General features: G+C 45.0%; 55 protein-coding genes, 15 tRNA genes and 1 other annotated feature (1 of these 71 only partly in view). Of the genes, 52 read left to right on the top strand and 18 right to left on the bottom strand.

Annotation, left to right across the window (positions count from 1 at the left end):
* Positions 1-3: 3 nt before the first annotated feature.
* The 16 genes from J2X75_RS21720 (at position 4) to J2X75_RS21645 (ending at position 2,884) form a co-directional block, all read left to right on the top strand.
* Positions 4-95, top strand: a tRNA-Ser gene (locus J2X75_RS21720).
* A gap of 9 nt (positions 96-104) precedes the next feature.
* A tRNA-Glu gene (locus tag J2X75_RS21715) sits at positions 105-176 on the top strand.
* A gap of 67 nt (positions 177-243) precedes the next feature.
* Positions 244-319 (top strand) — tRNA-Val (locus J2X75_RS21710).
* Between the two features lie 17 nt (positions 320-336).
* Positions 337-410: transfer RNA gene (locus tag J2X75_RS21705), tRNA-Met, on the top strand.
* Between the two features lie 27 nt (positions 411-437).
* Positions 438-515, top strand: a tRNA-Asp gene (locus J2X75_RS21700).
* Positions 516-610: 95 nt separating this feature from the next.
* Positions 611-686 (top strand) — tRNA-Phe (locus tag J2X75_RS21695).
* A 20-nt stretch (positions 687-706) separates the two neighbouring features.
* Positions 707-782: transfer RNA gene (locus J2X75_RS21690), tRNA-Thr, on the top strand.
* A gap of 9 nt (positions 783-791) precedes the next feature.
* Positions 792-877, top strand: a tRNA-Tyr gene (locus J2X75_RS21685).
* A 6-nt stretch (positions 878-883) separates the two neighbouring features.
* Positions 884-957 (top strand) — tRNA-Trp (locus J2X75_RS21680).
* A 28-nt stretch (positions 958-985) separates the two neighbouring features.
* Positions 986-1,058 (top strand) — tRNA-His (locus J2X75_RS21675).
* Between the two features lie 22 nt (positions 1,059-1,080).
* A tRNA-Gln gene (locus J2X75_RS21670) sits at positions 1,081-1,155 on the top strand.
* A gap of 4 nt (positions 1,156-1,159) precedes the next feature.
* Positions 1,160-1,234, top strand: a tRNA-Gly gene (locus tag J2X75_RS21665).
* Positions 1,235-1,240: 6 nt separating this feature from the next.
* A tRNA-Cys gene (locus J2X75_RS21660) sits at positions 1,241-1,314 on the top strand.
* 6 nt (positions 1,315-1,320) lie between these two features.
* A tRNA-Leu gene (locus tag J2X75_RS21655) sits at positions 1,321-1,399 on the top strand.
* Positions 1,400-1,582: 183 nt separating this feature from the next.
* A complete protein-coding gene (locus tag J2X75_RS21650; RefSeq protein ID WP_310339941.1) occupies positions 1,583-2,509 on the top strand; it encodes a class I SAM-dependent methyltransferase in 927 nt (308 codons plus the stop codon).
* A 298-nt stretch (positions 2,510-2,807) separates the two neighbouring features.
* Positions 2,808-2,884 (top strand) — tRNA-Asn (locus J2X75_RS21645).
* Between the two features lie 37 nt (positions 2,885-2,921).
* Here the strand turns inward: J2X75_RS21645 and J2X75_RS21640 are convergent.
* On the bottom strand, positions 2,922-5,324 hold the full coding sequence (locus J2X75_RS21640) for a helix-turn-helix domain-containing protein (RefSeq protein WP_310339939.1): 2,403 nt from the start codon (positions 5,322-5,324) through the stop codon (positions 2,922-2,924).
* Between the two features lie 558 nt (positions 5,325-5,882).
* Here J2X75_RS21640 and J2X75_RS21635 point away from each other — a divergent pair.
* The 12 genes from J2X75_RS21635 to J2X75_RS21580 all read left to right on the top strand — a co-directional run bounded on the left by J2X75_RS21635 (position 5,883) and on the right by J2X75_RS21580 (position 16,373).
* Positions 5,883-6,191 carry a LiaF transmembrane domain-containing protein gene (locus J2X75_RS21635; protein WP_310339937.1) on the top strand — a complete coding sequence of 103 codons (309 nt, stop codon included), beginning with the start codon at positions 5,883-5,885 and terminating at the stop codon, positions 6,189-6,191.
* 35 nt (positions 6,192-6,226) lie between these two features.
* On the top strand, positions 6,227-6,898 hold the full coding sequence (locus tag J2X75_RS21630; RefSeq protein ID WP_017692312.1) for a PspA/IM30 family protein: 672 nt from the start codon (positions 6,227-6,229) through the stop codon (positions 6,896-6,898).
* A 4-nt stretch (positions 6,899-6,902) separates the two neighbouring features.
* Positions 6,903-7,136 carry a PspC domain-containing protein gene (locus J2X75_RS21625; RefSeq protein ID WP_017692313.1) on the top strand — a complete coding sequence of 78 codons (234 nt, stop codon included), beginning with the start codon at positions 6,903-6,905 and terminating at the stop codon, positions 7,134-7,136.
* A 17-nt stretch (positions 7,137-7,153) separates the two neighbouring features.
* Positions 7,154-7,663 carry a PspC domain-containing protein gene (locus J2X75_RS21620; protein ID WP_264935287.1) on the top strand — a complete coding sequence of 170 codons (510 nt, stop codon included), beginning with the start codon at positions 7,154-7,156 and terminating at the stop codon, positions 7,661-7,663.
* A gap of 1 nt (position 7,664) precedes the next feature.
* Positions 7,665-8,372, top strand: a complete 708-nt coding sequence (locus J2X75_RS21615) for a PspA/IM30 family protein (protein WP_124117409.1) — start codon at positions 7,665-7,667, stop codon at positions 8,370-8,372.
* Positions 8,373-8,522: 150 nt separating this feature from the next.
* Entirely contained in the window at positions 8,523-9,170 is a 648-nt protein-coding gene (liaF, locus tag J2X75_RS21610) for a cell wall-active antibiotics response protein LiaF (protein ID WP_310339932.1), read from the top strand.
* Between the two features lie 31 nt (positions 9,171-9,201).
* Complete coding sequence (locus J2X75_RS21605; protein ID WP_307416139.1) at positions 9,202-10,317, top strand: sensor histidine kinase; 1,116 nt, start codon at positions 9,202-9,204, stop codon at positions 10,315-10,317.
* The gene (locus J2X75_RS21600) at positions 10,259-10,927 is read left to right on the top strand and encodes a response regulator transcription factor (protein WP_091020933.1); all 669 of its coding nucleotides are present in this window, start codon (positions 10,259-10,261) and stop codon (positions 10,925-10,927) included. The genes J2X75_RS21605 and J2X75_RS21600 overlap by 59 nt, the downstream gene beginning before the upstream one ends.
* Positions 10,928-11,156: 229 nt before the next feature.
* Positions 11,157-11,906: a YwmB family TATA-box binding protein gene (locus J2X75_RS21595; protein ID WP_310339927.1), complete on the top strand. Its 750-nt coding sequence runs from the start codon at positions 11,157-11,159 to the stop codon at positions 11,904-11,906.
* A 215-nt stretch (positions 11,907-12,121) separates the two neighbouring features.
* Complete coding sequence (zwf, locus tag J2X75_RS21590) at positions 12,122-13,672, top strand: glucose-6-phosphate dehydrogenase (protein ID WP_310339925.1); 1,551 nt, start codon at positions 12,122-12,124, stop codon at positions 13,670-13,672.
* 367 nt (positions 13,673-14,039) lie between these two features.
* The gene (locus J2X75_RS21585) at positions 14,040-14,438 is read left to right on the top strand and encodes a DoxX family protein (protein ID WP_024634146.1); all 399 of its coding nucleotides are present in this window, start codon (positions 14,040-14,042) and stop codon (positions 14,436-14,438) included.
* A 351-nt stretch (positions 14,439-14,789) separates the two neighbouring features.
* The gene (locus tag J2X75_RS21580) at positions 14,790-16,373 is read left to right on the top strand and encodes a peptide chain release factor 3 (protein ID WP_310339923.1); all 1,584 of its coding nucleotides are present in this window, start codon (positions 14,790-14,792) and stop codon (positions 16,371-16,373) included.
* 230 nt (positions 16,374-16,603) lie between these two features.
* Here J2X75_RS21580 and sspI read toward each other — a convergent pair whose 3' ends face one another.
* Positions 16,604-16,837 carry a small acid-soluble spore protein SspI gene (gene sspI, locus J2X75_RS21575; RefSeq protein ID WP_036673259.1) on the bottom strand — a complete coding sequence of 78 codons (234 nt, stop codon included), beginning with the start codon at positions 16,835-16,837 and terminating at the stop codon, positions 16,604-16,606.
* A 128-nt stretch (positions 16,838-16,965) separates the two neighbouring features.
* On the opposite strand from sspI, the gene J2X75_RS21570 reads away from it, so the two are divergent.
* The 8 genes from J2X75_RS21570 (at position 16,966) to J2X75_RS21535 (ending at position 24,580) form a co-directional block, all read left to right on the top strand.
* On the top strand, positions 16,966-17,667 hold the full coding sequence (locus tag J2X75_RS21570; RefSeq protein ID WP_076211287.1) for a potassium channel family protein: 702 nt from the start codon (positions 16,966-16,968) through the stop codon (positions 17,665-17,667).
* Between the two features lie 26 nt (positions 17,668-17,693).
* Positions 17,694-18,485 (top strand): TrmH family RNA methyltransferase, encoded by a 792-nt coding sequence (locus J2X75_RS21565; RefSeq protein WP_310339919.1) that lies wholly within the window; start codon positions 17,694-17,696, stop codon positions 18,483-18,485.
* A gap of 744 nt (positions 18,486-19,229) precedes the next feature.
* A complete protein-coding gene (locus J2X75_RS21560) occupies positions 19,230-19,733 on the top strand; it encodes an SMI1/KNR4 family protein (RefSeq protein ID WP_310339917.1) in 504 nt (167 codons plus the stop codon).
* A 359-nt stretch (positions 19,734-20,092) separates the two neighbouring features.
* Positions 20,093-20,851, top strand: a complete 759-nt coding sequence (locus J2X75_RS21555) for an SDR family NAD(P)-dependent oxidoreductase (protein WP_310339915.1) — start codon at positions 20,093-20,095, stop codon at positions 20,849-20,851.
* A 60-nt stretch (positions 20,852-20,911) separates the two neighbouring features.
* Positions 20,912-21,997: an alkene reductase gene (locus tag J2X75_RS21550; protein ID WP_310339913.1), complete on the top strand. Its 1,086-nt coding sequence runs from the start codon at positions 20,912-20,914 to the stop codon at positions 21,995-21,997.
* Positions 21,998-22,076: 79 nt separating this feature from the next.
* On the top strand, positions 22,077-23,075 hold the full coding sequence (locus J2X75_RS21545) for an NADP-dependent oxidoreductase (RefSeq protein ID WP_310339962.1): 999 nt from the start codon (positions 22,077-22,079) through the stop codon (positions 23,073-23,075).
* Between the two features lie 55 nt (positions 23,076-23,130).
* Positions 23,131-23,709, top strand: a complete 579-nt coding sequence (locus J2X75_RS21540; RefSeq protein WP_124117415.1) for a TetR/AcrR family transcriptional regulator — start codon at positions 23,131-23,133, stop codon at positions 23,707-23,709.
* A gap of 88 nt (positions 23,710-23,797) precedes the next feature.
* Positions 23,798-24,580 (top strand): SDR family NAD(P)-dependent oxidoreductase, encoded by a 783-nt coding sequence (locus J2X75_RS21535; protein ID WP_310339910.1) that lies wholly within the window; start codon positions 23,798-23,800, stop codon positions 24,578-24,580.
* 18 nt (positions 24,581-24,598) lie between these two features.
* Here J2X75_RS21535 and J2X75_RS21530 read toward each other — a convergent pair whose 3' ends face one another.
* The 5 genes from J2X75_RS21530 to J2X75_RS21510 form a co-directional block, all read right to left on the bottom strand.
* Positions 24,599-25,198 carry a class I SAM-dependent methyltransferase gene (locus tag J2X75_RS21530; RefSeq protein ID WP_310339908.1) on the bottom strand — a complete coding sequence of 200 codons (600 nt, stop codon included), beginning with the start codon at positions 25,196-25,198 and terminating at the stop codon, positions 24,599-24,601.
* 34 nt (positions 25,199-25,232) lie between these two features.
* Positions 25,233-26,225: a sensor histidine kinase gene (locus tag J2X75_RS21525; RefSeq protein ID WP_483874289.1), complete on the bottom strand. Its 993-nt coding sequence runs from the start codon at positions 26,223-26,225 to the stop codon at positions 25,233-25,235.
* Positions 26,226-26,325: 100 nt separating this feature from the next.
* Complete coding sequence (locus tag J2X75_RS21520; RefSeq protein WP_310339906.1) at positions 26,326-27,006, bottom strand: response regulator; 681 nt, start codon at positions 27,004-27,006, stop codon at positions 26,326-26,328.
* 57 nt (positions 27,007-27,063) lie between these two features.
* Positions 27,064-27,630, bottom strand: a complete 567-nt coding sequence (locus J2X75_RS21515) for a class I SAM-dependent methyltransferase (protein WP_310339904.1) — start codon at positions 27,628-27,630, stop codon at positions 27,064-27,066.
* A 41-nt stretch (positions 27,631-27,671) separates the two neighbouring features.
* Positions 27,672-28,175 (bottom strand): DedA family protein, encoded by a 504-nt coding sequence (locus tag J2X75_RS21510; RefSeq protein WP_310339901.1) that lies wholly within the window; start codon positions 28,173-28,175, stop codon positions 27,672-27,674.
* 860 nt (positions 28,176-29,035) lie between these two features.
* Between J2X75_RS21510 and J2X75_RS21505 the strand changes: the two genes are divergently transcribed.
* Together J2X75_RS21505 and J2X75_RS21500 are read left to right on the top strand one after the other, a co-directional pair.
* Positions 29,036-29,623, top strand: coding sequence for a sigma-70 family RNA polymerase sigma factor (locus J2X75_RS21505; RefSeq protein WP_310339899.1), 588 nt, complete (start codon positions 29,036-29,038; stop codon positions 29,621-29,623).
* A complete protein-coding gene (locus tag J2X75_RS21500; RefSeq protein ID WP_310339897.1) occupies positions 29,610-30,359 on the top strand; it encodes a DUF3600 domain-containing protein in 750 nt (249 codons plus the stop codon). The genes J2X75_RS21505 and J2X75_RS21500 overlap by 14 nt, the downstream gene beginning before the upstream one ends.
* A gap of 73 nt (positions 30,360-30,432) precedes the next feature.
* Here the strand turns inward: J2X75_RS21500 and J2X75_RS21495 are convergent, their stop codons facing one another.
* On the bottom strand, positions 30,433-31,305 hold the full coding sequence (locus tag J2X75_RS21495; protein WP_310339895.1) for an AraC family transcriptional regulator: 873 nt from the start codon (positions 31,303-31,305) through the stop codon (positions 30,433-30,435).
* A gap of 112 nt (positions 31,306-31,417) precedes the next feature.
* On the opposite strand from J2X75_RS21495, the gene J2X75_RS21490 reads away from it, so the two are divergent.
* On the top strand, positions 31,418-32,575 hold the full coding sequence (locus J2X75_RS21490; protein ID WP_310339893.1) for a Gfo/Idh/MocA family protein: 1,158 nt from the start codon (positions 31,418-31,420) through the stop codon (positions 32,573-32,575).
* A 728-nt stretch (positions 32,576-33,303) separates the two neighbouring features.
* On the opposite strand, the gene J2X75_RS21485 is transcribed toward J2X75_RS21490, so the two are convergent.
* On the bottom strand, positions 33,304-33,624 hold the full coding sequence (locus tag J2X75_RS21485; RefSeq protein WP_036605715.1) for a winged helix-turn-helix transcriptional regulator: 321 nt from the start codon (positions 33,622-33,624) through the stop codon (positions 33,304-33,306).
* A 415-nt stretch (positions 33,625-34,039) separates the two neighbouring features.
* Here J2X75_RS21485 and zwf (J2X75_RS21480) point away from each other — a divergent pair, with 415 nt between their 5' ends.
* The 4 genes from zwf (J2X75_RS21480) to yunB all read left to right on the top strand — a co-directional run bounded on the left by zwf (J2X75_RS21480) (position 34,040) and on the right by yunB (position 38,798).
* Complete coding sequence (gene zwf / locus J2X75_RS21480) at positions 34,040-35,494, top strand: glucose-6-phosphate dehydrogenase (protein ID WP_310339890.1); 1,455 nt, start codon at positions 34,040-34,042, stop codon at positions 35,492-35,494.
* A gap of 533 nt (positions 35,495-36,027) precedes the next feature.
* Positions 36,028-36,921 (top strand): phosphogluconate dehydrogenase (NAD(+)-dependent, decarboxylating), encoded by an 894-nt coding sequence (gene gnd / locus J2X75_RS21475; RefSeq protein ID WP_310339888.1) that lies wholly within the window; start codon positions 36,028-36,030, stop codon positions 36,919-36,921.
* Positions 36,922-37,007: 86 nt separating this feature from the next.
* Positions 37,008-37,652 (top strand): fructose-6-phosphate aldolase, encoded by a 645-nt coding sequence (gene fsa, locus J2X75_RS21470; protein WP_036605718.1) that lies wholly within the window; start codon positions 37,008-37,010, stop codon positions 37,650-37,652.
* A gap of 267 nt (positions 37,653-37,919) precedes the next feature.
* A complete protein-coding gene (gene yunB / locus J2X75_RS21465; protein WP_310339884.1) occupies positions 37,920-38,798 on the top strand; it encodes a sporulation protein YunB in 879 nt (292 codons plus the stop codon).
* An 88-nt stretch (positions 38,799-38,886) separates the two neighbouring features.
* Here the strand turns inward: yunB and J2X75_RS21460 are convergent, their stop codons facing one another.
* Positions 38,887-39,957: a M23 family metallopeptidase gene (locus J2X75_RS21460; protein ID WP_310339882.1), complete on the bottom strand. Its 1,071-nt coding sequence runs from the start codon at positions 39,955-39,957 to the stop codon at positions 38,887-38,889.
* 240 nt (positions 39,958-40,197) lie between these two features.
* Between J2X75_RS21460 and lipA the strand changes: the two genes are divergently transcribed.
* Together lipA and J2X75_RS21450 are read left to right on the top strand one after the other, a co-directional pair.
* A complete protein-coding gene (gene lipA / locus J2X75_RS21455) occupies positions 40,198-41,097 on the top strand; it encodes a lipoyl synthase (protein WP_017692371.1) in 900 nt (299 codons plus the stop codon).
* 14 nt (positions 41,098-41,111) lie between these two features.
* Positions 41,112-41,531, top strand: coding sequence for a YutD family protein (locus J2X75_RS21450; RefSeq protein ID WP_244988285.1), 420 nt, complete (start codon positions 41,112-41,114; stop codon positions 41,529-41,531).
* Between the two features lie 28 nt (positions 41,532-41,559).
* Here the strand turns inward: J2X75_RS21450 and J2X75_RS21445 are convergent, their stop codons facing one another.
* Together J2X75_RS21445 and ylbJ are read right to left on the bottom strand one after the other, a co-directional pair.
* Positions 41,560-42,363 carry an NAD kinase gene (locus J2X75_RS21445; RefSeq protein ID WP_036673293.1) on the bottom strand — a complete coding sequence of 268 codons (804 nt, stop codon included), beginning with the start codon at positions 42,361-42,363 and terminating at the stop codon, positions 41,560-41,562.
* A gap of 104 nt (positions 42,364-42,467) precedes the next feature.
* On the bottom strand, positions 42,468-43,721 hold the full coding sequence (ylbJ, locus tag J2X75_RS21440) for a sporulation integral membrane protein YlbJ (RefSeq protein WP_310339877.1): 1,254 nt from the start codon (positions 43,719-43,721) through the stop codon (positions 42,468-42,470).
* Between the two features lie 151 nt (positions 43,722-43,872).
* Between ylbJ and J2X75_RS21435 the strand changes: the two genes are divergently transcribed.
* The 3 genes from J2X75_RS21435 (at position 43,873) to J2X75_RS21425 (ending at position 45,433) form a co-directional block, all read left to right on the top strand.
* Positions 43,873-44,037 (top strand): hypothetical protein, encoded by a 165-nt coding sequence (locus tag J2X75_RS21435; protein ID WP_155984997.1) that lies wholly within the window; start codon positions 43,873-43,875, stop codon positions 44,035-44,037.
* Positions 44,038-44,280: 243 nt separating this feature from the next.
* Positions 44,281-44,658 (top strand): globin domain-containing protein, encoded by a 378-nt coding sequence (locus J2X75_RS21430; protein WP_036605723.1) that lies wholly within the window; start codon positions 44,281-44,283, stop codon positions 44,656-44,658.
* 43 nt (positions 44,659-44,701) lie between these two features.
* Positions 44,702-45,433 carry a DUF2225 domain-containing protein gene (locus tag J2X75_RS21425; protein WP_076211011.1) on the top strand — a complete coding sequence of 244 codons (732 nt, stop codon included), beginning with the start codon at positions 44,702-44,704 and terminating at the stop codon, positions 45,431-45,433.
* 12 nt (positions 45,434-45,445) lie between these two features.
* Here the strand turns inward: J2X75_RS21425 and J2X75_RS21420 are convergent, their stop codons facing one another.
* Complete coding sequence (locus tag J2X75_RS21420; protein ID WP_017692378.1) at positions 45,446-45,679, bottom strand: hypothetical protein; 234 nt, start codon at positions 45,677-45,679, stop codon at positions 45,446-45,448.
* Positions 45,676-45,846, bottom strand: coding sequence for a YycC family protein (locus tag J2X75_RS21415; RefSeq protein WP_017692379.1), 171 nt, complete (start codon positions 45,844-45,846; stop codon positions 45,676-45,678). The genes J2X75_RS21420 and J2X75_RS21415 overlap by 4 nt, the downstream gene beginning before the upstream one ends.
* Positions 45,847-46,185: 339 nt before the next feature.
* On the opposite strand from J2X75_RS21415, the gene J2X75_RS21410 reads away from it, so the two are divergent.
* Both J2X75_RS21410 and J2X75_RS21405 read left to right on the top strand, forming a co-directional pair.
* Positions 46,186-47,985 (top strand): M3 family oligoendopeptidase, encoded by a 1,800-nt coding sequence (locus J2X75_RS21410; protein WP_310339872.1) that lies wholly within the window; start codon positions 46,186-46,188, stop codon positions 47,983-47,985.
* 289 nt (positions 47,986-48,274) lie between these two features.
* Positions 48,275-48,688: an O-methyltransferase gene (locus tag J2X75_RS21405; RefSeq protein WP_310339870.1), complete on the top strand. Its 414-nt coding sequence runs from the start codon at positions 48,275-48,277 to the stop codon at positions 48,686-48,688.
* 80 nt (positions 48,689-48,768) lie between these two features.
* Here the strand turns inward: J2X75_RS21405 and J2X75_RS21400 are convergent, their stop codons facing one another.
* Entirely contained in the window at positions 48,769-49,002 is a 234-nt protein-coding gene (locus J2X75_RS21400) for an alpha/beta-type small acid-soluble spore protein (protein WP_111269531.1), read from the bottom strand.
* Between the two features lie 205 nt (positions 49,003-49,207).
* Positions 49,208-50,182 carry an aldose 1-epimerase gene (locus tag J2X75_RS21395; RefSeq protein ID WP_310339867.1) on the bottom strand — a complete coding sequence of 325 codons (975 nt, stop codon included), beginning with the start codon at positions 50,180-50,182 and terminating at the stop codon, positions 49,208-49,210.
* Between the two features lie 245 nt (positions 50,183-50,427).
* Positions 50,428-50,696 (top strand) — a binding site (T-box leader).
* A 74-nt stretch (positions 50,697-50,770) separates the two neighbouring features.
* On the opposite strand from J2X75_RS21395, the gene trpS reads away from it, so the two are divergent.
* Positions 50,771-51,763: a tryptophan--tRNA ligase gene (gene trpS, locus J2X75_RS21390; protein ID WP_310339865.1), complete on the top strand. Its 993-nt coding sequence runs from the start codon at positions 50,771-50,773 to the stop codon at positions 51,761-51,763.
* Positions 51,764-51,879: 116 nt separating this feature from the next.
* Here trpS and J2X75_RS21385 read toward each other — a convergent pair whose 3' ends face one another.
* The gene (locus J2X75_RS21385) at positions 51,880-52,080 is read right to left on the bottom strand and encodes a hypothetical protein (protein ID WP_310339863.1); all 201 of its coding nucleotides are present in this window, start codon (positions 52,078-52,080) and stop codon (positions 51,880-51,882) included.
* 120 nt (positions 52,081-52,200) lie between these two features.
* On the opposite strand from J2X75_RS21385, the gene J2X75_RS21380 reads away from it, so the two are divergent.
* Positions 52,201-52,422: an alpha/beta-type small acid-soluble spore protein gene (locus J2X75_RS21380; RefSeq protein WP_056702318.1), complete on the top strand. Its 222-nt coding sequence runs from the start codon at positions 52,201-52,203 to the stop codon at positions 52,420-52,422.
* A 116-nt stretch (positions 52,423-52,538) separates the two neighbouring features.
* On the opposite strand, the gene J2X75_RS21375 is transcribed toward J2X75_RS21380, so the two are convergent.
* Positions 52,539-53,292, bottom strand: partial view of a metal-dependent hydrolase gene (locus J2X75_RS21375; RefSeq protein WP_310339861.1) — the 3' portion only. The gene runs 227 nt beyond the window's last position; the window shows 754 of its 981 coding nt (coding positions 228-981); its start codon lies off the right edge, out of view — the gene reads right to left on this strand; it ends in the stop codon at positions 52,539-52,541.

The raw sequence follows: 53,292 nt of genomic DNA, 5'->3' as shown, positions 1-53,292 counted from the left end.
TATGGAGAGGTGTCCGAGCTGGCCGAAGGAGCACGATTGGAAATCGTGTAGGCGTCACAAGCGTCTCGAGGGTTCGAATCCCTCTCTCTCCGCCATAATAATAAGGCCCGTTGGTCAAGGGGTTAAGACACCTCCCTTTCACGGAGGTAACAGGGGTTCGAATCCCCTACGGGTCATATTAACTTCAAAAAAAGAAGTTGATTTTTACAACAAGATTATGATATGATCATAAATGTGTTGTTCGGAGGCTTAGCTCAGCTGGGAGAGCATCTGCCTTACAAGCAGAGGGTCGGGGGTTCGATCCCCTCAGCCTCCACCATATAAAATTTATAACGACGCGGGGTGGAGCAGCCCGGTAGCTCGTCGGGCTCATAACCCGAAGGCCGCAGGTTCAAATCCTGCCCCCGCAATTATACTTTCCTTTGAGAAAGTGATCTGGAACCGTGGTGTAGTTGGCCTAACATGCCTGCCTGTCACGCAGGAGATCGCGGGTTCGAATCCCGTCGGTTCCGCCATTTAATCTTTACATGAGGCAAACTGTTCACTACATCTGCTGTATGGCACTGATGCCCTATATAAAGTGTAAGGAATTAAGATTAGACTTTATTATGGCTCGGTAGCTCAGTCGGTAGAGCAGAGGACTGAAAATCCTCGTGTCGGCGGTTCGATTCCGTCCCGAGCCACCATTTTTAAAACAATTTAATATGCCGGTGTAGCTCAACTGGTAGAGCAACTGACTTGTAATCAGTAGGTTGGGGGTTCAAGTCCTCTCGCCGGCACCATGTAATCCTGGAGGATTAGCGAAGTGGCCAAACGCATCAGACTGTAAATCTGCTCCCGTACGGGTTCGGTGGTTCGAATCCATCATCCTCCACCAGTTTTTAGGGGCATAGTTTAAAGGTAGAACAACGGTCTCCAAAACCGTTGGTGTGGGTTCAATTCCTGCTGCCCCTGCCAATTAATTTTTAGAAATTAACCTTTTGTGGCGATCGTGGCGAAGTGGTTAACGCACCGGTTTGTGGATCCGGCATTCGGGGGTTCAATTCCCCTCGATCGCCCCTTTGTTTTTTCATTTTTTATTGGGGATTAGCCAAGCGGTAAGGCAACGGACTTTGACTCCGTCATGCATAGGTTCAAATCCTATATCCCCAGCCATTATGCGGACGTGGCTCAGCGGTAGAGCATCGCCTTGCCAAGGCGAGGGTCGCGGGTTCGATTCCCGTCGTCCGCTCCAAAATATGGCGCCATAGCCAAGTGGTAAGGCACAGCTCTGCAAAAGCTTTATCCCCAGTTCGAATCTGGGTGGCGCCTCCAGCATATGCCGGCGTGGCGGAATGGCAGACGCGCTCGACTCAAAATCGAGTGGGAAACCGTGGAGGTTCGAGTCCTCTCGCCGGTATATTGAATAGCCCTACATGTTGCTTATGCAATGTGTAGGGCTATTTTTATTTTATGTGAAACGATTTATGCGCAGTAAGAAAATGTAGAATAAGAAAAGATGGACGTTAATAAAGTTTGACGTATGATTATATTCAGTATATTGTAGATAAGTAAAGTCTTTAATATAGAGGAGTGAAGTAGAGTGACTAATGGAAAAAATGAATCGGATACCGGTTTGTTATTTGATCTTTCTGTATGGGATGAGGCATGGAAGAATCGTCCGAGAAGTTCAAAATATAAGAAACAAAGCGCCTTCTTTAATACAGAAGAAGCTTTTGAGCGGTGGGCAAGGGATTATCATGTACAGTCGTTCACTGAAGAAGGAAAGCAGCGTTCTGAGCGCATCATGGGCTGGATCGAGAACCAGGGTGTGGAGTTTGCAGGGTTATCTATTTTGGACATTGGAGCCGCCTCAGGCATATTTACCATTCCTTTTGCGGAAAAGGGGGCAAGTGTGACCGCAGTTGAGCCTTCTGAGTTGCTTGTCTCCCTTATGAAAGAGACGATACCTTCAGCTCTGGAATCCAAAATAGAAATCGTAAACGAACGATATGAAGAAATCTCCATTAAGGATAAGGGTTGGGAGAAGAAATATGACTTTGCATTTGCATCCATGTGTCCGGCAATGTCGGATTGGGAAACGATTGAGCAGGCGATCAATTGTGCCCGGAAGTATGTATATATAAGTACTATGGCGGGACAGAATGAACACACACTAATGGATGAACTTAAGGATGTACTGGGAGTAACTTCTTCATACAAGGCCGGTGATATGGGGTATATCCAACAGTTGCTGTATTTGAAGGGGTATTCTTATACGATGATTATTACGAGAGAAGTTAACTCATTTGAAGTACCGGTGGAAGAGATTATCGAGAAGCTGCCAGAATGGCTTAATACGTATGAGTTACCATCGGATGAAGATTCCCTCAGATTGGCTGAGAAGTACATTTGGGATACGTACAGGGATAGTACGGTGACCTTCTCACGTGGAGCAAGGTTTGGTAAAATTCTAATTCAACTTGAACAGCCAAATATGAAAACAGTTCGCACTAAGGATAAGCGATAAATCGCATAAGCTTGGCAAGTGTACTGATAATCAGGAATTGAGACGGACAATGTAGTCTAACGTCTAAGATGACACTAGGAAGCATCACAACACTGCGCAAAAAGATGAACGGTTGAAACATATGATGTTAAGATTGTAGAAGTAAAGTTTTAAGTGAAGGGAGCAGGTTATGTGCTCCCTCTTTTTTGAAGCCACTAATTCATCGATCCTTTGAACCAGACCCTCGTTTATTTAGAGATGTTCGAGACAACGAAACAAACACAGACCTAGTTTTCAGAGAATGATCTCTGAAGCATATTCCCTGATATTTCAAGTGGGAGAGCACTCGACGGTTAATCGAGTTGTCACAGGCTCCGAGCCCTGTTCGGGGAGCCATATGGAGAAGTGGACGAGCTGTCCGAAGGAGTACGACTTACAATCGTGCTCCTTTTCTAATTTCGGTTCGACACTTCTGCTTACGCTCCCGATACTGGCCGGGGGTAATTCCTTCCCATTTACGGAATGATCTGATAAAGTTTTGCGGATTGTTGTACCGAAGTCGTGCTGCGATATCTTTAACGGTTAGATCACTTTCGTCCAGCCATTTTTTAGCAATATTAAATCGGTACTTGGTCAGATATTCACTAAATGCACAGCCGGTCTCTTTGCGGAAAACACTACTTAAGTAGTTTGCATTGTAGTGAAGCTTCATGGCACATTCCTCAAGCGACAGATCCTTATCATAATCTTGATGAATCATGGCAATCATCTTCTCTGATATATGCTGATACTGGGCATACTGTCTTGCTTTAAAAACCTGGATGACGGGCAAGATGACTTGATGGTTAAACCAATCTTCAACTTCAGCAGCGTACTGCAAACCATGAAGTTCATGAAACATCGAGCCACGACCTTGGGAGATCTGTCCGAGTCGTATGCCGGATTCATGAGTCATTTGCAAAATATGCGTGAGTAGCCTCGTAAGAGCCACCTCATACTCCTCCGGTGTAACCTCCATACCAAAGATCACTTCAAGCAGTTGTTTCAGAAGAGCAGAGGCCTGGACTTCGTCCGCATTTTGAATAGCTTGGATCAATGAGTATTCCAATGATTCCGGGTAGGTCATGGGCCAAGTGGGAGCGTAATGATCTATGTTCTCATATTGAAAAATAATGCCTGTTCCCAGCTTCATCCGATGCCTCAATGCCTCCATGGCTTCTGTGTAAGCTTGAGGGATGTGATATAGAGAGCTGTGCGGCTGGCTGAATCCTATACTGACTTGAAGAGTTAGAATCTTATCCATCTGTTGTTGTAACTGGTCTGTTAATACATATAGCTGCTGTGAAAAAATAAAATGATCCTGTTCAACGGTGCCAATCACCGTGACTACCGTATGTTCCAGCACAATGGGAAGCAATTGTTGGTTATGCACAACCGTTTCCTCCAATATATTTTGAATAGCGAATAATAAGAGGTCACGATCACTAGCACTATATTTTGTATGATTAACGAGATCGGCCTGTAGTGTAATAACAGCAATTTGTTGCCATTCCCGAACCTGATGCGTGTAGCCATATTCATTCAGGGTGTCATAAAGAGTATGAACAGGGATCTTGCCCTGGAACAGATTCATCATAAAATGAGTGCGAATCTGCAACAGATGCATATTAAGTGTGTTCTCTAATTGCGAGCGAGAGGCAGATAGTTGTGAGACCCCTGCTCTGATCTGTTCGAACTCATCAGAAAATGGTGGTGATTGCTGAGCTACCGTGTTTCCTTCTTTGGACAGGTGGTTGTCACCAAGTTGGGTTAAAAGTTTACGAATCGGGATATGCATTCGATTGGAGCCGAGCCAAGCGAGTAATAATGAAAGTAAAAGTAAGAAGATACTGATATACAAGGTGTGTAATCCGATATCGATATATTCTTGTGTCAGAATATTGGTAGGTGAGATTAGAACATAAGTCCATCCTTTTAAGGTAGAAGGGCTATACGTCAGAGAATAATGTGTATCGGCGATCTTAACTTCCCGTTTTTCAAAGCCTGTTGAAAATGTAATGGGTGATAGTTTGGTTATGTTGGCTTCCGTATCCCGATCCTGTAATCCAATGGCAGACAACGGTTGTCCAATGTATACAGGATCGGGGTGGACCAAGATACGTTGTTCCCGATTCAAAATGATCAGTCCTGAGGCAGCATTGCCTAAGGAGGCTTCTCCTAGTGTATTTTGCAAAGAACATGCAGGGATTCCCGCAATCAGGGCAACATCGGAAGACGTATTCAGATTCGGAATAGACCTCGCAAGGGCAATATGATAAATACAGCCTGTACCGGGTGAACGCTCATCATTACTGAACACCGATGAAGGGGAGAGCTGCCATCCAGAGGTTAGCGTATCCGATATCAATTCCTTCATGGGAAGAGCCAGTGGAAAATCCGTATTACGATATAATCCGGCATGATCAATAAGCCAATTCTGTGATTGATTCACCAGGGTAATATCCAGCAAAGGTTCCCATGACCTCATATTCTTAAATTCACTCTGTAGCTTGTCGGCAAGCAAAGGCCCTTTCCCTTCTAGTGAAGAAGAAGCAGACAGAGAACGGAGGGTTACTGGAGAGCGAACGGCCTGATCAAGCATATAACTGACTGTAGCGAGTTTGTGTTCTACGTTGGATTGCATTTGTTCCAGCAACTGTCTGTTGGCCTGTGTACGATGCAGCTCAGTTTGGTTCGATGAATAGATAAATGCGGCAATTCCCGTTAACAAAATGGGCAGGGTGCTTAACAGGATTCCGAAGATGATCATTTTATGGAGATAGCTGATTGGTCGCACAGTTTCAGTTCCACCCCTGACATTAGAATAGTAACACTTTCTATTTTAGTAAACGCTTACATATAGAACAATCTAAATTTTGTTTATTTGGATAAAAAAGTAATTTTTTTTGAGAGGGTATAGGAGCAGAGATAAGGAATTGCTGATAGATGATCTTGCAGAAAAGGCTAGAGAAGCGGCTTGGACTGACTATCCAATACGGAATCATGAGAAACGAAATTGCAGTGTGAACGTAAATAGAGACATGGACATCATTCTCTCTACAGGTCGGTATCGGCTAAAGGGTAGCCTGAATACGGGTAAGAGAAGGTATCTGGAGTGATATTCAGCTTAGGTGGAACGTTGGTCTTATATAGGGACAGTCAAAGGTCCAACTAGATCCCCGACCTCAGTCTAGGATGAAAAACCGTCCACGGTCTGTTTTGAAAAGTCGCGGAATCCCCTAGAATAAGGACATAAGGTTAAACAAGAAACACGGAAACAAAAAAACAAGAAACAAACGAACAAATGACTCAACACATTAAAATGAACGAATGGAAAGGGCGGTGAACAACAATTATGAGATTGAATAAGGGAAATGGCTGGGCGATTGTATTGATTGCGCTGGGTGCACTACTCCTCTTCGGAAAGTTAACTCCACTTCTTGGACACTTAATGGGTTATCTGATTCCGGTCCTGATGATTGCACTGGGATACTACGGAGTTAAACGAGGGAATGTGATGCTTGGCTGGATTGTTCTCATCATCGGTATCATCTCACTGATGGGTAAACTGGCATGGTTGATCGGACCGATCATCGCGATCGGGTTAATCATCTTTGGTATCTCAATGCTAAGCAATAACCGCAGTCGTAGTGGTCGGTACTAAGCTTTCACGATTATGAAAAGGAGGGACAGAACATAATGAGTGTATTTCGTCGAATGCGGGATATTACCGTAGCCAATCTGAACGAACATTTGGAGCAAAGTCAGGACCCAGTCAAACTGATTGATCAGTTCCTGGTCTCGACCCGCCAAGACATCGGTGAAGCCGAGAAACTTCGTCATCAATATGCAAGCCATACCAGACAAATGAAACAACAAGCCGATCAGGCAGCAGGTATGGTGAACAAACGGGAAGAACAGGCTTCCATGGCTCTGAAAGCAGGGGAAGAACATCTCGCTAAGCTGGCCTTGCAGGAGAAAATCCTCCACGAGGAAAAAATGGAACAGTACAATGAATTGTATGCACAAAGTTATGCGGCATTACAGGAGCTGGATGAACAGATCGACCAGCTTAAGGTTGAGTATCAGAATGTATACAGCAAACGCCAATATTACTACGCTCGTATGCAGACGATTCAGTTACAGCAACGTATGAACCAGAGAGGCAATCACAACGGTCAGAATGTACCCCGTATGTTTAACCGACTGGATGATCAAGTCTCTGATCTCGAATATGAAGCACAGAGTCTCCGCGATATCCGGCGGATGAATCAAGATGGTTCAGGAGTGACTGGCAGCATGTCATCCTCTACGCTGGATAAGGAACTGGAACGCTTAAGACAGAAATTGAACAATGACAGAAAGGAGTAGTCACATGAGTAAATTATACCGCTCGGCGCGTAATCGAATGCTAACAGGTTTGATCGGCGGCATTTCTGAAAATCTCGGATTGAGTACCACGCTGCTACGTATCATTTTCTTCATCAGTATTTTCGCTACGGGAGGTACATCATTGTTGATCTACTTCATCGCTGCATTGGTGGTACCCAAGGAATCCAATCACGTTGATCCATATGCTTATGATTCCAACGTAAGAGGATACAAGTAAACGAAAGGAGCAAGCACATGAGCAAATTATACCGCTCAACGCGTGACCGGATGTTAACCGGCTTGTGCGGCGGAATTTCCGAAACCATCGGAATGGATTCCACCCTGCTGCGTATCATCTTTGTTATCAGTATCTTCGTAACTGGCGGCACGTCGTTGTTAATATACTTTATTGCAGCACTCGTGGTACCAAAAGAACCGTATCCGCCTTATGATCCATATGGCTACGGTCCGGGCCCAGGCCCTGGTCCTGGCAGAGGATACAACAACTATGATCATCAGCCACCAAGAGGTCCTTTTCAAAATAATCACAACCAACAAGGTCCTGGTAACTTCGGTCCCGGCCCTGGATTCAACGGCAGACCTCAATCTGGTCCCCGTTCTTATGACAACAACGCCTACGGAGCAGGTGCACCACAAGAAAGTGAGCTTGACTCCATGATGAAAGATATCGAGAAAAAAGCACTGAAAAAAGAAGTTGAAGAGCTTCGCCAAAAATTATCTCGTTACGAGAAGGGAGAAAAGTAAAATGGGAGTATTTAAACGGATTAAGGATATGACGAAAGCATCGGTAAATGATATGTTGGATAAAGTAGAGGACCCGATTGTAATGTTGAACCAGTACTTGCGTGATATGGAGGCTGAGATTCATGAGGCAGAGGTAACAGTTGCCAAACAAATGGCGAATGAACGTCGCATGAAACAACGTTTGGATGAAGCAGAGCGTACTTCGGTACAACGTGAGTCCCAAGCAGAAGCTGCTCTGGCCAACGGTCAGGAAGAAGTAGCACGCAAATTGCTGGAAGAGAAAATCTACTTTGATCAAAAAATTACGGAGTACAGCGAACTGCATGCACAGTCCGAAGCACAAGCAAAAGATCTGTTGCAACAGTTGCATGATATGAAAGATGAGTTCTACAAAATGCGTAACAAACGTAATGAACTTGTATCCCGTGCACAAATGGCAAAAGCTAAAAAACAAATGTCTTCCATCAACAGCTTGCATTCGATCGAAAGTGGCGGCGCATCCCTTGGATTCCACCGCATGGAAGAGAAAATCATGCAGCTGGAAGCTGAAGCTGACGTAGCTCGTGCACCTTATCGCAACACATCATCCACGTACACGAATCCTGTAGATGTGGAAAAACAATTCAAAGTGGATCAGCAATTACAAGCCCTCAAAAACAAAATGGGCAATGGTTCCAAGAATGAAGCGAACGGAACTTCAAAAGAATAACTGTTCGCTTAGTGGACAATATGATATTCTATAAATCGTGTATAATGTACGGTTGGTAGAACAAAAGTTAAGCCATACAGGACTTCAGTGCCTGATATGGCTTTTCCGTTGAATAAAGAGAGATTAACTTACAGAGGAGGTGCGGCGGGGATGAATCAAAAGAGTAAATGGCTTGCAGTTGTCATTATGATTATTGGCACAATGATGTTATTGAATGACAATATTAACTTCCTGACCGCTGCCGCACTGATTCTGTTAACGGTTGGAATGCTTCAAGTCCGAAATGGGGATACCCGCAAAGGTCATCGGTATCTTGGCATTGGTGCGGCACTGTTATTGCTGGATAATTTAATGATTGTATTTTTGATTGTACTTGCTTCTTTAGCTTACTTTTATTCGAAAAACAAAAAGATTCATCTGGACGAAGGCGTTATGAAGAAACAGAATTTCATGGCTCGTTACTACTGGGATCAATCATCCTGGACGTTACGTAGTATGAGTCTGTGGCATGCCATAGGTGAGGTTAACGCCGATCTATCTCTTTCGATTCCGGAGGAGAAACAAACGATTGTGCTGCTGCAAGGAGTTATGGGTAATGTTCGCCTTACGCTACCAGAAGATTATGGTGTGGAGATTGAAGCATCGGTTCTTTTTGGTCGGATTAATCTTCTTGGAGAACAAGATAACGGCATGATGAACAAATTAGTATGGAGAACGCCTGGATATGAATCCAGTGAACATAAAGCAAAATTTGTCATTTCTTATATTGTTGGCGACCTAAGCATCAGTAATCCGTAGTAAAATAGATGAAGAGAAGGAGGAGACCCCGATGAAGACAAAACGACATACCGACATGGTAACCCGAAGTATGGGTGAAGGGATCCTCCTGGTTTTCATTGTGCTCGCTGTTATTTTGTATGTATTGTTTACATATGGTTATCTTGCTCCGTTTGCAGGCTGGCGGCATCTGATTCAATCGGGTCTGGCTCTATTGCTACTTCTCATTGGGATTGGTGCGGTCTTTGGGTTCTATCAGAGTTACCGGGTTAAACGCCGGCTCGAACTGCTGCGGGAAACGCTTCTACTGTGGGAGAAGGGCTCTCTATCACGCACTGTACCTGATCTGGGCGATGATGATGTGGGTCGTCTAAGTGAGCAACTCGGACGAATCGGCAAAAAGTGGGAAGATCAGGTATCTTCGCTCCAGCGATTGTCTACTCATAATGCACAGCTTGCTGAACAATCCAGAATTACGGCTATTGTGGAAGAGCGGCAACGTTTGGCACGGGAACTGCATGATGCGGTATCGCAGCAATTGTTCGCGATATCCATGACAGCAACGGCCGTTGGACGGAAGATGGAGAAGGATTTTGAACGTGCTCAGCGGCAGGTGGCTTTGATTGAGGAAATGGCTTCGGTAGCTCAGTCCGAGATGCGTGCGTTACTGTTACATCTGCGGCCAGTTTATCTGGAGGGTAAACATCTCGAACAAGGTCTGCGTGATCTGGTGATGGAACTGAAAACAAAAGTACCTATGGACATTGTGCTCGAAATGGACGAAGACATTGATCTGATCAAAGGCATCGAGAATCATCTGTTTCGAATCGTTCAGGAGGCTATGTCCAATACGTTACGACATGCAAAAGCGGAAAAAATGGAGATACGGATCCAGCGCCGTACTGATGCGATCCGGGTATTGATTCGTGATGATGGGCAAGGCTTCGATCTGGATGAGAATAAACAGGCTTCCTACGGTCTGGCTAACATGCGTGAACGTGTTACGGAGATTGGTGGAGCCATACAATTTGTAACAGCGCCTGGTAAGGGAACGCGGATTGAGATTACGATACCTTTGATGAACGATGAAAGTGAGGAAGAACATGTCAATGGAACCGGAAGTCGAAACGGAGACGGAAACGTCGATCAAAGTATTGCTCGTGGATGATCATGAGATGGTACGTATTGGTCTTGCAGCGGTGCTGGATACCGAAGATGGAATTGAAGTTGTTGGTGAAGCAGGTAGTGGAGAGGAAGGCATTCGGCTTGCACAGGAGTATAAGCCTGATGTTGTTCTGATGGATCTGGTTATGGAAGGCATGGATGGCATTGAGGCTACTCGTCAGGTACTTAAAATGTATCCGGAGTGCAAAGTCATCGTATTGACCAGTTACCTGGATGATGAAAAAATGTATCCTGTCATTGAAGCAGGCGCATTCAGTTATCTTTTGAAAACATCAAGAGCCAATGAAGTGGCAGATGCGATTCGCGCAGCAGCTCGCGGGCAATCCGTTCTGGAGTCACAGGTGGCTTCGAAAATGATGAATCGATTCCGACAGCCACAGGCAGCAGCTCCTTTGCATGATGAATTGACGGACCGTGAAATGGATGTGCTCCGGTTGCTGGCTAAAGGCAAATCGAATCAGGACATCGCTGATGATCTGATCATCGGCATTAAGACAGTCAAGTTCCATGTCACCAATTTACTGGCCAAATTGGGCGTAGACGACCGTACACAGGCTGCGATCTATGCTTATAAAAACGGACTTGCAGAGTAAGAAGAATCATATGTACTATCATAATTAAGCCAAAGAACCGTGCAGTAATGTACGGAAGTAATAGATATGAGTTCAATTTAGATAGAAAAGTTTGAATGGAAAGCTCTGATCTGCCATGCAAGTGGCGGGTGGGGCTTTTTTTGCTGTGTTCAGAAGAAGTATGGCTAATGTGGGAATGGGGCATGCTGTTGATAGATTCATAGAATACAAGAATGAACGGGGGATTCAAATGTTAAATCGTTGGATGACAGCAGGTATATTAGCAATGGCTATCATTATTCTTATCGGTGTAACACAGGTATACGCAGAGAAGAGCGAACCCAAAGCAGCCCAACTGGAACAGTTAATCGATACGGCTGACAGCGTGATTGATAATGTGGATCGTCTAGTTATCAAATGGCAAGGAGAAGGCCGGGGAGATGCACAAGCGCAGGCCGTATTACTGGCTAGTCACTTGGGGCTGGAACAACCAGTACGGGCACGCCAGACGGGCCATGATGTGTATCGCAGTGAGATGGTTGTCAATGAGGCTGCTGGAGAAGCAGGTATGTTGGTCAATGTCGTTGAGACAGAAGACAACGGCTACTACGCCATCGTACAAATTTCAGGGGATGCACACACGGATCGGAAGGCAATAATGACAGTACATGAACAGGTGGATCAACTGCTTGTAGACTCAGGGATGAAGGCAAGCTGGAATATGTCTGTGCAAGGTACAGCAGTTACTGCTATTAAACGTGATGCGAGTCAGCAGTTGGCATTGATCGAGAAACACTTGTCTGGTAATGTGGATATCGCCTCCGTTGAACGTTATACAGATGCAGGCACTGCAAGTGTTTCTTATAAGGCGGCTGAGCTGCCCCTGTCGATCAAGAGTGGCTCGCATATGTTGAATATGCAACTCGCAGTTCACCAGGTTGGTGATGAGGTCGATAATCGAATTACAGTGGGATTTCCGGTGATTACGATTGAATATTAAGGAATGTATTTTTCATGAATTGGGACTAAATATTGAGAATCTTTATCAGAAAAATGAGTTTGAAATAGTGCATCCGTTCAGTTGATATGCTAAAATGGCATCACATCCAAGAAGGAACTTGCTGGTAATTGACAGTTGTATGTCGTGCATATATAACACCATTACATAGCTCGGGGAGAGCGTGAAGGTTATCTTCCCGGAAGAAAGAGGAGCCCATGGTTGAAAAACAATTGCAAGATGAAGTACAGACACCAGGTGCAGTATTTTTCATTTTTGGAGCAACGGGTGATTTGGCCCGCCGGAAGCTGTTTCCGGCTATCTACAGTCTTTACCGTGAAGGCAAGCTTGCCGAAGACTTTGCGGTTATTGGCGTAGCACGTCGTCCGAGGTCCCCAGAAGAATTCCGGGAAGACATCTATGAATCCATCAAAGAGTTCTGCCGTTATCCAGCGGGGGAACCTGATGAGTGGAACGCTTTTGTCGATCATTTTGAATACAAAGCACTGGATATCAATAATGTGGACGGATTCAAAGAGCTGCGTGTGCAGACGGAGCATCTGGAATCAAAGTTTAACACGCCGGGGAACCGGCTGTTCTATCTGGCACTGGCACCTGAGCTGTTTGGCAGTGTCTCGTACAGTTTGCGGGACGGCGGTATGCTGGAAAGTCAGGGTTGGAACCGTTTGGTGATCGAAAAACCATTTGGTTATGATCTGCAATCGGCCGAACATCTGAATGAGCAGATTCGTGAGGTATTCCGTGAAGAGGAAATCTATCGGATTGATCATTATCTGGGCAAGGAAATGGTGCAAAATATCGAAGTGATCCGCTTCGGAAATGCTTTTTTTGAACCGCTCTGGAATAACAAACATATTGCCAACGTTCAGATTACGCTGGGTGAGACCGTAGGCGTGGAAGAACGTGGCGGTTATTATGATCACTCTGGCGCACTGCGTGATATGGGGCAGAATCATATGCTTCAGATGTTAACGATGATTGCGATGGAACCGCCGAGTCGCCTATTCCCGGAAGACATTCGGGATGAGAAGGTAAAGGTATTGCGCTCATTGCGGGCCTTTACTTCGGATGAGGAAGTGAGCAACAACGTTGTACGGGGACAGTATTCCGAAGGGGAGTACCGTGGCAAGCAGCTTCCGGGCTATCGCCAGGAAGACAAGGTTGATCCGCAGTCGAATACGGAGACGTATTTTGCCGCACGTGTATTCGTGGATAATTTCCGCTGGGCGGGTGTTCCATTCTACATTCGGACAGGCAAGCGTCTTCCGGTGAAAACGACCGAGATCGTAGTTGAGTTCAAGTCGATGCCAAACAACGTGTACCTTGGGAAAAAGTATAAATTGGAACCAAATCTGCTGGTCATTCGGGTGAATCCGATGGAAGGCATATATATCAAAATTAATGCCAAGAAACCAGGATCGGATTCCGAGATTCAGCCGCTCGCGATGGATTTCTGTCAGAGCTGCATGATTGGAATCAACTCGCCTGAAGCGTATGAACGTCTGCTGCACGATGCAGCAGAGGGGGATTCTACATACTTTACCCGTTGGGATGAAGTGGCAACAGCCTGGTCTTTTGTGGATCGGATCGCAGCAGCCTGGGGACAGAATCAGGGAGAACTTCATACGTACCCTGCTGGAACATGGGGGCCAGAAGCGACAGATAAGCTGCTGGAGCAGGACGGATTCCACTGGTGGCCGGTGAATGGTCAGGACGAGGACAGCGTGATCTGGCAAGTGAATGGTTAGGGTAAGGGCATTAACAACAGCATTAACAACATACACAACATGACTGAGCCTGGGAAGTCGCAAATTTTGCGGTGTACCCAGGCTTTTTAGCGGGGAAAAGGTAGGTATCCATCATAAGGAAATAAGTAATTTAAATTAAGTTGTTGACAAAAAGTAAGTATGTAACTTATACTCAACACATGAGTTGAAGAGTTACGCAAATGACAAACTTCATTCGGGCAAACGTTTCGGATAAGTTATCATTCATGAGATAAAATGTAAACCAGTTGAAGGGGTTTGCGTCACAGAAATCATGAAAAAAATATGCATAATATCTTTAATCTGAGAATACTATTTTGTATATATTGAATGGAGGAAAAAGAAAATGATGTTGGATGTAGGGTTGTTGTTGATTCGTTTGGTGATTGGATTGTCGTTCATGGCGCACGGGGCTCAAAAGCTGTTTGGTTGGTTCGGAGGATACGGAATCAAGGGTACAGGCGGCTGGTTTGAGTCGATGGGCATGAAGCCAGGTGCATTGGTGGCTCTACTGGCTGGACTCGCGGAATTCGGTGGCGGATTGTTACTGGCTCTGGGTCTGCTTACACCGGTAGGTGGCATTCTGATTGCATTGACGATGGTCATTGCCATTGTGAAAGTCCATGGTGCAAACGGATACTGGTCCACACAGAACGGATTTGAATATAATCTCGCGATTCTGGTGATTGGTGTAGCGCTGGCACTGACGGGTGGCGGACAATACGCGCTGGATGCATTGATTTTCTAAATCCGATAAATAAAAATGAATGAGGAGTGCCTGGATGCCATGATTATGGCAGAAGGGTGCTTTTTTTTGCAAGTGAAAAGAGAAGAATCTGCGGTAGTAATCGGTTATTTTCGGTACAGATTATGGTACAATAGGAGAGTTGGGTTAAGAAGCAGTTCACGGTATGGATGAAAGCACAGATTTGAGGAGGATGAACTCCATTGTAAATGTGTAAAATTAATCTAGTGTGTAAATACCTAGTACGTAAAAACTCGTGTACAATCAACCGGCCTCGCCGGATTGCATAAAGATTGAATGATGGACCGGCCATGCCGGATTAACGTGAATGAACGGACGAAAGGGATTAAACCTATGAGCAAAGCTGCAAATGATATTCTTCAACAGGAAGTGGACAAACGCCGGACGTTTGCCATTATCTCTCACCCGGATGCGGGTAAAACTACATTAACCGAGAAACTGTTGCTGTTCGGGGGCGCAATTCGCCTTGCGGGAACGGTAAAAGCTCGGAAAGCCAGCAAACACGCAACAAGTGACTGGATGGAAATTGAGAAACAACGGGGGATCTCGGTTACCTCTTCCGTAATGCAATTTGATTACCTGAACCATCGCGTTAACATTCTGGATACACCGGGTCACCAGGATTTCAGTGAAGATACGTATCGTACACTGACGGCTGCCGACAGCGCGGTGATGTTGATTGACGTAGCGAAGGGTGTCGAGGCACAGACGATTAAGTTGTTCCAGGTTTGTGCGAAACGTGGTATTCCAATCTTTACGTTTATCAACAAACTCGACCGTGAGGGTAAAAGTCCATTTGACCTGATGGAAGAACTTGAAAATGTACTGGGTATTCGTTCCGTTCCAATGAACTGGCCTATTGGTACAGGTCGCGAACTATGCGGTGTATATGACCGGATGAAAAATCAGGTGGAGTTGTTCCAAGGGGACGATCACTCGATAATTAAAGTTCAGAAAGTAAACGGTTATACAGATCCAATTATCCGTGAGATGGCAGGAGAATATCTGCATGATCAGTTAATTCAGGATCTGGAGCTTTTGGACGTTGCGGGAGATCCGTTTGATATGGAGAAAGTTCAACGCGGCGAATTGACGCCTATTTTCTTCGGTAGTGCGATTAACAATTTTGGTGTGCAGACCTTCCTGGAGAACTTCCTGGAACTGGCACCGAAGCCTGAACCACGTCGCAGTACGGCAGGAGAAATCCAGCCAACGAATGAGAAATTCAGTGGGTATGTGTTCAAGATTCAAGCGAACATGAACCCGGCACACCGGGATCGTATTGCGTTCCTGCGTATTGTGTCAGGCAAATTCCAACGTGGAATGAGTGTGAAGCATACCCGTGTAGGTAAAGAGATCAAGTTGTCACAGCCACAGCAATTCCTGGCACAAGACCGGGATATTGTTGAAGAGGCATATGCCGGTGATATTATCGGTTTGTTCGATCCGGGAATCTTCCGGATTGGCGATTCACTGAGCCAAGGCAGCGAGGTTGTCTTTGAGGAGTTGCCAACGTTCTCGCCAGAGATTTTCGCCAAAGTTACCGTAAAAAATGCATTGAAACATAAACAGTACCAAAAAGGCATTGACCAGTTGACGGAGGAAGGAACCATTCAGGTGTTCCAGACGGCAAGTTTCGACGAGACGATTCTCGGCGTAATTGGTCAACTTCAATTCGAGGTATTTGAATACCGGATGAAAGGCGAGTATGGGGTAGACGTGCAATTGCAGCGCATGCCTTATCAGTTCGCTCGCTGGATTGTGGACGAGAATCTGGACCCAAGCAAATTCCGGATTAACTCTGCACTTGTAAAAGATAAAAAAGGGAATTATGTGGTGCTCTTCGAAAATGAGTACGCAATGAGAACGGCTATGGATAAAAATCCAACAGCTCAATTCCTGGAGACTGCGCCTTAAGTTAAGACAGAAGTATTTCGTGGGAATTGTTAAAAGGTTAGTTAAACGCGACAAGTTCATGTGATGAGATAGAGCTTGTTAAAAATAAGATCCCTCCGCCAATTGTGGCGGAGGGATCTATTGCTATACACCTTACCTGGAGGCGGGTATGATCCCGCCGAATAAGGGAAAGCTTTCTTTTGCAGACAGAACAAACGGTTTGATGGTTACCTTACCCTCCAATGCTTCGATTAGCGAAGCGGTTGAACGGGAATGGTGTGCAGATGCTCCTGCGCGATTTGAATGAGTTCTTCCTGCTTGGCAGGTTCTGTGTTCTTCCAGATCATCTCGAAAATGGCGCCAAGTCCAGGTAATGCAGCTTCCGGTCCATCTACTGAACCTTCAATCATCTCCCGGAGCTGATCATCACTCTTGTCATGAACTTTATGAACAATCGCTTCACGCAGGCTTAATGTAATGGGCATCGCAATTCCCTCCTCGTATATTCGGCTGCTCTAATACTGTTCCCTGGGAAGCGCGAGCGCATTCAAGTTTATCGGGCTTTGTGGTATACTACGAAGGATTATTTACGTTAGCATGGGTATCCCTAAAGATGCGTCATGCTGAAGTGCAGCGGGAGGTTAAGACCCTAATGGCCAAGAAACAATATGCCGTAATTGGCATGGGACGGTTCGGATCAAGTGTTGCCAATGCACTGAGCGGTATGGGATTCGACGTGCTGGCAATTGATGCGGACGAGCAGAGGACTCAGGAAATGTCCAATGTAGTGACCCATGCGGTATCGGCAGATTCAACAGATGAAGAAGCGCTGCGTGCGCTGGGCATACGGAATTTCGACGTTGTCGTTGTGGCGATTGGTGAAGATATACAGGCGAGCATTCTGACAACCCTGATATTGAAAGATATGGGTGTACCTGTGCTGATCGTAAAAGCTCAAAATGAGCTTCATGGTAAGGTGCTGCAAAAGATTGGTGCAGACAAAGTCATCTATCCTGAGCGGGATATGGGACTGCGCGTAGCCCATCATCTGACCTCGCCTAATATACTGGATTACATCGAGTTATCTGAGGATTACAGCATTTTGGAGATGAGAGCCTCCGAGCAAATGATCGGTAAAAACCTGATGGAATTAAACATCCGTGCACGTTTTGGTTGTAACGTGATGGCGATTCGCAGTGGGAATTCGATGAACATCTCGCCGTACGCGGAGGACCGGATCGAAGCTGGAGATGTGCTGATCATTGTGGGTCACAAGGATCATTTGACGAAAATGGAGCTTGCGTATCCGAAGTGATGGATGCAGATGGGAAGGATGGAAAGATGGATATTGTATCACCGCAAAATACACGTGTAAAAGAATGGGCACAGTTGCTGGAGAAAAAGCATCGTACCCGTCAACATAAATATATCATTGAGGGCATTCATCTGGTCCAGGAAGCATTGCGCGCTGGAGCGGATCTGGAGTGTATTGTGTACGACGGAGAGCAAGGCGTACCTAGCGAACTGGCCGGGCTTGAGAATCCGCTACAGCGTGTGGAGTGGGTTAGTGTATCTCCTGCGGTTATCGCCAAATGTACGGATACGATGACGCCACAGCCTGTATTCGCAATTGTGCGTAAAGGCAGTGAGCCACTGGAAAGCCTAATTACCGGAGCACGGGGGCTTGTTGTGGTGCTGGACGGAGTGCAAGACCCGGGTAATGTGGGGACAATCATCCGTAGTGCGGATGCCGCTGGGGCCGCTGGGGTTGTACTTGGCGCGGGCTGTGCTGATGTATATAACCCGAAGACGATTCGCTCGACGATGGGGTCATTGTTTCATCTGCCCATTGTGGAGGGCCAGTTGGAATCCTTGCTTCCCGAAGCGAAGGCTGCAGGCGTGAAGTTGGTTAGTACTTCTTTGCAGGCAGAGCATTCTTGTTATAGTTATGATTTTACGCAGTCAGTATGGCTTGTCATTGGTAACGAAGGCAAAGGCATCTCGGATGCTACGGCACGTTTGGTGGATGATGCGATTACGATCCCGATGCAGGGACAGGCAGAGTCGCTTAACGCGGCAATGGCGGCAACGATTCTGTTGTTTGAGGCCATGAGACAGCGGACATTTAACTAACTAAAAATTTTTGTCTAATTGTATTTTTAACTTCCCTAACTAAAATTAACTGTCCCCAACCCACCGAAGACTGGAACCTGGTTGCCGCTTTTCCCCAACCATTGTTCCAGTCTTTTTCTCTCCTCTGAAAGCATCACAGCAGGGATTTTTCGTTTGAATCCCGAATAGGTAATCAAGCAGAAACCCAGGCTACTCAAGGATTTTGGGGATTGAAAGCAGTTGATGCAAGCTTTTACTCAGGCATTTCCCAGGCTCTTCCCCAGGCGTTTTAAATGCCGATCCTTGCTTTTCTCAGTCACTTCTCTATCCCTTCAGGGACACGAATTATTAGTTGTTTTCGTTCACAATTGAACCAGTTTCCTTCCAGTTTTCAGGTGTATTTCTCAGCGTTTTTGGGACAGTTATTTTTATCTCAGAAATGGCGGTGAAGCCTGGTGGGGTAAGGGATTGGGGGATTTGGAGGTGGGGACAGTTATTTTTAGTTTTCTACAGGACATTTAACTAACTAATAATTCCTGTCCAATTTCAAATTAACTGACCCTAACTAAATTAACTGACCCTAACTAAAATTAACTTTCCCCCAACCACCAAAGGGCTGGAACCTGGTTGCCGCTTTTCCCAACCATTCTTCCAGTCTTTTTGTCTTTCTCTTTGAAGCACGACAGCAGGGATCTTCCATTCAAATCCCGAATAGGTGATATAGTTTTTATTTCTTAAGCTGATGGGCAGGTGTATAATTTGGAAATGAATAATGGAAAAGGAAACACTCACTTTAGGGAATTTATGACTTGGGCTGGGGAAAAGGGCTGGGACATAATGAGTAAATCCGGTTCGCAGTCACATTTAAACAGCGGCATTACTTCAAGATATAAAGGACTTCCAGATGAATATTTAAAATTCCTAAATGTAGTTGAAAAATGCGTTGCACCGGATGAGCAAACCTGGTTTATTTGTGAGGCTGAGTTCAACAATAGCACGGAGACCGCATTCCAATGGAATGAATTTGAAATGCTTAGTTTGGAGGCAGCAGAGGGTGATTCTATTTGGCAGTCGGAGATAACGGCTTGGTGGGATCATCACTTGCCGATTGTAATGTCTGTGGAAGATGGATATTCCTTCTATGCCATTGACTTAACAACCGACAATGGGGCTATTGTCCGTGGATGTGAGCCTGAATTTGAAGAGGTTGAAAAGGTATCCGATTCGTTTGGAGAATTTCTGGCATGGATGATGTCGAATTCAGATTAGCGTAGCTAGGAAAGGTTGATGTTTAGTGGTGGAAGGAAAATATGTGAAGTCATCACTTTCGTAAACGAGGCCGGGGTAAGGCGTGTTCGCCAGCGGCCTGACTATTCAATGAAAGAACTTATGAAACGATATAGGAATTCTTAACTTATGATATAAAAATGGTTTATATAGCGTGATTTTATTCTCATTTAAGTATGTTTCAAGCACATTTGCTACATATAAAATAATTCTTTACTGTTCGTTCTAGAAATGATATGCTAACAGCAAGTTAGCTCTAACTGTTTTTTTTGCATAATAAAGAACGATCGTTCTCAAAACTGAAATTACACTAATCTAAAGAATATGAGGGAGAGAATGAGATGAAATACACCGTAATTACGGGAGCAAGTTCAGGGATTGGATATGAAACGGCATTGGCATTTGCAGCACGGAGCAAACACTTGATTTTGGTAGCTAGAAGATTAGATAAGCTTGAAGAGCTTAAATCGACTATTCAGGGTATCGATCCTAAAGTAAATGTTATCGTTCACACAAGTGACCTGTCTGTTACCGCAGAGGCTTACGAACTGTATAACGATTTGAAAGAATATGAGATTGAGACTTGGATTAATAATGCCGGGCTTGGAGAAGGCTCGTTCATTGCTGATCAGAATTTGGATAAAGTGGAGACCATGCTGCGTGTAAACATTGAATCCTTAACCGTTCTTTCTACACTGTATGTGCGAGATTATGCGAATGTCGAAGGTACTCAATTGATTAACGTCTCATCCGCACTTGGATATGCCATTGCTGTAGGCAGTGTAGCTTATTCTGCATCGAAATACTACGTTAGTGCCTTCACAGAAGGTCTTGCAAAAGAACTGGAACTGAAGGGTGCAAAACTAAAAGCGAAGGTGCTTGCACCAGCGATCACGGAAACAGAATTTGTACAAAAATCAATAGATGCTGAAGGATTTGATTACAAAGCGAATATGTCCAAATATCATACTGCTAAAGAAATGGCAGGCTTCATGATCGATCTGTATGACCACAACGAAGTGGTTGTAGGGATTGTAGATCAGAACTATGATTTTCAGCTAACAGGTGCGATCTACCCGGTGATTTCAGAATTGAATTAATACAGATGAATCCATAGGATACATTTACAAAATCTCAAATAAGAAGAGGAGTACATTCAATTGGAAAAGATATGGAGTAAAACAAAGATTGGCAACATGGAATTGCCTCATCGACTAGCGATGGCACCTATGACACGCAGTCGAGCACAAGAAGATGGTACACCTGGAGAGTTGGCGGCACTTTATTATGCTCAGCGTGCAACGATGGGACTTCTGATTACGGAAGGAACACAACCTTCCGATGATGGACAGGGATACTTGTGGTCACCTGGCATCTACACCGATAAGCATATTGAAGGGTGGAAAAAGGTAACGGATGCGGTGCATGAAGCTGGCGGATATGTTTACATCCAATTAATGCATGCGGGTCGCATGTCACATCCGGACAATACCCCGCATCATCGCCAACCGGTTGCTCCATCTGCAATCGCACCGGGTGTAGAAATGTTTACGGCTACAGGGATGCAGGATATCCCCGTTCCCCGGGAATTGAGTCAGGAGGATATTCAAACGACCATTGCCGATTTCCGAAAAGCAGCTGCCGCAGCGATCGAAGCAGGGGCGGATGGCGTTGAGATTCATGGGGCCAACGGATACTTGATCAATCAATTCTTGGGAGAGAATTCAAATACACGGACAGATGAGTATGGCGGGTCTATTGAAAATCGTGCTCGCTTTGCGATTGAAGTAACGAAAGCCATCGTGGAGGAAATAGGTGCAGAACGGACAGGCTTCCGTATCTCACCAGGCACACCGCTGGGTGGAATTCAAGATGGCGAACAAGGCCCTGAACTCTATCGCTATCTTGTAGAAGAATTGGCTCAATTGGATTTGGCTTACCTTCATGTTATGCATCTTGGAGATGAGAACCTGTTGCAAGACATTCGTTCGATCTGGCAAAATCCACTGTTGGTCAATCGGGCTGGAAGAACGTTGGATGATCTCAGTGTCGATTTAGATCGTGGTCTCGCTGATGTGGTACCTGTAGGTGTATGGTCCTTAGCTAATCCAGATTTGGTGGAACGACTTCAACAAGGTGCGCCACTGAATGAAGCAGATCCGACAACCTTCTTTGGATTGGGAAGTAAGGGCTACACGGATTATCCTACGTTGGAAGAATTAAAGTCGCAAGAGGGGCAACACTAGCACCAACCATGGAGCATGGCGTACAACGGAACATGGCGCGCCATGTTCCTAGTCTATAAGCAAAGGAAGAGGATAAATGATGAAAGCAGCTCAAATACAGAAATACTCCAAAAAAATCCAAGTGGAACTTAATAATATTGAGATACCTCAGATCCAGAGCCGTGAGGTCCTTGTCAAAGTGAAAGCTGCGGGTGTAAATCCGCTGGATATCTTGAATATGAATGGCAGTGTTCGGTTGATTGCCGACTATAAGTTACCTTTAACTCTAGGGAATGAACTATCGGGTGTCATTGAAGCCGTTGGTGATGATGTTTTGAATTTTAAAGTGGGTGATAAGGTTTATACCAGGTTGCCACTGAATAAAATTGGTGCTTTTGCTGAATATGCAGCTGTACATGAGGATACCTTATCCATTATGCCTGAAAATCTATCTTTTATCGAAGCTGCGGCGGTCCCCCTTACTGCCCTGACCGCGTATCAAGCGTTGCATGATGTACTCCGAGCTGAACCGAATAAAAAGTTGTTTATTCCTGGCGGAACCGGTGGATTTGGTGCAATGGCCATCCCGATTGCCAAGTCCATGGGATTAACGGTTATCACTAGTGGCAGTGAAAGGGGCAGAGCACGTAGTTTATCCATTGGAGCAGATCAATTCATTGATTATAAGACCGAGCAGTATGCTGATATTCTGTCCGATATCGATTATGTCATTGATACCTTGGGTGCGGATGAGATCAAAGCTGAACTGAGCATTTTGAAACCACAGGGGAAATTAGTTTCTTTGAAGGCAGGACCCAATTATCGCTTTGCAGTGGACAGTCAATTCCCGATGTGGAAAAGAGCACTGTTTGGTCTCGTAGGTGCACGCTTGGATTCCATGGCACGTAAGACTCAAACTGAATACCGTTTTTTATTTGTACACTCCAGTGGGATTCAATTGCAAGAAATCACAGCTCTTGTAGAAAAAGAAGACATTAAACCTTCGATCGATTCTACGTATACGTTTGAGGACATTGAAAAGGCATTGATTAAAGTATCAACGGGTCACTCCCAGGGCAAAGTCATTCTTATCTTTTAAAGGTCCAACGAGAGCATGTTATTCAATGTTCGTTTTCTGAACAGGAGGGAAGGCAATGGCGAGAAGCAAAGAGTTCGAAGAGTCTGTTGTACTGGATAAAGCGATGAGACTTTTTTGGGAACAAGGCTATGAGAAGACGTCGATGACGGATCTGGTTAATCATATGGGAATTCATCGTAAAAGCTTGTATGACACATTTGGTGATAAACACACCTTATTTCTAAAGTCAGTAGATCTGTATGATCACAAAATCAGCTCCGCCCTTGCAGCAGGCGTAAAGCGTTCTCAAACGGCAACGGAAGCACTTCAGTTTATATTTCTTTCTTTAATTCATGGAGAAGAATCTCCAGCATCAGGCTGCTTCATTGTTAATTCGACGGTAGAATTGGCGGCACGCGATGAAGACATGAACAACCGATCAACGGAGATGTTTGCAAATACGGAGAAACTAATCAAGGACATTATGGTGTGGGGACAGCAGGAAGGTGAATTCACAACCGAGTACAACGCCGAAGTATTGGCGGAATATCTGCATAATGTAGGCGTTGGGTTAAGGGTGATGGCCAAGACTTCGATGACCAAGGAAAAACTTCTTCGTATAGCGACGCTATCTATGGATCTTATAATAAAGTAGTTTATTTTTTTTACTTTAAAAGAATGTTCGTTCTAATATGGGTGTTCCAGATGAAATATATTTATAGAAAAGAGAGGCAGGTAACGATATGAGAAAGACAGTTCTAATCACAGGGGTATCGGGTGGGATTGGTAAAGAGTTAGCAGATCGGTTTGCCAAAGGTGGACATCATATTGTGCTGGTAGCACGAAGCGAGGGTAAAATACAGGAACTAGCTCAGGAGTATCAGAAAAAGTGTGGCATTCAGGCGACGGTTATTGCCAAAGATGTAGCAGCACCTGGGGTACCACAGGAGATTTATAATGAGCTGAAGGAAAAGGGCATTGTTGTTGACTATCTTGTCAACAATGCAGGTTTCGGTCTGTTCGGGACGTTTATGGAAACGGATATGGAACAAGAAGTCAATATGATTGACGTGAATATCAAGGCTTTAACCGTCATGACAAAGCTATTCTTGCCGGATATGATACAACGTGGACACGGCGGTGTGATGAATGTGGCTTCGTTGGTAGGTTTTTTCCCTGGACCGATGATGTCGGTATATTATGCAACAAAGGCATATGTGCTATCGTTCACTGAGGCTTTGGAGAATGAAGTAAACGGTACTGGTGTTACGGTGACAGCACTGTGCCCAGGCCTGACATCCACCGGGTTTGTTGATCGCTCGGGCATGGGTGTCTCGAAGATGTTGCAGGGCCCGATCATGGAAGCCGGACAGGTGGCCGAAGAAGGGTATCGAGGCTTTTTGCGTGGCAAGACATTAATTATGCCTGGTGCTCGAAATCGATTCATCGCGTTTATGCCGCGGTTGTTGCCGCGTAAGATGATGACTCGCATGATTAGATCCTCACAGGACAAGACAGGACATTAAACATTTATAGAGGATAAATCATATCTTCCCCCATTCGCTCGTTTCACTGTCTCCTTCATCTTGTCTTTTACGACAAACATACACAAAAACAGGAGGAAAGCTGAAAGGCACAAATTGAATTTTCTCCATCTCAAATAACTCAGCTAATTGTTTCCTCATATGAAGTGAGTACTGGTACAAAACTAATGTGCCTCCAGGTCGGAGCGCTGTATGGATCTGTGACAGGATGTTTTGTCTCATTTCTCTGGAAAAATTAAAAAAGGGCAGTCCGCAAATGATACTATCCAACTGTTGCACATGTTCTTGATTGATTCTTTTCAACAGATAGGATGCATTCGAATGGAACATGAATTCAGGATATGTTCTCTTCAGATTACTTCTCATTTTTGGGTCTCTTTCAAATAAAAACACGGTTGCCGAGTTCGGTAAATGTGCTCTCATGAGACGTGTGACAGCACCTGTTCCTGGCCCCAGCTCAGCAATGGTTCTAACCTCATCCCATCGTACAGACTGGACGATTTTATGGGCTAGAAATTTGGAACTGGGCAGGACACTGCCTACTCGTTTGGGATTCCTCAGAAATCCTTGCAGGAAAAGAATGGGTTCGGGTGTTTTCATCGTGGTGTCCTCCATTATCAATGCTATTGATGTTTCACTGGATGTTGGAAGGCAAGCTTAGTTGGAATATAAATACGTTACGCGTATGTTCTAGTGTTAGAGTCCCCTGATGTAACTCCGCAATGTTTCTCGCAATAGAAAGACCCAGACCAGATCCTGATTGAATACCTTCGCTATTCCTCGAATAATCCACCTTATAAAAGCGATCAAACAGTCTGTTCTTTTGTTCTATCGTTAGGGGCATGCCTTTATTCTCTACTTCAATGGTAACGTGATTATGTCGCACACTCATTCGAACATGAATCGTACCCGGTTTAAAGGAATACTTCAGTGCATTCATGAGAAGATTGTCGATGGCTCGTGCAATCTTATCACTATCCAGGGAGACCATAATCGGAGCCTCACCGAGTTTTTTCTCAATACGAATCCCATGTTCCTGAGCTAAAGGTTCGAATTCAAACAACAATTGATCCAATAGCTGACATAGGTCAACCTTTTTCAAATCCAATTGGGTGTTCACTGCGTTAAGACGTGTATATTCAAATAAATCATCAAGTAACTTCTTCAAATGCGTTGCTTTGTTATAGGTATTTTGGATGAAACGGTCATACTCTGCTTTGTCTTGAAATGATTCTGATTTGAGAAGCTCAATATAGCCAATTATGCTGGTAAGCGGTGTACGTAGGTCATGTGAGATGCCAGTGATCATGTCCATCTTGGATTGCTCCAATTCACGTTCTTTAGCAATCTGTTGCTTTAACTGTTCTGTCATGTGATTGATGTTGGAAGCGACTCGCCCAAGTTCATCTTGTCGATTAACGGGCACCCTGTAATTCAGATTTCCTTCGGATATGAATTGAAGCCCTTTCTCTAATGTAATGAGATCTCTCACAATTTTTCGTGTGGAAAACAAAAAAATTAACGTGAAAATTACGATGAAGATTGGTGTTAAAACGTAAGGAAAAATGTAGAGAAGCGAAGGCCAATTAAATCTTTCACTAATTTTTGCGGCAGCTATGATCAACATATTATTTACACCCACAGAGCCAACAAACGAAATCAATAAACTGATCAACATTTGATATAGGATGTTAATCTGTATCTTTTTTTTAAAATGTGGTAATCGTTTAATCAATTTTATATCCCACTCCCCATACCGTTTTAATGTAATGAGGTTCGCGCGGATTTACTTCCAATTTCTCTCGCAGGTTACGAATATGAACCATCACCGTATTATCCGAATATCCGTAAGGTTCTTTCCATACGGTTTCGTAAATTTTCTCGGAGCTAAATACTTGTCCAGGATGGCTGGCAAGCAGCACCAGAATGGAAAACTCCAGTGGTGTAAGTGAAATGTCATTATCTTTGAGCTTCACAGAATGTTTACTCGTATCAATGACAAGGTCTTTAATCAGAATAAGTGAATCAAATTCAGCTTTGCCAATGAGTGTTTGACGTCGGAGCTGAGCCTTAACGCGAGCCAGTAATTCTAACGGATTAAAGGGTTTGACCATGTAATCGTCGGCCCCGGTAGTCAGGCCTGTAATTTTATCAATGTCTTCTTCCTTGGCGGATAACATAATAATGGGAGTGGTCGATACTTCTCTTATTTTGAAGCAGGCTTTGATGCCGTCCATAATAGGCATCATGACATCCAATATGACGAGTTGGACCGATGTTGTATTGATAATATTTAGCGCTTCTTCACCATTGGCTGCTTCAATGACCTGATATCCTTCGTTACGTAAATAGACATGAATGACATCACGGATATCGGGTTCATCATCAACAACGAGAACGGTACTCATGGTTCAACACTCCTTAAAAATTAGGATAACATCAGTGTAAACGATAGTCAGGAATGTTTAAATTGTTTCCTTTTTGCGACAGACATAAACGAACGCAGGTGGGATATTCAAAGGCACTAAATCTATTTTTTCGATGATAAAGTGTTCGGATAATAATTTTTTCATTTGAAGTGAATATTGAAAGGCGATGAATAATCCTCCCGGTTTGAGTGCCTTATGGATCTGGTCTACCAACGCATTTCTTAATTCAGGCTCAAAGTTGAAGAAGGGCAACCCGCTAAAAATGTAATCCAATTGCTGAACGCCCTCTTGATTCATAGATTCTACCAATCGAGCGGCGTCTGGATAACAAGAGAACTCCGGGTATGCCGTCTTAAGAGTATTCCTCATCGTTTCGTTCATCTCAAACAATAGGACTTTGGTGGAATCCTGTACTTGTTGATGAATATAGCGAGTGATAGGACCTGTACCCGATCCAAGCTCGGCGACTGCTTTTGCCTCTAGCCAAGAGGCTTGCTTCACCATTTTGCTGGCGAGAAACCGGGAACTGGGTATGATACTGCCGACATGTTTAGGACTTTGCAGAAAGCTTTTCAAAAATAAAACAGGTTCATTGGAATTCATAGGGGTTCCTCCATAATGTGATGTTATGTTATCCAAACCAGTTAGAAATGTAATAAATGAAGCGTCGATAGTATGGGGCCGCCGAAGTAAATTCCCGCTGTAAAATACGTTATGGTCCATAACAAAGCACTGGAATAGGAGATAATAGCAAATTTTCTATACTGGACGCCGCTCAGCCCAATGACCAAAGGGAGAACATACCGCACGATTGGAATGAACAAACCGATGCACATCGCCCAATTGCCACTCTTATTCAGGATGAGTTCAGCCTTGACGAAGTGTTTATGATGTTGAAATCTGTGTTTTATCTTGGTTCCAAATAACTTTCCTGCAAAATAGGCAAAGGTAATGGCCGTTAATAGTCCTGATAAAATACAGAAATATGTGATCCATGAATTGATAACTCCTGTGTGGCTCAAAGTGGCACCGCTGATAATCGTGATCTCATTCGGAATTGGGATGCCGAAAGGCCCTAATGAGAAGGCAAAATAAAAAATCAGATATCCATACTGATGTAGTAGCTCTAAGATCGTATTACTGATCATTGTTTTGCCTCCTCTCTTGTTGATATAGCAATCTTAATGAAAAAAACTAAGGAATTAATAAGCATAAATCTGAAGAAAATCTAAAGAATACATAAGCAAAGCCAAACACTTACGTTCAAGAGAAAAAAGCCTTGCCAACTTAATGGCAAGACTTGAACAGGTAGAACTATTCAGGAGCGGTGATCAAGTGATATGAATTTCTGAATATCAAATAAAGTTTGTCTCAAAAAGGAACGTATAAGCAAGCTCGAGTTGATTACCTATATCTTTATCTGCAAGGAAGAGGATGAGCATAAAAGAAGAGTCGAGGCGTCATAATGACGACTCAGCTCTTTTTTATGTCCCAGGGGATCAGACTTCTTTGAAATCAGTTTATTGTAGAAAGTAGAACCATCTGAATTTGGCACCGGCAACAAAAAACAAAACAATCCATCCCCATAGAAACAACAAACGTAAAGGTCGTGGAATCAGGAGATACTCTGAGTACAATTTGCTGAAAAATTTCATTATAGTAGTGACCACCCCTGCTAAGTTACTCCCTTATATTCGCTTTCAAAAGAAAAAGAGACGATAAGATAACCAAGATCCCAATAAGTTTATATACCGTGACGTAGGGCTCAAGGTTTGTTCTGGCGATTACAAATCCGACGATCGATATAGATAATAGTAAAAGACCAAAGGGGATCTTATAACTCAGATGCAGAACATCCAATTATATCAAAATTAGGTATATTATATCATGACAAACACCAGAGGACATTTTTGTATCAGATTCAGCCGTACCTACTCATTCAATAAATAAATCGAACGATATGATGCTGGCATGCCAATATATAGTGTAAGGAGGAGGGGGATGGATAATGAGTGAGCAAGATGAGTACATAGAACTTGTAACGTTAATACGTGCGGGGCAGGAAGAAGCATACGGAGAATTATATGAGAAAACAGTAACGGCAGTATATCGGACTGTACGATTTCTCATCAAGGACGAGTCTGACACGGAGGATGTCGTACAGGAAATTTACATTCAGGCGTATCGATCATTGGCGCGATATGATGCGGAGCGTGCGTTTCGTCCCTGGTTAATGGGTGTGACAATGCGACATGTCCAGAGTTATCGACGCAAAAGGTTGATGCAGTTTCGGTTCGGCAAGCGAATCGAAAAATCTGACGTGGGATTGGAATATGATTTTTCCACTGATTTGGTCAACAAATTGGCAAATCGTCCTCTGCTGGAACAGGTGCGTCGTTTGCCGTACAAGCTGCAGCAGGTGATCACACTTCATTATTTAAATGAATACACGCAAGAGGAGATTGCTGGCATATTGGAGATTCCACTTGGAACCGTGAAATCGCGCATACATGCGGCGCTGGCGAAGTTGAGACAAAAAGAGAAGTTGAATCCAAGGTTGCGGGGAAAGGTGGAGGATTTGCATGAAACTCGATGAACAGTTGCGGACAGCCTACCAGGAAGAGACTAAAGAATGGTCCGTTCCTGCGAGAATTAAACATAAAATGATGGATGGTATTCGAAGTGATTCTCACATTAGAAGAAATCGAAAAAAATGGCTGGTCACTGGGCTATTGGCTGTTGTACTCATTGTTCCCACCGGAGCTTACGCAGGGTACACCTATCTTGCAGACGGAATATATGGTTCACAGGAAAATATCACTGCTATGGGGGGAACAGCTGAGGATTACATGAGGTTGGAAGCAAAGCTGCAAACGGCGAAGGCCCATTTCAGCGAAGAAGAATTTGTTCAATATATGGACTTGCTGAAGCAAATGGGGCAAATGGCCGTGAAGCATGCCGATTCTCAAGGCAATATGCATCCAGAGCAGTGGAGTACAGTGGAACAGGAACGATATAACCTTCTTGTAACTGAGCTGGAACCGTTTTTCGATAAGCTGGAAGCTGTGAGTGTAGGGTCTTCCAAAAAATTGATGGACGAGCAGCAATTTTGGACAGAACAGTTGGAACGGGCAGAGGAGACATTTACCAAGGAACAATATCGTGAGTTTAAGTCTGTCTATGAACAAATGAAGAAGTATGAAGCGATGATACTGGACAAGGATGGAAGTATCCATGAGGAACGCTTGTCAGCGGAGCAAAAGGATGATTTGAGGCAGCTAGAGAGACGTCTAATTCCCTATTTGAAACGATTGGAGCTCAATGTGCGTTGAGTCGGGCGAACTGTGAAAAGAGGAGAAGAGGCGAAGGTGAATTCTTTCGCTTCTTTCTATATGTTGTGACCTGTTACTTCCTCCCCTGCACCTTCAGCCGATATTGATGCGGTGTGGACCCTGTGGCGTTACGGAATACTTTGCAAAAGTAAGAGGGGCTGGTCATACCAACACGATGACCGATTTCGGGAACGGTGAGCGAGGACCGAGTGAGCAGCACACAGGCATGACGAATGCGGGTAGCTTGAGCATAAGCAATGATGGTGGTGCCAGTCGCTTTTTTGAATACATGAGATAGATGATAGGGAGATAGATGAAGAGTATCTGCGATATGCTCCAAACGAAAAGGCTCTTGGTAATACTGCTCAATCCATTGCATGATGGCTTCGGCATGAGGGTGAAGAACGTTTGCACTGGACGAGAGTACATCTTCGGAGCGGCGTTGCTGCCCGTCTTGCCACAGGTAGCGAAGTTGTGCGAGCAGATCCAATAAAAAGAGCCGTGTATCCTCCTCTACTTCGTGGGGAAGAAGACCTGGATATATATCTACATATTGTTCCATTCGTTGAACGAGTGGGGATGTGGCAGCAAGTCGGATGGGTTGAATGGGGGATTGCTCTTCCAGCAGATCCTGTATAAAGTCATGAGTAACAATAAAATGGGGCCAATGTGCCTTCAGTAGATCAAGTTCAACCATGAGTACACTTCGAATGAAAGGCTCTTGTCTGGATACTTGAATCTGGATGTGGTGCAATTGAAAAGGTCGAAAAATCATGAGCATACCGGGTTCAAGGGAGAAAACCTGACCTTCGGTTATCAACTGCCCGTATCCTTCGTGGATATAGGTTATCTCCATCTGGGAATGAGCATGAAACACTTCGCGAAACGTAGTGTTGGATGTACGACGACAGGCCAGATTAAATTGTTCTCCCAGGATGATGGACATTATGAATGCCTCCCTTATCATGCGCAAGATAGTTATATTTTACCACAAGATGAACGCATAAAAGCGCTTTATTATTGTGTATTGTGAAGGAAACAAGGGGGAGATTGTAACGATGTTAAGAGTGGCGATTATCGGAGCAGGTGCAATTAGTGGAGCGCATATCTCAGCATACTTGGCATTCCCAGAGCGATGTCAGATTGTTGCTGTGGTCGATATGTACGTGGAAAAAGCACAGAAGCGAATTAACGAATATGGACTGGAAGGTGCACAAGCCTTTACGGATTACACAGAGCTGCTTGCCCAAAATATTGATCTGGTATCCATCTGTACGCCGCCCTATACGCATGCTCCAATTGCGTGTGATTTCATGCAAGCAGGTGCACATGTGTTGGTCGAAAAACCGATGGCTTCTTCCCTGGAGGAAGCGGATTTGATGTTGAGAGCAGCGCAAGCAAGTGGCAAGTTGCTATCCGTAGTAGCACAGAATCGGTTTACGACACCGATGATGAAGCTAAAAGGTGTGCTGGACAGTAAACGGATGGGACCGATTGTACATGTGCAGGTTGATTCGTTCTGGTGGCGGGGCCACAATTATTATGATCTGTGGTGGCGAGGGACATGGGAAAAAGAAGGCGGGGGTTGTACCCTTAATCATGCGGTGCATCATATTGATGCCATGCTCTGGATGATGGGACCTCCAGTGGAATTACAGGCGATGATGGCAAATACGGCACATGATAATGCCGAAGTTGAGGATCTATCCATGGCGATGCTTCGCTTTCAGGGAGGGGCGCTTGGCATGATTACCAGTTCCGTCGTACATCACGGAGAGGAGCAGCAGTTAATTTTTCAGGGCAAAGAAGCCCGGGTATCTGCACCTTGGAAAGTGGTTGCTTCTACCGCGAGGAATAACGGGTTTCCGGAACCGAATCGAGAGTTGGAACACCAGATTCAGAAGCTCGCTGATGAATTACCGGATGTTACTCATGTCGGTCACGCTGGGCAAGTTGAGAATGTGTTAAATGCTATTGAGACAGGATCTCCCCTTCTGGTGGATGGCCAAAGTGGTCGGAATACGCTTGAACTAATTGTAGGCATCTACAAATCTGCAAGCACGGGGAAAAAGGTTGTTTTTCCACTAGGGGCGGAAGATCCATTTTACACAAGAGAAGGAATTATGCAACATGCCGTACACTTTTATGAAAAAAAGACGACGGTGGACAAATTCGAGGATTCGAGTATTACGCTAGGTAGCAAGTTGGATTCGTAGTATTTTACGTGCAAAAGATGCCCCCTCACATCACAGTGAGATCGGCATCTTTTTTTGTACTAGGTTCATTTCACCTACATCACCATAAAAAATCAATACACTCGGTCTTTCCATCCATTTAACTCGCACTCGCTTCAAGATAATAATCTCCATAGTCATGGATTGGATCAATAAAAAGAGGGAGTAGATGAAACGCTTTCGCAGCTAGCGGATTCACGTCATCTGATACACTCGGAGAAGATGATGCAATGGATTGAAGAGCATTTCAAATATGAGATCAGTTTAGGAGCAGATGGTGCAGATGTTCATCTGTCTAGATCGTATACTTACCGCATTCTCATCAAGAGAAAGATAGCAACATAACGGACTACGTCACAGCTTGAAGGTTGCAGCAAGCCTATTTTCTCCTTGAGACAACAACACATTAAGTAGAATATATTGGCATACGCGCCGGTTTCCAAATGGATCGTATTTCAGCCAGTTATATCGCAAATCTGCCGGGACGACCCTGCTGCAGTATGACAACAATTTGAATGGAGCAATAAGCATTATTATGAATTATAAAAAATAGCGTTATTACGTTTCTATATACAATTAGTATTTACCGTTTGAAGTAAATAAATCCCGGATGCGGATTGCACTAGCCAGTTGCTAAATGCGATACTCCACCTCCGGGATGCACATCGGTAACCTTCAAGCTAAATAAATATTAAGGATTCCTCAAGCTGTTACAACCACTTATCAGCCCAACGTTCCACGGCGCTTAGCGCTCTCCCCAGTTCCGTTCCTTTTCGTGACAACATATATTCAGTTCGAACTGGACGTTCCGTGACTACATGGCGAACCACAAGTCCTTCTTCCTCCAATTCCTTCATTCGCTCATTTAACACACGTTTGCTCAAGTCAGGGATATAAGCGTGAATCTCACTGAAGCGTTTGGGTTCCTCCATCAAAGCATGGATAATGAGGGCTACCCATTTTCGGCCAATGATCTGATAAGATTGTTCCACTTTTGTGCATATTTGCTTGGCATTCTCATCATCGCTCATGATTGTACTCCTTTGATTTAGTATTGCCTGTAATACCATTAGTATACTTATTGTAACCTACTTGTCCACAGGCCATATGTGTAAAATGTCACATACCAATTGTTCTTAATGTTACCACATAAAGCGTTATCATCAAATAAAAACCCTATAAACACTGGAGTTCACAGGTTCGACACGATTATTGACGAATTGTGACGACAGGTGTAATATGGGTAACGTTAATTCAAATGGTTACAATTTATAACCTAAACACAGGTTGTGGAGAGAAGGAATGTTCCATGGTTGAATTCAGGCGTGTTATATAAACGGAGGCAAGGCGGGGAACACACCCACTTATTCCGTCTTTTGTCATGCTTGGATTTGAACATTTTGCAACATCATATACTATACTGCACAGATCACAGGAGGCACTCCAATGGATGCAATGACATTTGTCCTGTTCGGGGCAACAGGCGATTTAGCCAAACGCAAGATTTACCCTGCATTATATAACTTGTACATGGATCAGAAAATGCCGAAATCCTTCTCCGTTATCGGATTGGGACGACGTGAATTGTCGGATACGGACTTCCAGGCGAATGTTGAAAAGTCACTACATGAATTCTCCCGTCAGACCCCGGAAGAAGCATCTCAGGTTCGTGATTTCATTGGCGCTTTCCGTTATTGTTCTTTAAATAATACGAAACTTGAAGATTACACCAAACTGTTGGAGTTGGTTCAACAGCGTGAACAAGAGCTCAACATTCCCGAAAACCGCATGTTCTACATGTCGGTGGCACCAGAATTCTTTGAGCCAATCGCATTAAACATTCAAGAAAGTGGCCTGGGTAACACCAAAGGCTGGAAAAAACTGATTATCGAAAAACCATTCGGACACGACCTGCAATCGGCTCGTGATCTGAACGAAAAACTGAGCAATACCTTTGCGGAAGAAGAGATTTATCGCATTGACCATTTCCTCGGTAAACCGATGGTACAAAATATTGAGACGCTCACCTATGCAAATCCGGTGATTCAGGCGTTGTGGTCTAACCGTTATATTGCCAATGTACAGATTACGGCAAGTGAGACGGTAGGTGTTGAAGAACGTGCCGCGTATTACGACCAAAGTGGTGCCCTTCGTGACATGTTCCAAAACCATATGCTTCAGTTGCTGATGATGATTGGTTTGCATTTGCCTAAACGTTGCACACCCGAAGAAATTCAATTCAAAAAGCAAAAAATTGCTGAAGCACTTCGTCCGTTGACAAAAGGAAATATCGCTTCTGAAGTTGTTCGTGCGCAATATGCAGCAGGTGAATTGCAAGGTTCCTCGGTTGTTGGATATTTGGACGAGCCTGGCATTCCAGCCGGATCTCAGAACGAGACCTATGTTGCCGCAAGACTTTGGATCGATGATCCATTCTGGAGTGAGGTTCCATTTTATATCCGTACAGGTAAACGCCTGGCTGAGAAATCCACTCGAATCGTTGTTGAGTTCAAGGCTCCACTGAAGACCGGTCATGAATCCGAAAATACAACCGAACCTAACCTGCTGACGATTGAAATTGGTCCGGGAGAAAGCATCTCGCTTCAATTAAATGCGAAGAATCCATTGAACCATGGTGAAGTGGAACCAATGCACATGACCTTCAACTCAGGTAAACGTAACATCCCTGAAGCTTACGAGAATCTGATCTTTGATGCAATGCGTGGAGATTCCACCTTCTTTGCTCACTGGAACGAAGTGGAGCTGGCATGGCAATGGGTGCAACCGATTCAGGAAGCATTCGAAGCAGGCAGCGTGCCACTGGATACGTACAGTGCAGGTTCGCATGGACCAGAGTCAGCAGATCGCCTGACCTCAGCAGACGGCTACCGTTGGTGGTAAGCGAAACGAAAGAGTGAGCACAAGAGAACACAATAGTAAAACAACAGGACAATCCGTTCTGCTCACAAATAATCATTTTGCAAAAATCCAAACAACACTTTCCAAGTCAACAGGATATAGAACGAAATGTTTTATTCCCTGAGGGCTTTGTACTTGAAAGTGGGTTGGATCGATGGTGCAATTTGCTGATATAACACAGTATCTTTTACGAATTATACCGTTCCAATTTTGCATAAGTCCTTCCGGTTATGTGGCCGGAAGGCCGTGAAAATTTTTGAATATAGATTAGCGGACGCACTGAGTTTTTTGCCTAAGTAGCGACGTTGTAGGGGACGGAATCGATTCTGTAGAAGCAAAGCGTTCGCCTTTGTATCCAATTTCTTCAATTTAAAGGTTGATGAAAAGAAATTTGGATACAACAGCGATCGAAAGAACGAGCCGTAACCGGAACGGTTGCTGCGAAACGGGAATGTAGTCTGGTGCTCTGCAACAAAATGAAATTTAAACATTGTTCATAACAGGAGGATTTTAAAATGAAACTTGGACTAGTCGGATTAGGAAAAATGGGATTGAACCTGGGTAGAAACCTGATTGATCACAAACACGAAGTGGTTGCTTTTGACCTGAACGCTGAAGCAGTAAATGAAATGAAAGAATACGGCGCTGAAGGCGTGTCTTCTTACGCAGAGATGGTGGCTTCGCTCGAATCCCCACGTGTATTGTGGATCATGGTTCCCCACAACGTAGTAGACGCTGTATTGGCTGAAGTTAGCCCATTGTTGTCCAAAGGCGACATCATTATTGAAGCGGGTAACTCCCACTACAAAGAATCCATCCGCCGTTACGAAGAGATGAAAACTAAAGGCATTCACTACATGGATGCAGGTACGTCTGGCGGTATGGAAGGCGCTCGTAATGGAGCATGTTATATGATCGGTGGAGACCCGGAAGCTTGGGCAGTCGTTGAACCGGCATTCAAAGATACTTCCGTAGAGAATGGCTACCTGTATGCTGGTAAAGCGGGCAGCGGTCACTTCCTCAAAATGGTTCACAATGGTATCGAGTACGGTATGATGGCATCCATCGGTGAAGGTTTTGACGTATTGGAGAAAAGTGGATTTGATTTCGACTTCGAACAAGTGGCTCGCGTATGGAACAACGGTTCCGTTATCCGCTCTTGGTTGATGGAGCTGACAGAACGTGCCTTCTCCAAAGATGCAAACCTCGACGAAATTAAAGGCGTAATGCACTCTTCCGGTGAAGGACGCTGGACAGTAGAAACGGCATTTGATCTTCAAACCGCTACACCGGTTATCGCTTTGTCCTTGCTGATGCGTTACCGTTCCCTGGAGACAGACACATTTACAGGTAAAGTGGTAGCAGCATTGCGTAATGAATTTGGCGGTCACGCTGTAGAGAAAAATTAATTTTATATATAACTGTTAACATATGATGAGAATCGGGTAATGACTTATATCGTGTTTACGAATTCATCAAGTGGAGGTAACATATCATGAAATTTTTCTTGGATACAGGGAATGTGGAAGAAATCAAACGGATCGAACGTTTGGGTCTGGTGGATGGAGTCACGACTAACCCGTCTTTGATTGCCAAAGAAGGTCGCGTATTTAAAGAAGTCATTCAGGAGATCTGTGGCGTTGTTAAAGGCCCGGTCAGTGCTGAAGTCATCGGTCTCAAAGCCGAGGATATGTTGAAGGAAGCTTATGAAATTGCAGAATGGGCACCAAATGTAGTCATTAAATTGCCGATGACCGAAGATGGGCTGTACGCTTGTCATGAGTTGACGCAAAAAGGGATCAAAACCAATGTTACGCTGATTTTCTCCGCAGCACAGGGCCTGATGGCGGCGAAAGCCGGTGCAACCTACATCAGTCCATTCGTTGGTCGCTTGGATGATATTGCGGTGGATGGTATGAAATTGATTCGTGATCTGCGTCTTATTCTGGACATGTATGATCTGCCTTCCGAGATTATCGCAGCAAGCATTCGCAATATCAAACATGTAGAGGATGCAGCCCTTTCCGGTGCGCATATTGCCACCATTCCGGGTTCGCTTCTGCCGACACTTTGGAAACACCCACTGACGGACAGCGGGATTGAACGTTTCCTGAAAGACTGGGAATCTGTTCCAAAATAAAAGGATAGACATGCCTGAATCTTTGGGTGGTCTGAACATAAAGCCTTTCGTCTTGCAGAGTAATCTGCGGGCGAAAGGTTTTTTTTTTATCTCTGTTTATGTAGTTTCCGATTTCCGGTTAGTTTAGCCAATGAGGAGTGCTTGTCCCTTTAATATGTTGTTGTTACTTTCTATAGAGTGTCCACGTACTGTCCTTCTTTTTCGGGACAACGGTGCATAAGGTTAACATATAGCCTATAGCTCATCCCGTAGGGGAGGGACACTTCGATGATGAGAAGAAAATGGCGAAGCCGGAGACGCCGTAAGCCGCCAAGTGGCAAACGCAAAATGTGGTTGATCATTTTATTGGTCACCGCGTTTTGTTTGATGCAGGGCTTTGCTTATGTGGATAAAAAGATGAAGCCCCCCATCATGCACTTGGCCAAGATTAGAGTGAAGCAGATAGCGACTGAAGCGATCAACAAGGCGATTACAGCACAGGTTGCAGATGGCAAAACCAACGAAGGACTGATTGACTGGAAAACGGATACCGCCGGGAAAGTGTCCGGTTTCATGCTGAACTACAATGAGCATATGCGAATCACCGCAAGTACGATGAATATTGTGCAATCCACGCTGCAAAATGTACACATGTTAAAAGAAAAAATCCCGCTGGGGCAGGCACTTGGCAGTCCGGTGTTGGCTTCATTTGGCCCGAGTATACCGGTTCGTATTGAGCCACAAGGCGCTGTCAAAGTGGACCTGAATACCCGTCAGCAAAATGCGGGTATTAACATGATTTTGGTGGAAGTGTACATTCACATCATTGCTGAGGTCGCGGTCGTGGTACCCTTCGACATGGAGCCCGAAACGGTTGATACGGAGATCCCGATTTCCTACCTTCTGGTTGTCGGGGATGTGCCAATGTATTATTACGATAATCAGGGCAAGCCAGTAGGCAGTAACGGCAGCAATGCCCCGGCTATTGCGCTGCCATCAGGTCATACGGGTGTATCAAGCGGTAATGGAGTAACTACGCATCCCCCTAGCCAGAACCAGCAACAGACGCCGTCAGACCATTTGCAAGGGAATGAACTTGAAATTGAGCCGGATGATCTGCCTGATATGAATGGGGGATTGCAGCTCAATAAGGACGCGCACCCATGATACACACAAATTAGAATTGTAAAGCAAAGAAAGGGGCCTCTATTAAAGAGGTCCCTTTTTCGCTTTGCTGATCGTGCATATACTCGTCTCACTTGCTTTTCTTGCTCTTTTGTTTGCGTTCATCCTGTTCCCAATGTTTCAGCTGTGGATAAGGATCGAACGACCATTCGTGCAGTCCGCTGTCCCGGTAGATCCCATAGTGCAGATGTGGAGGGAATTTGCCCTGTGTCCCAGGTTTCCCGTAACCCGAACTGCCAACCCAACCTACGACCTGACCGGGGATCACAACTTCACCGATGCGTGCACTTTTGTCAAAACCCGAGAGGTGGGCGTAATAATGATAATGGTTGTTCAAATCCCGAATTCCGATACGCCAGCCGCCAAACGGATTCCAGCCTTTGATCTCCACGACCCCGTAACAGGTACTGCGCACAGGCAGGCCATGCGGAGCGAAGATATCCGTTCCCTCATGAATGCGATAACCGCCCCAGCTTCTTTTTGTCCCCCAGGTACTGCGATAGGAGTAGTTGGTTCCGAGTGGGACCGGAAAGGCATGTCCGAATAGATCCAGATTGTCAAAATGCTCATATAACTTCGCGAATTGCTGTATCCGTTGCACAGCACGGGAGTTGTGATAATATTCCCACAAGGCAATGTTGAAGTCCTCTTGCTTGTTCCCGTAACCTTGAATAACAGAAGCCATGCTGTACAGCACATCCTGATCATTGTTGGCATCCGCTATACCGTCTCCTGAACCATCACGTCCATATCCTTTGAAAAAAAGAATGGATTCCGGATGTTGATCCGTCTCATCGGGATTTAGCCATCCTCTCCAGGCCGGAGGGGTCATGAAGATACCCGTAAGCCGCTCCGGATGCTTGCGATCCTTTGGATGTGCACGAGTAATCGTTCGTTCATACTGATCAATTGCGGCTAGCCTGTACCAGGGAATCTGAGTCATCTGACCGATGGTCTCATATAAATGGCGACGTGCAGCGAAAATTTCTGCGGGTTTTAACTCGGTGGCCTGTGGTTTCGGACTGGCTCCGACAGGTTCACTGTAAACTTCAACAGGCAAGAATGGGAGAAGCAGAGTAACTGCAAGTAATGTTTTGATCCAAAAGCGGTACGTGTGCCTGAAGGTCAAGCGTTGTTGCACTGGGAAGCAGCCCCTTTCCATTAGAATGATACAAGGTACCCGATGAACCAAGCTAAAGGTTAGCGTTCTTCAAAAGTTCTCATTTTATCCATGTAAGCTCTTGGGGGGAATCCAATTATACAAATTGTCCATATCGAGCATGAATGCACAAGATGTGACAAATGGGGGTTTTTCCAGCGCTTTCATGGTATAATATGTTCCGAGCAACAGCCTAACTTCAGTAGAAAGAAGGTTTATGCATTGGCTAAACGTGTTAAAGAACCGAAGCCGGATTGGATTCGGATCAAATTGACAACCGGCGATAACTATCAGGAAATGAAAACGATGATGCGTTCCAAAACGCTGCATACGGTATGTGAGGAAGCGCGGTGTCCGAATATTTATGAATGCTGGGCCAATCGAACGGCCACTTTTATGATTTTGGGCGATATTTGCACAAGGGCATGCCGTTTTTGCGCGGTGAATACAGGCTTGCCAACGGAGCTTGATTTGCAGGAACCAGAACGTGTGGCGGAAGCAGCAGAGCAGATGAATCTGCAACACTGCGTAATTACAAGTGTAGCCCGTGACGATCTGAAAGACGGGGGAGCTACGATCTTTGCAGAGACGGTGAAGGCCGTACGGCGACGGTTGCCATTGTGCAGCGTTGAAGTACTCATTCCAGATTTTCTGGGCGATCGGGAATCTTTGCAGATTGTAATGGATGCCAAACCGGACATTCTGAATCACAATATTGAGACGGTTGAGCGGTTGTCAGACAAAGTGCGTGCCAAGGCGAAATATAAACGTTCACTGGAATTGCTTGCTCGTGCCAAAGAAATGCAACCTAACATCCCTACGAAATCAAGCATTATGCTTGGTGTAGGTGAGGAATATAATGAAATTTTATCAACAATGGATGATCTTCGTGCAGTGAACTGTGATATCATGACGATTGGTCAATATTTACAGCCATCGGAGAAACATCTGTATGTTGAAAAGTATTATCCGCCAGAGGAGTTCGCTGCATTGAAACAGGAAGGATTAAAACGAGGGTTCAGCCACGTCGAATCCGGCCCGATGGTACGCAGCTCCTACCATGCGCATGAACAGGTGAAATCGGCTACCAAACATGCTGAACAGGCGGCAACACACGCGTGATGGAGGATACCGGATTGGAAGAAGAAAAAAACACAGAACAGATTCAGGACCAACTTCAGGAACAGATCCAGGAGCCGGCTCAGGAATCGGTTGTTGAGTCAGTTGAAGAAAAGCCTAAAGAACCGGTCATTGTACAGATCGGCGGCAAAAATTATGAAATCGTCCAGAACCACAAAGAAGGCTGGAATCCAGAGGTTTTCCGTGATCGTTACAGTGAAGTGCTGGAGCGTTATGATTATATTATCGGAGACTGGGGTTATAGCCAGTTAAGGTTAAAAGGTTTTTACCGTGATAACCATCCAAAAGCGACGAAGGATTCCACGATCGCCAGTATGGTGGATTATATCAATGAATATTGTAACTTTGGCTGTGCGTACTTTGTGCTTCAGAAGAGCAAAGATCAACCTCAAGCCAAAGCAAAAAGCGGTTCCTGAGAAGGACCGCTTTTTTGGTGTGTTTATTTTAGTCAAGAAATGCCGTGCGAACCCGGTTCCAGAATGGATAAGGGCGGAAACGTGCGAAACTGACCTTGTGACTGGATACCTGACAACGGACGGAGATCAGATCCTCCACCATCACATTCACATGATCAATGGTCATCAGTAACCGCTGATCCTTGCGGGAGAAAATATCACAATGATGATGCTTGGGCAAAATAACCGGTGAACCAAGTGTCCGATAGACCCGGTTATTAATCGATGCAATCTCCGCAATCTGAATGGCCTCGATGGTTGGATGAACCATGGCACCGCCAAGGGCCTTGTTGTATGCCGTGCTGCCTGATGGCGTGGATACACAGATTCCATCCCCACGGAACATCTCAAATGTCACATCGTTAATATCGACCTGGGCCACGACAGTACCGTCTACACCTTTTAATGTAAATTCATTAAGGGCGATGTAAGAGGAATTCCCCGACTTTTTCCGAATCTCAAGCTCCAATAGCGGGTATTGTACAATGCGTGGTTTGAGACGCTCCGGATCTCCTTTGCCACTCATCAGCCTGACTAACTCGCGTAATTCTTCCTTCTTCCAATCGGCGTAAAAGCCGAGATGGCCTGTATGAACCCCAACAAAAGCAATATCCGGAATACGGTCGATGAAATTGTGAAATGCCTGCAGCATCGTACCATCGCCCCCGATGGAGATAACAATCTCCGGCGATTCTGCATCCAGCTTGAACCCTTCTTCCTTCGCCAGCGCATGAAACTGCTGACTAAGATCAATCGATAACTGGTCTCCGCGGTCTTGAACATAATATCTCAAGATGAAAGCTCCTTTGTGGTCATTATACTACCGATGATAATCAATTCCGCGGAAGAACACAACGTCTAGGCGCATATTCCGTTAAATATAGATGAATCGTTGACTTATTTTTTGGCATGTCGTCTAGGCTTGAGAATGGAACTTAATATCGCTAGAAATAACAACAACACGATGAGGCTTACAAAAACAATCATTCCTGACAAGAAAATCAGTCCCCAGTCCGGTGTATATGTTGATAACGATGGGATGAAACCGGGCTCCATGAGAACGGGTGAAGAGGAACGGCTCATCATGGGTGTCCATAACAGCAGGACCAGCACAGGTGCGATTAGGGCATGAATTGCTCTGGCAAATAGAAATGGACCGTATCTCATGGGTGTGTTGCTAAGAACACTCATAATCTGTGCATGGACGGATAATCCGCCCCAGGAGAGAACAAAGGCTGCTGCTGCTACTTTATAGACGAGTGGGATGGATGCCCCGGCACTCCCAGCCTCTTTGTTCCCCAGCGTTACTTCAAACAGCCCACCGACCAAGCTAGGAGATAAAGATGGAGGCAGTCCGCTATGTCGTAACAATTGCTCGGTTATCCCGTATAATCCGCCAAGCCAACCGGTCTGTACAAGCAGCTCCATCATGACCGAGAAGAATACAACCAGCCCTCCTACGATAATAATAAGGCGAAGGGATGAGGAGACTGCCTGGCGCAGCAGTTCACCAAATGCCCGTCCGTCAGCCTTTCTTGCTTCATGCATCGCATAGATGGCCCGGACCAGTCTGTTTTTAGGTATTTCCTCCGATGGAGATCCAGAAGAGATTTCTGGCTGTGAGCCTTTTGCTGTACCCCCGTGAAAACGCATGAGCATACCCACCAGAAAAGCTGCAGCGTAATGGCTCGCAACCAATACTGGAGCAATGGCGACATTATGGAAGAACCCAACCGATACGGCTCCAATCATGAAGATCGGATCGGATGATGTAGTGAAGGCAACGAGCCGTTCTCCTTCTTCCCGGGTAACCAGCTTTTGTTCCCATAACTGGGCGGTCAGTTTCGCCCCTGTAGGATAACCGGATGCACAGCTCACGGCAAATACAAAACCACCGCTTCCGGGAACACGAAACAATGGACGCATCAGTGGATTCAGCAATGTGCCTAGGAAATGAACAATGCCAAAGCCGAGCAGCAGCTCGGACAGCACCAAAAAAGGAAAAAGGGAGGGAAACAATACGTCCCACCAGATGGACAGTCCGCGTACACCTGCATGCCAGGTTTCCGCTGGATACAAGACCATTAATACACAAAGGATCAGGAGAGCGAGTGTGACCAGGACATGGGTGAGTCGTTGTGAAGCAGCCATGAATTCTTCTCCTTTATTTTGGAATGGTCGATGTGCGGAAGTCTGTGATGTTATTGCCATCAATATATGAAAAAAAGTGGACAAACAGTACAAAATTATACGTAGAAAGCGCTTGCAAAAGTGGCTGTGTTTTTGAGTGATGTGTGCTAAAATGAGAAAAACGCCTGAACGTCACCTAATTGTCTCCAAGGTGGAATTCAATTCGGATGGAGTGATGATCATGAGTCTTGTCACCGGAATCCTGGTCTGTGCTTTTGTATATGTGATACGTGCCTCGCTGGTACGCTCTGAGGAAGAGGACTGGCGGAGTTATTAATGGAATATCTAGTGCGCCAACCTATGCGGTTGGCGCTTTTTTTGTGTTGTGTTTTGAAGAAGTCCTATATATAGATGGCAGGTTACATGTCCTGATGATTTCATGTTATATAGGACTTTTTGGTTTTTTTTGATAGAATGAAGATAAAGGCTTTTGGGGCCTGGATATTGTTACTGTTTTCACAATGTTCATGGAACGTGTAATATATGGCAAAATTCGACATCAGAAAGGGGAATCAGATGAATGAATCCCAGTTTGAGTATTTATGACAATCTTGGTGGTGAGAAAGGTGTTCGCGCACTGGTCGAGGCTTTCTATCCGATCGTTCAGCAGAATGAGCAGCTGGCTCCGCTTTTCCCGGAAGATATTCAGCCGGTCATCGACAAGCAGTATATGTTTTTGTCTCAGTTTTTTGGAGGACCAGGGCTGTTTTCCGAGGCGTTTGGACATCCAATGATGCGTGCCCGTCATATGCATTTTGAAGTGACGGTTGAACGGGCTGAGGCTTGGCTTGCATGTATGGATCAAGCCTTAACACAGATTGGTGTGGAGGAGCCCTTGCATTCGTTTATCCTGCAGCGTTTATCCGGGCCTGCACATCACTTTGTGAATACACCGTAGTTCCGAATATGATTATAAGCGTACGGGAGAGGGATGGAAGAGATTGGAATTAGAGCCGCTGTATAAGGTGAAAGTGACCTGCCATTATTGCGAAACCGAGTATGAAACCTCACGGGTAAGACCGAGTTTGAAAAGGCCCTACCGGACGGATTCGGATTTTTGTGCGTACTACAAACTGGAGAATCCAGATTTTTATGTGGTTCGCATCTGTCCGCAGTGCGGGTTTGCCTCCACGGAGAACGCAACGGAGCATTTGAATGATGCTCAGCGCAAGGCTTTTAAGGAACAGATCGGTAACCGCTGGGTTAAACGTGATTATAGCGGAGCACGAACACTGGAACAGGCGCTGGCTACGTACAAACTTGCCTTGCTGTGCGCACAGGTTATCCAGGAGAAAGATCGTGTCGTCGCTGGTCTGTTGCATCACATAGCTTGGTTGTATCGTTATATGGAGGACCATGCACAGGAACATCGTTTTCTTGAATTTAGCCTTGAAGCCTATGTGAAGGTGTTCGAACGTGAAGGAACGGGTGGCAATGAAGCTAAACTGTTGTATTTGCTCGGGGAATTGAACCGCAGGGTAGGACGGTTTAATGAAGCAGTGCAATGGTTCAGCAAGGTCATTCATGACAAGCGGATCACAGATGCGGCCATGATTCGTGCTTCAAGGGAACAGTGGGCCGTGCTGCGTGAGCAGATGATTTCAAGTAAATTGGAACTCCCAGAAGAGATGCTGGAAACAGACAAAGAGGCTGCGAAGCGCAGCCCCCTCTAAGTTGATCTTACATTAGTTACGGACTGGACGGCTGGATAACAAATAGTCACTGTCGTTGTCGATCACGGTCATACTTGTATTACAACAGGGAAAGACCAGTAGTTTCTTTTTGCCTTCGCGAATGAGCACAAGCTCTTTTGGTTTGAGGGGGAGCAGCACGTTGCTTGCATGACAGTAGGGACATTGCTGTACATAGATGTCTCCCATCACAATATCGTAAGGCCAGCTGTTCTCAAACGGAATCATTCTTGTTCGCCTTCTGGTGCGGAAGGTTTGGAGGCTTCTTGTTTGGCGAGTTCCGCAATCTTCTGCATCAGGATATGTTGGGGCATGTGCATCAGGTGCTCCAAAGGTACACCTAAGGATTCTGCTAATTTGACGGCTGTATCAGCCGATACTTGTAAAGGTTTCATACGTTTACCTCCTGAAAGTTACTATAAATACATGTTCAAAAAGTCTGGTTTTCAGTACCGAGAAGATGGAATGAAGCTAGAAATGGAGTAGCGGAGCGTAGGCAAACTACGTGAGCAACTACATTGTTTCCAAAGGAAACAACCTTCGGAAGCATCCGCTTATTTCGGCTGAATTTCATATTCGATGCTGATGATGCCGGTAGGCATGATTCGTAATCAAAAGTGGACTTTTTGAACAACCTCTGTAGCTATTTCTCTAGTATAGAGATACAGCATACAGAAAACCAGTTTTTAATTCAATCCTAACCATCCAATTTATAGAGAGAGGTGCCTTATTAAATGAAAACGCCACTACACCCCGTATGGGATCTGGAGTCCATTTTTAGTGGAGGTTCTTCCTCCGAGACATTTGCTGCGTATCTGATTGAATTGGAAGAGGATGTACGTAAACTGCAACATCTGTTGAACGAAACACCTGCACCGACTTCATTAGAAGAGACGGCAGCATTTGATCCGATTTTGGAACTGCTGCAAAGCTGTTATGTTCGCATATCGGAAGGTTCTGCGTTTGTATCCTGTCTTTCATCACAAAACCAGAAGGACAAAAAGGCAACCCAGCTTCAAGGGGCCATCAGTTCTATTGCAGCGATGCTGAACGGCAGCAAATCAAAGTTCGATAATACACTCAGTCAGACATCGGATTCGGTGTGGGGCGCTTGGATTGCTCGGGAAGATATTCAGCCGCTGGCATTTGTATTAAACGAGAGTCGCACGCTGGCTCGTGAGAAGCTGTCGCCGGAACTTGAAGGTCTTGCACTGGATCTGGGTGTGGATGGTTACCATGGTTGGGGCAAATTCTATAACACGATTGTCAGCAAGGTGAACATTCCATTTGAGCAAGATGGGGAGACGGTGATGCTCTCCGCAGGACAGGCTGCCAACAAGCTGAGCGATAGTGATCGGAATGTACGCGAGACGGTATTCGCAAACTGGGAGCAGGCTTGGACCGATGTCGAAGATTTCTGTGCAGATACACTGAACCACCTCGCAGGATTCCGTCTGAAGTTATATGAGAAACGTGGCTGGGATGATATCCTCAAAGAACCGCTGGCCATCAACCGGATGTCACGTCAGACACTGGATACGATGTGGGATGTGATTAACGGTGCCAAACCTGCGCTTGTTCAATATCTGGAGCGCAAGGCAGAACTGCTGGGGGTAGACAAGCTCAGCTGGAGTGATGTAGATGCACCTGTAGGTAAATCGAGTGGCAAAATCACTTACGATGAGGCAGCCATCAATATTGTTGAACAGTTTGCCAAGTTCAGTCCTAAACTTTCCTCGTTTGCAGAGATGGCTTTTGAGAAACGCTGGATCGAAGCAGAAGACCGTCCTGGCAAACGTCCAGGCGGATTCTGTACGTCTTTGCCACTTAGCAAAGCAACCCGAATTTTCATGACCTTCTCCGGGACACCATCTAATGTGTCGACTCTTGCGCATGAACTTGGTCATGGATATCATCAACACATTATGGAAGAGTTGCCTGCATTGAATCAACGTTATGCGATGAATGTGGCTGAGACAGCGTCCACGTTTGCTGAACTGATTGTAGCAGATGCCCTGGTGCAGGCGGCAACAGATGAGCAAGAGAAGCTGGCTTTGCTGGAAGACAAGATACAGCGAAGTGTGGCTTTCTTTATGAACATCCATGCCCGGTTCCTGTTTGAGAATCGTTTCTATGAACAACGCAAAAAAGGGCTGGTCAACGCGGATGAATTATCCAAATTAATGGTGGAGGCGCAACAGGAAGCGTTCTGTGGTGCACTTGCATCAGATCATCCTCATTTCTGGGCATCCAAACTTCATTTCTATCTGACAGGTGTGCCATTCTATAATTTCCCATACACGTTCGGTTATATGTTCAGTGCGGGAATCTATGCAAGAGCGCAGCAGGAAGGTACAGCATTTGCAGATAAATATGATGATTTATTGCGTGATACAGGACGTATGACGGTCGAAGAACTCGCTCAGAAACATTTGGGTACCGATCTGACGCAACCGGATTTCTGGCAAAATGCTGCGGACTTGGTTATTGCCGATATTGAGCAGTTTCTGCAGATGACAGCAACCGAAAAATAGGTTGAATATAATAGGTTGAATATATATGAAAAAGGCTGCAATCCCCTGTTAACAGACACAGGATTGCAACCTTTTTTTGTTCGCGATCCTAATTTTTAAGGTTTAAATATTTTGTCGCAAATGAAAGAAAAAGCTCAGTTTAGGGGAGTGAAATGGCAATTAATTGTGCAAATCATAGTTAGAAATACCCAACTTTGCCGTTCTTTGTTGAATGAGCACATATGATGTCATATAATGAGTCGTAAGTCCTTGATTTATAGGACTATAAGCATATAAGGAGAGTGTTAATATGAAAATTGATGAGCTTTCATTAGCGAGGCAGTTGGATCTGGTGTTCAAAGAACTTGATAATGAGTTATCAGGGTTAGATTCAGGGGTAGTTTTTGTGCAAATACGAAACAACGTAATTGGGAAATTCGGTATTCGACATAATCCGATAGCTGGACGAGATGGGCAGATGGATGTGGAGGAAGGGGGGCTAAACGAAACCCAGAGAACATCTTTCCGGGCAATGGCACTGGAGACGTTGAAATTCAAACGCAATTGGACGCATGGCGAGATATCATACGACTTCACAGTAAGACAAGGTATGATTTTGGTAGATGCAACGATGGAATCCAATTACAATATGGCCAGCCTTATGATTCGTTATCCTAGAACCAATACATACAACAAGGATTCAGGTATGGAGTCGACCTCATAATTCATTGCACAAGAGAAAGCGGCACTTCCGAAGAAGGCCGCTTTTGTTTTTTTAACGCTACTTAAGCAATAATTACGAGCTTACGAACGACCCGATAATTGCTGCTCAGCGATTTGCACCAGACGTTTAGTGATGTATCCACCCAGAGAACCTGTCTCACGGGAAGTATAGTTACCGTAGTAACCATCTTGTGGAATAGTTACACCCAGCTCTTGAGCAGCTTCCATTTTCAATTGTTGCAATGCTGCTGTTGCTTGGGGAACGACCAGGTTGTTGGAGCGGCTACCGCTACCTTGGTTTTGACTTCCGTACATATGTGTCACCTCCTTATGGGTTGGTGATGTTAGTATGGTTAGAGAATAAGGAAATATACATGATATGGTGTAAGGGAAAATATGGATAAATATCAGTGCACAGGACACATAAAAAAGCCGACCCAATGCGGGTCGACAAGTTGTATATGGATATCAAAATATAGGGTGATATGCGTAAAAGCAAAATAGAGGATGATCAGCTCGTTTAGTCTGTAGGAGGTACAACCTCAATACGTGTAAATAACTCAACAGGCTGTTCCGGTTCCAAGCGAATCAACCCGGTTTGTTCATCCGATAAAGCCAAATTAGGTGCATCCGGGAGCCAAGTGTACGGTTCAATGCACAGAAACTGATCGGATTCACCTTTGGTAAAGAGAACCCAATGTTTGAAAAATGCTTCATCTGCTGAATATTTCAATGTATATCCATCTTGTCTGCGTAAGTAAGCCGTGGCTGGTTCACCTTCGGTAGCTTTCAACAAAGTATCCCAGTTACGTCCCTTCAAGTTGATGCCTTCGTTCAGAGCAGACCATTCACCTAGAGATTCTATTTCACCTGTAGGGAGTTGTTCTTCATTCTGTCCGTATAGTCCGGACACAGGCACTTGCAATGTCCAGTCGGCAGGTTTGCCGTCTAACAAAAACCATGTATGATATCCCATCCCGAATGGAGCAGGTGTTGAGCTCAGATTGGTGACTCGCAGACGCTGGCTAAATACAGCGTTTTGCAGACTGAACGTCATCTCAAGCTTCAGGGGAATCGGGAATTGAGCCATCCAGTGCTCTTCATTTTCAGTCAGTAATTCGGTCGTAATTGCACAGCCGTCTTCATCTTCCTCAATGTCACTGACACACCAGGATTGGGTACGGTGGAGACCGTGTATATGGTTGTCATTCGCCGTGTTCTGATCAAACTGGTAACGAACACCTTCATATTCGAATTGTCCCCGATGAATGCGTCCTGGTGGAATCAGAAGAGGAACGCCAAAATGGTACGGCTTCTGCAAATAAAAGGCAAGATCGTCTTCATCCGGACGACGGACGACATCTCTGTCCTGCACTAAATCGCGAATAGAAATAATATTATTTCCAAGACGCGGCAGCAGGGTGATTTCCAATTCACGGCTATGTAGGATATACGTGTCGTAACCATTCCATTGGCCTTTGGTCACTTGTTTCATATCGATGCTCCTTTTCCCACTTGAAATCTGTCTGCAAGCAGTTGTGATGAAGCTACTGCTGCAGGCGTGTCGTTGTGTACATGCCAGCTATTTCCTGCGCTATTTCGTGTGAAGAAGGCAACAGGATAAGCAATTCCATCATAACAGATTTTGATGTCTCGGGTAAAAAAGTTCAACTCATTTTGACATTCGCGCCTGTGCGCATTAAGATGGAACTCTGAAAGCATTTATTAGAATTGAATGACATGAAATCGATGACAGGGATAAGTAGGCCAAGAGAACTCTCTTCAGAAAGCCGGTGGTTGATGTAAACCGGTGTGAGCTTTTTACCGAATGGACCCTTGAGTGTGGATTTGAACAGGCGTAGCCAACGATAGGCTTGCCCCACTAGAGTCTGCCGTATAATCCACGTTACGGAACAATGAAGGCATTTCTTCAGCTTGACTTGAATTCAGGGTCAGGAGCAATGGAAGAAAAGCGAATAAGGGTGGCACCACGGTCTCACGTCCCTTGCGGATGTGGGGCCTTTTTGCGTTCGCAGAGAATGGCGGGAGCTTTTTATATACAATCAGGGAGGCGTTATGTGCAATGAAAACAGTACTTTCAGGTATTCAACCGAGCGGCAAGCTCACATTAGGTAATTATATTGGTGCAATCAAAAATTTTGTGAAACTTCAGCATGACTATCAGTGTCATTTCATGGTGGTTGATCTTCATGCCATCACCGTGGCTCAAGAGCCGGCAGCATTGCGTGAACAGTCGGAAGCGGTAGCTGCGCTGTTTATTGCAGCAGGCATTGATCCGTCGAAATCCAACGTATTTCTGCAATCCCATGTACCGCAGCACGCGGAACTGGGCTGGTTGATGACTACGCTGACCTCCATGGGTGAGCTTGAGCGTATGACTCAATTTAAGGATAAATCATCCGGTAAAGACTCCGTTGGTGCCGGACTGTTCGTTTATCCATCATTAATGGCGGCTGATATTTTGTTATACAATGCTGACCTTGTACCAGTAGGTGAGGACCAGAAGCAGCATTTGGAGCTGACACGTGATCTGGCAGGACGTTTTAACCACCGTTATGGGGAGTACTTCACCATTCCAGATCCGTATATCCCACAGGTAGGTGCACGGGTAATGTCACTTGATGATGCCTCTTCGAAAATGAGCAAAAGTAACCCTAACGCTGGCAGCTATATCGCTCTACTTGATCCGCCAGATGTTATTCGCAAAAAAATCAGCCGTGCTACAACGGATTCCGGGCGTGAAGTGGTATACGATCCGGCGAACAAACCGGAAGTTAGCAATCTGATGAGTATCTACGCGGAATGTGCCGGTATGACGCTTAAGGAAGTAGCTGAGCGTTATGAAGGCAAGATGTATGGTCCGTTCAAAAAGGAACTGGCTGAAGTGGTTGTATCTGTGATTGAACCGCTGCAACAACGGTATAATGAGATTCGTGAGTCTGGCGAATTGGCTGAAGTCTTGGATACGTCAGCCCGCCGTGCAGAAGAAGTTGCTGCTCAAACGTTGGATGCAGTGAAAGAACGTATGGGGTTTGTTCCTAGACGTAAACTGTAGTGGTGTACAAGATCATCATATTTCACGCATTGAATAGTTAACATGAATAAAGAGGAGCCCTATTGAAGGACTCCTCTTTATTTGTGCGTTCATTATTGAACTATCAAATGACCTGTTCAAGAAGTAGGCTCTGAAGCGGTCGAGCGAACTTCCTGACGTTCTTTTTTGGCGCGAATCACGAATCCCCAGCCAATGTTGGCAATGGACAGGACAAACATCAGTGCAGCAAACCAACCGGAGTAGGAGATCATAATTGCTGAAACCGTTAACAAAATAATCGAAGAGAATGCGAACCATAAGGATAAGCCTTTACTCATTGGGAAAAACCTCCATCTACAAATTTAGTAAAATTCCGTATAACCTGAAGCGTACGAGCCATAATAATCTTGCAAGCTTGCAATACATTACAGACACAGATTGAAAGGAGATTATAAATTATGGCTCAAGGATCTCGTTCTTCAAACAACTTGGTGGTACCTCAAGCGACTGCAGCACTGCAACAATTGAAAATGGAGGCTGCACAGGAACTGGGTGTAACTATCCCACAAGACGGTTACTATGGTAACTACACTTCCCGTGAAACAGGATCTCTGGGTGGATATATCACCAAACGTCTGGTACAAATCGCTGAGCAGTCTCTGGCTGGGTCTGGCAAATAATTTATCTTAACCAACAGCAACAAAACAGGATAAACAGAAAGCCCGGAGCGGAAACGCTCCGGGCTTTCTCGCGTATCAGTTCCTATGTCTGATTGTGCCTTGCCATGCTCACTTCGTCAAGGGCGTGCAGATAAAAGTTTTTTATCCATTTTCTCATCGCTTAACCAGCCTACATAAGTATCAATCGTCTCAAAATTCCGATCCATCACAATTACAGCGACAAATGGATATTGTTTTCGGTGTCGATAACGTACATCTGCCCAGCGGACCTTGTAACCGGCAGGCAGTTCTTCTACCTCTGCCACCGCATAGGAGGTGAAATAGAGGAATGCGCTGACTTCCGGTGATTTGCGTGAAGCAGCAACGGCGGCATGAGTAGAAGACGAGGCGTGCAGACTCCATACCAGATTAGAACCATCCATTTTACCGATCACATAACTGCCGTCCTCAACTCGTTTAACCACATGCCAGCGGTTCCAGGATATTGTTGGAATGACGATGTATCTTGCCTGCTCTGGGCTGTTGTCGAGACGTCTAACTTTTCTGACTGCTTGTGCACGAGCAATCGTTCGCCATATATAATATAAACCGGTCAAGCTATACAACGTAATGAAGATTGGTGCAGGGGCGAACAGATCAAAGGCCCATAACAGGATAGCCACGACGTGCGTGGTGAATAGAAACGGATCAAAAATATGAATGATATTCCAGGCGATCCAGCGTTCCGTAAAAGGCCGGGCGGCTTGGGTTCCATAGGTGTTGAACAGATCGGTGAATACGTGAAAGCCTACGGCCACAGCGGTCCAGGTGGCAACGTGTCCAATAGGGACACCAGGGAATATCAGTGCAATGACGCCGGTGATGAGCAAA

The sequence above is a fragment of the Paenibacillus sp. 2003 genome (assembly GCF_031455635.1).
GTDB classification, from domain to species: Bacteria; Bacillota; Bacilli; order Paenibacillales; family Paenibacillaceae; genus Paenibacillus; species Paenibacillus amylolyticus_B.
The sequence above is the reverse complement of the archived record's forward strand: the minus strand, read 5'-3'. Positions and strand labels throughout refer to the sequence as shown.

Bases quoted from the DNA above. Each gene is read 5' to 3' on its own strand.
- liaF (WP_310339932.1), top strand. From the start codon at position 8,523: ATGAATCAAAAGAGTAAATGGCTTGCAGTTGTCATTATGATTATTGGC.
- J2X75_RS21565 (WP_310339919.1), top strand. From the start codon at position 17,694: ATGGATATTGTATCACCGCAAAATACACGTGTAAAAGAATGGGCACAG.
- J2X75_RS21625 (WP_017692313.1), top strand. From the start codon at position 6,903: ATGAGTAAATTATACCGCTCGGCGCGTAATCGAATGCTAACAGGTTTG.
- J2X75_RS21605 (WP_307416139.1), top strand. From the start codon at position 9,202: ATGAAGACAAAACGACATACCGACATGGTAACCCGAAGTATGGGTGAA.
- J2X75_RS21635 (WP_310339937.1), top strand. From the start codon at position 5,883: ATGAGATTGAATAAGGGAAATGGCTGGGCGATTGTATTGATTGCGCTG.
- J2X75_RS21555 (WP_310339915.1), top strand. From the start codon at position 20,093: ATGAAATACACCGTAATTACGGGAGCAAGTTCAGGGATTGGATATGAA.
- J2X75_RS21505 (WP_310339899.1), top strand. From the start codon at position 29,036: ATGAGTGAGCAAGATGAGTACATAGAACTTGTAACGTTAATACGTGCG.
- J2X75_RS21400 (WP_111269531.1), bottom strand. From the start codon at position 49,002: ATGTACGGAAGTCAAAACCAAGGTAGCGGTAGCCGCTCCAACAACCTG.
- J2X75_RS21420 (WP_017692378.1), bottom strand. From the start codon at position 45,679: ATGATTCCGTTTGAGAACAGCTGGCCTTACGATATTGTGATGGGAGAC.
- J2X75_RS21485 (WP_036605715.1), bottom strand. From the start codon at position 33,624: ATGAGCGATGATGAGAATGCCAAGCAAATATGCACAAAAGTGGAACAA.
- ylbJ (WP_310339877.1), bottom strand. From the start codon at position 43,721: ATGGCTGCTTCACAACGACTCACCCATGTCCTGGTCACACTCGCTCTC.
- J2X75_RS21500 (WP_310339897.1), top strand. From the start codon at position 29,610: ATGAAACTCGATGAACAGTTGCGGACAGCCTACCAGGAAGAGACTAAA.
- J2X75_RS21560 (WP_310339917.1), top strand. From the start codon at position 19,230: ATGAATAATGGAAAAGGAAACACTCACTTTAGGGAATTTATGACTTGG.
- J2X75_RS21430 (WP_036605723.1), top strand. From the start codon at position 44,281: ATGAATCCCAGTTTGAGTATTTATGACAATCTTGGTGGTGAGAAAGGT.
- gnd (WP_310339888.1), top strand. From the start codon at position 36,028: ATGAAACTTGGACTAGTCGGATTAGGAAAAATGGGATTGAACCTGGGT.
- J2X75_RS21595 (WP_310339927.1), top strand. From the start codon at position 11,157: ATGTTAAATCGTTGGATGACAGCAGGTATATTAGCAATGGCTATCATT.
- J2X75_RS21535 (WP_310339910.1), top strand. From the start codon at position 23,798: ATGAGAAAGACAGTTCTAATCACAGGGGTATCGGGTGGGATTGGTAAA.
- zwf (WP_310339925.1), top strand. From the start codon at position 12,122: ATGGTTGAAAAACAATTGCAAGATGAAGTACAGACACCAGGTGCAGTA.
- J2X75_RS21405 (WP_310339870.1), top strand. From the start codon at position 48,275: ATGAAAATTGATGAGCTTTCATTAGCGAGGCAGTTGGATCTGGTGTTC.
- J2X75_RS21615 (WP_124117409.1), top strand. From the start codon at position 7,665: ATGGGAGTATTTAAACGGATTAAGGATATGACGAAAGCATCGGTAAAT.
- J2X75_RS21510 (WP_310339901.1), bottom strand. From the start codon at position 28,175: ATGATCAGTAATACGATCTTAGAGCTACTACATCAGTATGGATATCTG.
- J2X75_RS21600 (WP_091020933.1), top strand. From the start codon at position 10,259: ATGGAACCGGAAGTCGAAACGGAGACGGAAACGTCGATCAAAGTATTG.
- J2X75_RS21630 (WP_017692312.1), top strand. From the start codon at position 6,227: ATGAGTGTATTTCGTCGAATGCGGGATATTACCGTAGCCAATCTGAAC.
- J2X75_RS21530 (WP_310339908.1), bottom strand. From the start codon at position 25,198: ATGAAAACACCCGAACCCATTCTTTTCCTGCAAGGATTTCTGAGGAAT.
- fsa (WP_036605718.1), top strand. From the start codon at position 37,008: ATGAAATTTTTCTTGGATACAGGGAATGTGGAAGAAATCAAACGGATC.
- J2X75_RS21585 (WP_024634146.1), top strand. From the start codon at position 14,040: ATGTTGGATGTAGGGTTGTTGTTGATTCGTTTGGTGATTGGATTGTCG.
- sspI (WP_036673259.1), bottom strand. From the start codon at position 16,837: ATGCCCATTACATTAAGCCTGCGTGAAGCGATTGTTCATAAAGTTCAT.
- J2X75_RS21545 (WP_310339962.1), top strand. From the start codon at position 22,077: ATGAAAGCAGCTCAAATACAGAAATACTCCAAAAAAATCCAAGTGGAA.
- J2X75_RS21380 (WP_056702318.1), top strand. From the start codon at position 52,201: ATGGCTCAAGGATCTCGTTCTTCAAACAACTTGGTGGTACCTCAAGCG.
- J2X75_RS21410 (WP_310339872.1), top strand. From the start codon at position 46,186: ATGAAAACGCCACTACACCCCGTATGGGATCTGGAGTCCATTTTTAGT.
- J2X75_RS21580 (WP_310339923.1), top strand. From the start codon at position 14,790: ATGAGCAAAGCTGCAAATGATATTCTTCAACAGGAAGTGGACAAACGC.
- J2X75_RS21490 (WP_310339893.1), top strand. From the start codon at position 31,418: ATGTTAAGAGTGGCGATTATCGGAGCAGGTGCAATTAGTGGAGCGCAT.
- J2X75_RS21520 (WP_310339906.1), bottom strand. From the start codon at position 27,006: ATGAGTACCGTTCTCGTTGTTGATGATGAACCCGATATCCGTGATGTC.
- J2X75_RS21385 (WP_310339863.1), bottom strand. From the start codon at position 52,080: ATGAGTAAAGGCTTATCCTTATGGTTCGCATTCTCTTCGATTATTTTG.
- J2X75_RS21415 (WP_017692379.1), bottom strand. From the start codon at position 45,846: ATGAAACCTTTACAAGTATCGGCTGATACAGCCGTCAAATTAGCAGAA.
- J2X75_RS21620 (WP_264935287.1), top strand. From the start codon at position 7,154: ATGAGCAAATTATACCGCTCAACGCGTGACCGGATGTTAACCGGCTTG.
- J2X75_RS21395 (WP_310339867.1), bottom strand. From the start codon at position 50,182: ATGAAACAAGTGACCAAAGGCCAATGGAATGGTTACGACACGTATATC.
- J2X75_RS21570 (WP_076211287.1), top strand. From the start codon at position 16,966: ATGCGTCATGCTGAAGTGCAGCGGGAGGTTAAGACCCTAATGGCCAAG.
- J2X75_RS21540 (WP_124117415.1), top strand. From the start codon at position 23,131: ATGGCGAGAAGCAAAGAGTTCGAAGAGTCTGTTGTACTGGATAAAGCG.
- trpS (WP_310339865.1), top strand. From the start codon at position 50,771: ATGAAAACAGTACTTTCAGGTATTCAACCGAGCGGCAAGCTCACATTA.
- J2X75_RS21525 (WP_483874289.1), bottom strand. From the start codon at position 26,225: ATGTTGATCATAGCTGCCGCAAAAATTAGTGAAAGATTTAATTGGCCT.
- zwf (WP_310339890.1), top strand. From the start codon at position 34,040: ATGGATGCAATGACATTTGTCCTGTTCGGGGCAACAGGCGATTTAGCC.
- yunB (WP_310339884.1), top strand. From the start codon at position 37,920: ATGATGAGAAGAAAATGGCGAAGCCGGAGACGCCGTAAGCCGCCAAGT.
- J2X75_RS21435 (WP_155984997.1), top strand. From the start codon at position 43,873: ATGAGAAAAACGCCTGAACGTCACCTAATTGTCTCCAAGGTGGAATTC.
- J2X75_RS21515 (WP_310339904.1), bottom strand. From the start codon at position 27,630: ATGAATTCCAATGAACCTGTTTTATTTTTGAAAAGCTTTCTGCAAAGT.
- J2X75_RS21495 (WP_310339895.1), bottom strand. From the start codon at position 31,305: ATGTCCATCATCCTGGGAGAACAATTTAATCTGGCCTGTCGTCGTACA.